The sequence below is a fragment of the Bradyrhizobium huanghuaihaiense genome, from assembly GCF_025200885.1.
Classification (GTDB): Bacteria; Pseudomonadota; Alphaproteobacteria; order Rhizobiales; family Xanthobacteraceae; genus Bradyrhizobium; species Bradyrhizobium huanghuaihaiense.
The window spans coordinates 6580858-6638528 of the sequence record NZ_CP104172.1 but is presented as its reverse complement, the minus strand read 5'-3'; the positions used below and the strand labels follow the sequence as shown (position 1 = coordinate 6638528).

The following is a 57671-nucleotide window of genomic DNA, read 5'->3' as shown; positions in this document are numbered from 1 at the left end:
CGGATCGCCCGGGCGATAATAGGGCACGAGCGCGGTGGCGCCGCACTTCATCAGGTAATAGGCCGTCATCGGCGGCAGCGCGGCGCGCGGGTCGATCTCGGGTAGCATCGAGAGCGCGACAGAATGGGTGGAGTGCAGATGCACGATCGCGCGTGCGCTGCCGCGCGTGTCGTAGAGCGCAGTGTGCAGCGGAACTTCCTTGGTCGGGGCATCGCCCGAGATCAGCCGGCCGGCTTCGTCCAGCCGCGACAGCTTTGCGGGATCGAGGAAGCCGAGCGAGGCGTTGGTCGGCGTCACCAGCCAGCCGCCGCCGTCCAGCCTGACACTGATATTGCCGGAGGATCCCGGCGTCAGCCCGCGCTCGAACAGGGACCGTCCGAAGCGGCAGATATCCTCACGCAGCCGGGTCTCGTTGCTCGTTTCAGTTCTCATGGCCGTCATGTCCGCTTGTCTCACGCTTTGGCAGCGCGGCCAAGCCGTGTTATTCGGTTGCCAAGCTGCCGCAAAGGGCGGCTATTCGGGAAACGTTCGCAAGGATCAGTTGCATATGTCCGCCACCACGTCACAAAATCAGCGTATCGCCGTCGTCGGGCTCGGCTCGATGGGATTTGGCATGGCGACCTCGCTGCAGCGCGCCGGCCATGCCGTCACCGGCTGTGACGTCTCGGCTGACGCGGTGGCGCGCTTCGTGAAGGACGGCGGCGCCGGCGCCAAGACGCCGGCCGAGGCGGCCAGGAGCGCCGATATCGTCGTCAGCGTCGTCGTCAATGCCGCCCAGACCGAGGCGATTCTGTTCGGCAAGGACGGGGCCGCCGAGACCATGCCGAAGGACAGCGTGTTTGTGTCCTCCGCCACCATGGATCCGGAGGTGGCGCGGCGCCTCGCCAAGCAGTTGGAGGCGACTGGCCGGCATTATCTGGACGCGCCGATCTCCGGCGGGGCGCAGCGCGCCGCGCAGGGCGAGCTGACGATCCTGGCCTCCGGCAGTGCCGCTGCTTTTGCGAAAGCGCGACCAGCGCTCGATGCCATGGCGGCAAAGCTCTACGAGCTTGGCGATGCCGCTGGCCAAGGCGCCGCCTTCAAGATGATCAACCAATTGCTGGCAGGCGTGCACATCGCCGCCGCGTCGGAAGCGATGGCGTTCGCGGCCAAGCAGGGGCTCGACATCCGCAAGGTCTATGAGGTGATCACCGCCTCTGCCGGCAATTCCTGGATGTTCGAGAACCGCATGCCGCACGTGCTCGACGGCGACTACGCGCCGCGCAGCGCCGTCGAGATCTTCGTCAAGGACCTCGGCATCATCCAGGATATGGCGCGCAGCGCCCGATTCCCGGTGCCGGTCTCGGCCGCCGCGCTCCAGATGTTCCTGATGACGGCAGCCGCCGGCATGGGCCGCGATGACGACGCCTCGGTCGCGCGCATGTATGCGCAGGTCACCGGCGTGAAGCTGCCCGGCGACAAGTAAACCAGAGGATTTGCAATGCCCCGTTTCGCCGCCAACCTCTCGATGATGTTCACCGAGGTGCCGTTCCTCGACCGCTTCGATGCCGCCGCGCAAGCGGGCTTCACCGCAGTGGAATTCCTCTTTCCCTACGAGCATCCGGCCGAGGTGGTCGGCGAGCGTCTCAAGCGCAATGGCCTCACCCAGGCGCTGTTCAACCTGCCGCCGGGGGACTGGAATGCCGGCGAGAAGGGCTTTGCGGCGCTGCCGGCGCGCTTCAATGATCTCAAGGCGAGCCTGGAGACCGCGCTGCCTTACGCCAAGGCAACCGGCGTCAAGCGCCTGCACCTGATGGCCGGCATCGCCAATCGCGGCGAGCGCGTCGCGATCGAGGCCTTCTACAAGTCGGTGGCGTGGGCCGCTGAATTCTTCGCGCCGCACGGCATCGACATCGTGCTCGAGCCGATCAATGCCCGCAACGTGCCGGGCTACTTCCTCAACGATTTCGGCTTCGCGCGCGACCTGATCCAGGAGCTGCGGCTGCCGAACCTGAGGCTCCAGTTCGACATCTATCACTGCCAGATCATCCACGGCGACGTCACCATGCGCCTGCGCGAGATGATGCCGATCATCGGACACATCCAGATCGCCAGCATTCCCTCGCGCAACGAACCCGACGGCGAGGAGCTGAACTATCCATTTCTGTTCGAAGAGCTGGACCGGCTCGGCTATGCCGGCTTCGTCGGCTGCGAATACAATCCGCGCGGCAAGACCACCGACGGCCTTGCCTGGTTCAAGCCCTATGCGGGAGTGAAGCCGTGACCCTTGCAGCGAAAATTTCTCTGGGCTGCATCGCCGATGACTATACCGGTGCCTCCGACCTCGCCAACACGCTGACGCGCGCGGGCCTGCGCACGGTGCAGACCATCGGCGTACCTGCCGACGATCTGGCACTGCCCGAGGTCGATGCCGTCGTGGTGTCCTTGAAAAGCCGATCGATCGAGGCCGGCCTTGCCGTTTCGCGCTCGCGCGCAGCGGACAAATGGCTGCGCGGCCGCGGCGCGAGCCACGTGCTGTTCAAGATCTGCTCGACCTTCGATTCCACCGACGCCGGCAATATCGGCCCCGTCATGGATGCGCTGCGCGCCGACTGCGGCGAGGCGAACGTGCTGGTGACGCCGGCCTTTCCGGAGACCGGCCGCACCGTCTACCAGGGCAATTTGTTCGTCGGCGCGGTGCCGCTGAACGAGAGCCCGCTGAAGGACCATCCGCTCAACCCGATGCATGATTCCAACCTGGTGCGCGTGCTGGCGCGTCAGAGCAGGACGCAGATCGGCCTCGTCGATCTCGCCACCGTCACGCGCGGCGCGGATGCCGTGCGGGCGCGGCTGGCCGAGCTCGCGAGCAAGGGCATCGGCGCTGCGATCATCGACGCTGTCTTCGACCGCGACCTCGAGACCATCGGTCTCGTCGCCGCCGAGCACCGGTTGTCGGTCGGCGCCTCCGGCATCGGCCTCGGGCTGGCGCGGGCGCTGGTCTCGACCGGCAAGGTCAAGTCGGCTGCGGCGAGCGGAGAGACCGGCGCCGCCGTCGGCGGACCGGCGGCATGTCTTGCCGGAAGCTGCTCGCAGGCGACGCTTCAGCAGATCGCGAATGCCGAGCGTGTCATGCCGGTGTTACATCTCGATCCGGACCGTATTCTTACGGGAGCAGATGAAGCGCAGCGTGCGCTGGACTGGGCAAGGCCGCGACTGGCTGAAGGTCCGGTGCTGATCGCTTCGAGCTCGACACCCGATCAGGTCGCCGCGCTTCAGGCGCGTCACGGTCGTGATGCGGCCGGGCATGCCATCGAGCAAACGATGGCCGACATTGCTGAAAGCCTTGTACGATCAGGTGTCCGGCGTTTGGTCGTTGCCGGTGGCGAGACATCCGGTGCCGTGGTCGATCGGTTGAAGATTCCCGGATTTCTCGTAGGGGTAGAAATTGCCGCCGGCGTTCCTGTGCTGCGTGCAGTTGGTGCTGGCGGCGCGATGTTGCTTGCTCTGAAGTCCGGAAATTTCGGCGGCGCGGAGTTTTTCTCGGACGCGCTTAGGCTCATGCGCTGAGCGCAGAGCATTCTTAGCTGCCTGTTCATTTGTTTCGGGCTTTCGTACTTGTACGGAGTCGTAGTTAACATCTGCGCAGGCGCTCTGGTGTTGGATGTCGGTGCTGCTCCCTTTGGTTGATTCGTAAAACTTCCGGCCGCGCCACCGCGCCAGCACAAAGAGACCCGATTATGCTCGCCACCATTTCCATCCGCGCCAAGATCATCAGTGTCCTGGCGTTCCTGCTGGTCGCGATGGCCGGCATGGGCCTGCTCGCTGTCATGAAAATGCGGTCGATGAACGCCAACTCGGTCGACATCACCACGAGCTGGATGCCGAGCGTGCGGGTGCTGGGCGAGCTCCGGGCCTCGGTCATCACCTATCGCAGCGTGGTCCGCGAGCACATGCTGGCCGAGACCCTGGAAGAAAAGCTCGCGATGGAAAAGACTGCGGTCACCACCAGCGAGACCCTGGCCAAGGCCCGCCAGAGCTACGAGACCATGATCACCTCGCCGGAGGAGCGGGCGCTCTACACCGAATGGTCAAAGTTGTGGGACGACTACAAGAAGAGCGCCGACGAGGTCTTTGCGTTGTCGCGCAAAGAGGTTGGCAAGGTCCCGCACGAGTCGCATGAGCTGAACGTCAAGACCGCCAACAAGATCGGCATCCAGTCCGACGAAATCCTGCGCAAGGACATCGATCTCAACACCAAAGGTGGCGACCAGGCCGCCCGGGACGCGGACAGCAGCTATTCCTTCGCGTTCATGCTGCTCTCGATCATCCTCGGCGCCGCCGTCATCGCCGGCGTCGGCGTCGGCTTCTATCTCGTCCACGACGTCTCCAGCGGCATCAACTCCATCACACTGCCGATGCAGGCGCTGGGCAGAGGCGATCTCTCCGCCGAGGTCCCGCATCGCGGCGAGAAGACGGAGATCGGCGCCATGGCTGACGTGCTCCAGGTCTTCAAGGAAGCGCTGATCGCCAAGAAGGCTGCTGACGAGGCCGCCGCGGCCGACGCCGAAGCCAAGATCGAGCGCGGCCGCCGTGTCGACAACATCACCCGCGAATTCGAGACGATGATTGGCGAGATCGTCCAGACGGTGTCGTCGGCCTCGACCCAGCTCGAAGCTTCCGCCTCGACGCTGACCTCGACCGCCGATCGCTCCCAGCGGCTGGCGACCACGGTGGCCGGCGCGTCGGAGGAGGCCTCGACCAACGTGCAGTCCGTGGCCTCGGCCACCGAGGAGATGGCCTCGTCCGTGGGCGAGATCAGCCGTCAGGTGCAGGAATCGGCGCGGATGGCGGGCGATGCCGTCGGCCAGGCCCGCGCGACGACCGAGCGCGTCAGCGAGCTCTCCAAGGCGGCCTCCCGCATCGGCGATGTCGTCGAATTGATCAACACCATCGCCGGCCAGACCAACCTGCTGGCGCTGAACGCGACCATCGAGGCGGCGCGTGCGGGTGAAGCCGGCCGCGGCTTTGCGGTGGTCGCCTCCGAGGTGAAGGCGCTCGCCGAGCAGACCGCGAAGGCGACCGGCGAGATCGGCCAGCAGATCTCGGGCATCCAGGCGGCGACCAACGACTCCGTCGGCGCCATCAAGGAGATCTCCTCGACCATCGAGCGCCTGTCGGAAATCTCCTCGGCGATCGCAGCGGCCGTGGAAGAGCAGGGCGCGGCGACCCAGGAGATCGCCCGCAACGTGCAGCAGGCGGCGCAGGGCACCCAGCAGGTCTCCTCCAACATCACCGACGTGCAGCGCGGCGCGACCGAGACCGGCACGGCCTCCTCGCAAGTGCTGTCGGCGGCGCAGATGCTGTCGAACGACTCGAACCGGCTGAAGAACGAGGTCAGCAAGTTCCTGACCAACGTCCGCGCGGCGTAGGCTAAGTTGCAGCCAACTCCGTCATCCTGAGGTGCGATCCCTGGGGCGCACTTGCGCACCGGGGTGAGCCTCGAAGGATGAACGGCCCGCGATGCAGCCGGGCCGTCGCCCTTCGAGGGCCGCTGAAGAAGCGGCCACCTCAGGGTGACGGTGACGCAGTGGCGCGGCATCCTCCGTTTCCCCTCGCATGGCTGCGATGCCAATTTCGCAGTGCGGTAGCAGGGAAGTGAATGCAGGATAGTGCCTGGTAATTAGCGTTTCCGGCGGTGCTCGGGTAAAGGGGAATGAGGATCCCCATGGGGGCGGACTCCGTATCCCTGCTTGACCTGGAATTGCCTGGCGCATGATTGCTCTGGTCCGTATTGCCCTGAGCCGGCCCTATACGTTTGTCGTGCTGGCGCTCCTGCTGCTGATCATCGGACCGCTCGCAGCGCTGCGGACACCGACCGATATCTTCCCGGACATCCGCATCCCCGTCATCGGCGTGGTCTGGCAGTACACCGGCCTGCCGCCGGACCAGATGTCCGGCCGCATCACCACGCCGTTCCAGCGCGCGCTGACGACGACCGTCAACGACATCGAGCACATCACGGCCAATTCCTATAACGGCTTCGGCATCATCAAGATCTTCTTCCAGCCGAACGTCGACATCCGCACCGCCAACGCGCAGGTCACCGCGATCTCGCAGACGCTGCTCAAGCAGATGCCGCCTGGCGCAACGCCGCCCCTGATCCTGAACTACTCGGCTTCAACCGTGCCGATCATCCAGGTGGCGCTGTCGGGCGACGGCCTCACCGAGCAGAACCTCGCCGACATCGGCATCAACCAGCTTCGCACGCCGCTGGTCACCGTGCCTGGCGCGGCGATCCCATACCCCTTTGGCGGCAAGCAGCGCCAGGTCCAGATCGATCTCGATCCGACCGCGCTCCAGGCCCGCGGGCTATCAGGCCAGGACGTCGCCAATGCGCTCGCCGCCCAGAACCTGATCACGCCGGTCGGCACCCAGAAGATCGGCCAGTTCGAATACAACATCCAGCTCAACAACTCGCCGCTCCGGATCGACGAGCTCGGCAACCTCCCAATCAAAACCGTCAACGGCGCCATGGTCTATGTGCGCGACGTCGCGACCGTGCGCGACGGCAATCCGCCGCAAACCAACATCGTCCATGTCGACGGCAACCGTTCGGTGCTGATGATGGTGCTGAAGGCGGGCGCGACCTCGACGCTCGATATCATCGCCGGCATCAAGCAGAAGGTGATCGAGGTCAAGGACCAGCTTCCGGACGCCTTGAAGATCGGCATCATCGGCGACCAGTCGGTGTTCGTCCGCGGCGCGATCGAGGGTGTCGCCTTCGAGGGCGTGATCGCGGCGCTGCTGACCAGCGTCATGATCCTCCTGTTCCTCGGCAGCTGGCGCTCGACCATCATCATCGCGGTCTCGATCCCGCTCTCGGTGCTTGGCGCCATCATCATGCTGTCGGCGATCGGCGAGACGCTGAACATCATGACGCTCGGCGGCCTCGCGCTCGCGGTCGGCATCCTCGTCGACGACGCCACCGTCACCATCGAGAACATCAACTACCATCTGGAGCAGGGCAAACCGGTCGAGCAATCGATCCTCGACGGCGCCAACCAGATCGTGACGCCGGCCTTCGTCTCGCTGCTCTGTATCTGCATCGTGTTCGTGCCGATGTTCTTTCTCACCGGCGTCGCGCGCTTCCTGTTCGTGCCGATGGCGGAAGCCGTGATGTTTGCGATGATCTGGTCGTTCATCCTGTCGCGCACGCTGGTGCCGACCATGGCGAACTACCTTCTCAAGGCGCATGTCCATCATGAGGGGGAGCCGCCGAAGTCGCGCAATCCGTTGGTCTGGTTCCAGCGCGGTTTCGAGAAACGCTTCGAGCGCATTCGCGGCGGCTACCACGATTTCCTCGGCCTGGCGCTGGCGCATCGCGGCGTGTTCGTGATCGGCTTTATCTGCGTGGTCGGCGCGTCCTTCGCGCTGGTGCCGTTCCTCGGGCGTAACTTCTTCCCCGCGGTCGATGCAGGGAACATCCTGATGCATGTCCGCACCCAAGTCGGCACGCGCGTCGAGGAGACCGCCAACCAGCTCGCCGACGTGCAGAAGGCGGTGCGCAAGCTGATCCCGGGCGAGATCGAGACCATGACCGACAACATCGGCATGCCGATCTCCGGCATCAACATGACCTACAACAACACCGGCGTGATCGGTCCGCAGGACGGCGACATCCAGATCAAGCTGAAGGAGGGACACAAGCCGACCGAGGAGCATGTGAAGGTGCTGCGTGAGCAATTGCCGCGGCTCTTCCCCGGCGTCAGCTTCGCCTTCCTGCCGGCCGACATCGTCAGCCAGATCCTGAATTTTGGCGCGCCCGCGCCGATCGACCTGCAAATCCGCGGCGCCAATCTCAGCGCCAACTTTGCTTACGCCAACAGCCTGCTGGCGAAGGTCCGGCGCATTCCGGGCGTCGCCGATGCGCGCATCCAGCAATCGCCGAGCAATCCGACCTTCAACATCGACGTCGACCGCACCCGCGCCCAATATGTCGGCCTGACCGAGCGCGATGTCACCAACAGCCTCGTGGTCAACCTCGCCGGCTCATCGCAGGTCGCGCCGACCTACTATCTCAATCCTGACAACGGCGTGTCCTACTCGATCGTGATGCAGACGCCGCAATACCAGATCGACTCGCTCAGCGCGCTGCAGACGCTGCCAATCACCGCTGCCGGCAACGCGCAGTCGCCGATCCTCGGCGGCATCGCCGACATCAAGCGCTCGACCTCGAGCGCGGTGGTGTCGCAATACGACATCCAGTCGATGGTGCAGATCTTTGCGACGACCTCGGGCCGCGATCTCGGCGCGGTCGCCGCCGACATCCGGAAGGTGATCGCCGACACCGCGAAGGAGGTGCCGAAGGGTTCTTCCGTGGTGCTGCTCGGTCAGGTGCAGACCATGAACAGCGCCTTCACCGGCCTCTTGTTCGGCCTGCTCGGCGCGGTCGTGCTGATCTACTTCCTCATCGTCGTGAACTTCCAGTCCTGGTCCGATCCGTTCGTGATCATCACGGCGCTGCCGGCCGCGCTCGCCGGAATCGTCTGGATGCTGTTCATGACGGAGACCACGCTGTCGGTCCCGGCGCTCACCGGCGCGATCATGTGCATGGGCGTTGCCACCGCCAACAGCGTGCTCGTGATCTCCTTCGCGCGCGAGCGTTACGAGGAGCTCGGCGATCCCGTTGCCGCGGCGCTCGAAGCCGGCTTCGTCCGGTTCCGCCCCGTCCTGATGACTGCGCTCGCCATGATCATCGGCATGGCGCCGATGGCCCTGGGGCTGGGCGAGGGCGGCGAGCAGAACGCGCCGCTCGGCCGCGCCGTGATCGGCGGCCTGATCTTTGCAACCTTCGCCACGCTGATGTTCGTTCCCGTGGTATTCAGCATGGTCCACAAGAAACAAGGCGCCAAAGCCGCCGCCTCATTGGAGATTCCGCATGTCGCGCACTGAATCCCGCTCGGCGGTGTCGCACCGGAAACTGGGCATTTTCGGCGTGGTGGCGCTGATTGCGGCAGGCCTTGTCGTCGGCACCGGCATTCGCGCTCGTGAGGAGCAGGGCAGCAAGCTGAAGGAATGGACCGATGATCAGGCGGTTCCCAGCGTCGCGGTGACCCTGCCGAATGCCAAGGCGCTCAACGCCATCCTCGATCTGCCGGGACGGCTCGAGGCCTACTACCGCGCGCCGATCTTCGCCCGCGTCAGCGGCTATCTCAAAGGCTGGAGCGCCGACATGGGGGCCCGCGTCAAGGCCGGGCAGGTGATCGCTGAAATCGAGGCGCCGGATCTCGACCAGCAGCTGTTGCAGGCCCGCGCCGACCTTGCCAGCCAGCAGGCCAGCGCCAGGCTGTCGGAAGCGACGCTGAACCGACGCAAGACGCTGGTCGCCTCCAATTTCGTTTCCGCGCAGGAGATCGACGAGCGCACTGCCGATCTCTCCAACAAGAACGCCGCCGTCAATTCGGGCAAGGCCAATGTCGAGCGGCTGGAAGCGCTGGCCGGCTACAAGAAGATCACCGCGCCGTTCGATGGCGTGGTCACCGCGCGCGACACCGACGTCGGCGCGCTGATCAATGCCGGCGGCGGCTCGGGGCCGGCTATGTTCGTGATATCAGACATCACCAAGCTGCGCGTCTACGTCAACGTGCCCCAGAACTATGTGCCGGCGATCAAGATCGGCGCCAAGGCGACGATCACGCTGCCGGAGTACCCAAACCGGACTTTTCAGGCGACAGTGGAGGCCTCCTCGCAGGCCGTCGACGTTGCCTCGGGCACGACACGCATGCAGCTCGGGCTCGACAATTCCAGCGGCGAGCTGATGCCCGGCGGCTATGCCAGCGTGAAGCTGAACCTCCAGCGCGACTCCGCCCCGCTCAGCATTCCCGCCAGTGCCCTGATCTTCAACGGCAGCGGCCTGCGTGTCGCAACGGTTGGTGCGGACGACAAGGTGCTGTTCAAGACCGTGACGATCGCGCGCGATCTCGGCCGCGAGATCGAGCTCGCCTCGGGCATTGCGCCGGACGATCGCGTCATCACCGCGCCGCCGGATGGTCTTGCGGATGGCGATGCGGTGCGCGTCGTCGGCGCCAAGGGCAAGCCGGCGACGGCGTCGGAGAAGCAGTCGCCGAAGAGTTGAGGCGCGGTCTCGCGCCCCGGACGCGGTCTTGTAGGGTGGGCAAAGCGAAGCGTGCCCACCATCTCATGCGATCCACAAAGAATGGTGGGCACGGCGCAAGAGCGCCTTTGCCCACCCTACGAGAGCGACTGCGGAGCGGCAATGCATTCCGCCGCTGCGTTCGGGGCACGAGACCTACGCCACCCGCCACTCCGGCACACCATCGACAGCCATCGTGATCTCACCGAGCGAGCCGACCGGCGTGTGGTCCATGTTGAGCAAATGCGCCAGCGTCGCGCTATCGCTCGCCGGAATCCGCGCCAGCGTACGCCGATCATCCGCAGTGCGCAGCATCACCACGCCGTGCTCGACATCGCCGCCGCGGCCGTAGAGCACCGTGAAGCTCTCGACCTTGCCCTTGCCCGAAGCCTCCGTCACGAACTCCGGCACCGCGCGCTTGTTGCGATCGGCCTCGCCTTGCACGCTCGTCTCCTGCGCCAGCGCCTCGCGCGTCGCCGCCTTCGAGACCACCAGCGCGTGATGCTTGGTGACGAAGCCGCCTTGCCCGTAGAGCAGGCCGAGTTTTGCGCCATCGCGCACACGCCGCACCATCGCGCAAGCCGCATGCGTCATGTAAGTGTTGAGCGGCGCGCCGAAGAAGGTGAGACCGCCGGTCACGGTCGGCTGCACGTCGGCACCCAGGCCCAGCGTCCGCCGCGCCATCTTGGGCACGCAGGGGAAGCAGCTGTAGAGCTCGATCGCGTCGAATTTTCTGCCATCGCCCCCGGCGAGGTCCATCACCGCTTTCAGCACGGCGTTCTGTGGATGGCTCTCGTAGAACTGGTCGCGCAGCAGATAGTCGCGAGGTTCCTCCGCCGAGGCGCCGCCGAGGGGATAGACCAGCTTATCCTCGGCGATGCCTGCCGCGCGCGCCTTGGCAAGGCTGGTCAGCAGCAGCGCGCCGCCCATGTTGACACTGGGATTGGCGACCATGAGCTTGTTGTAGGGCCAGGCGATCAGCCGGTTGTCCGCCGTCGGCGTCGTGATCTCCTCAGGCGCATAGCGCCGTTTCAGCCAGGCATTTGGATTTTGCACCGCGGCTTCCGAATAGCGCGACCACAGCGTGCCTGACTCCGCCATCGCGTCGCGCGGCGTCTGACCCCAATGGGCGGACGAGGCGGCCTCGTAGAATGGATAGACCGTGACGGGCCGGAACACGCCGAGCTTCACCGCCAGCGGCTTCTGGAACGCCGCGCCGCGCTTGGGCTCCTCGACGTCATGGGCGAAGGGCGTCCACGGCAATTTTGTCCCGGCGCGCTCCGCCTTGGTCGCGGTCGACTGCGCCTCCGCGCCGCTCTCCGGATCGCGATAGCGCCAGCTCAGGAAGTTGACGACGTCGAGCGACTGCACCTCGCCGAGCAGCTTCGCGCCGGCATCCCGCTCGGCGCGCCGCAACGCCTGCTCAAGCAGGTCCAGCGGTTCCAGGCCCTCGGTGATCTCCTTGGGGCGGTCAACGATCTCGCCGATGCCGACGATGACGGGGATGCGGTCTTCGGGGGTATTTGCCATTTCTTCTTGCTTCAATTCACGATGTCAGTTGTTTCGTCATTGCGAGCGCAGCGAAGCAATCCAGGATCTTTCCGCAGAGGCAGTCTGGATTGCTTCGCTGCGCTCGCAATGACGAGAGGGCCATCACTCCGCCACCAGCGCGTTCATGTGTTCGACGGCTTCGGCAAAATCTTCCTTGAACTCCTGCACCACCGCGCCGGCCGATTTCACGCTGTCGATCAGTCCGACGCCCTGGCCGACGAAGTAGCTGACGAGATCGCGCGCCTTGGCGTTGCCGCTTGCGGCCGCGCGATCGATCGCGTTGAAGGCGTCGCGGCTGACGATGCTTTGCAGCGGCATCGGCAGCGCGCCCGGGCTCTCGGGCGCACGGTCCCAGGCATCGGTCCAAACCGAGCGGAGCTGCCGTGCCGGCTTGCCGGTGCGTCCCTTCGAGCGGACCGCGTCACGCGAGGACGCCGCGATCATCTTCTCGCGGAAGATTTCAGTGGTCTCCGCCTCCACGGTCGCAAGCCACACCGAGCCGGTCCAGGCGCCGGCCGCGCCCATCGCCATGCAGGCCGCCATCTGCCGTCCCGTCATGATGCCGCCGGCCGCCAACACCGGCACGTCGCGGATGGGCTTGATCGCCTTGATCACCTCCGGCACCAGCACCATGGTCGAGACCTCGCCGCAATGGCCGCCGGCCTCGGTGCCTTGGACCACGAGGATGTCGACGCCGGCCGCGACCTGGCGCAGCGCATGCTCCTTGGCGCCGACGAGGGCGGCAACCGGCACGCCGTGCCTCTTGCCCATCTCGATCATCGGCTTCGGCGGCACGCCCAGCGCATTTGCGATCAGGCGGATCGGATGATTGAAGGAAACTTCGAGCAGTTGAAGTGCGGTCTTCCCGTCGAATGGCTGCGGCTGATTGTCTGCCACGTCGGTGACGGTCAACTCGATATCGTATTTCTTCAGTAGATCGTGCGTGTAGTCGCGGTGGGCCTGCGGCACGCGCGCTTCCAGGCTCTTCCAGGTGACGTCCTTCTCGCCCGCCGTGGAGATGTTCTCGGGGATCAGAACGTCGATGCCGTAGGGCTTGCCGTCGACGTGGTCGTCGATCCATTTCAGCTCGCGTTCGAGCGTGTCGGGCGTGTGCACGGTGGCCCCTAACACGCCGAAGCCGCCGGCGCGGCTGACGGCGGCGACGACGTCGCGGCAATGGCTGAAAGCGAGCAGCGGGAACTCGATGCCCAGCATGTCGCAGATCGGCGATTTCATGGCTCTCTCCCCGGCATCTTCGCGTTGCTGTTGTTGCTTTCGCTGCGAAGACCGTTCGACGCTAGCTCATCATTGCCTGCGATGCCATGCCGGATTCGGTCGCGCATCTTGCGTGCAGGCGCCGTGTGCCGGTTGAGCCATTCCGCTGCACAAAATAAGCAAGCCTGGCCGTGCCGATTTGCCTCTTGCGCTTCGGCATGCCCCGGAGAATGCTGGTGCACAACAACAGAAAACAACGAGGGAGCGCCAACCGATGTCGCCAGCGCAGTCGAGTCCGGCCGAGGCCGCGGAGACCTACGATGTGGTCGTCGTCGGCGCAGGCTTTGCCGGCATGTACATGCTGCATCGCCTGCGCGGGCTCGGCTTCTCGGCACGGGTCTATGAGCAGGGCGGCGGCGTCGGCGGCACCTGGTACTGGAACCGCTATCCCGGCGCGCGCTGCGATGTCGAGAGCATGCAATATTCCTACTCCTTCTCCGAGGAGCTCCAGCAGGAATGGGACTGGAGCGAGCGATACGCGCCGCAAGCAGAGATCTTGAAATACGCCAACCATGTCGCCGACCGTTTCGATCTGCGCCGCGACATCCAGTTCGACACGCGCGTCGAACGCGCAGTGTTCGATGAGCGCGGCAAGCGCTGGTCGGTGACGATCTCCGACGGCCGGACGGTTCAAGCGCAGTTCGTCGTGCTCGCCACCGGCTGCCTCTCGAACGCGCGCAAGCCCGACATCAACGGCCTCGAAAATTTCAAGGGCCCCGTCTACCATACCGGCAACTGGCCGCATGAGCCGGTGGACTTCAGCGGCCAGCGCGTCGGCCTGATCGGCACGGGATCGTCGGGCATCCAGTCCGCACCCATCATCGCCGAGCAGGCGAAACATCTCACCGTATTTCAGCGCACCGCGAATTTCTCGATTCCCGCCCGCAACGCCGCGCTCTCCGCCGGGGACCGCGATGCGTTCCGCAAGAACTATCCGGAGGTCCGCCGCTTCGCCCGCGAGGTCGCGCGCAACGGCATTTTTGCAGAGCAGCCCAATCGGGGCGCGCTCGACGACAGCGACGATACCAGGCGCGGCAAATACGAGAAGCGTTGGGAGCACGGCGGTCTCACCTTCATGTATGCCTATAACAATCTGGGCCTCGACCGAACTGCGAATGACACCGCCGCGGATTTCGTGCGTGGCAAGATCGCGGAGATCGTCAAAGATCCGGCGATCGCAAAGCTGCTGCAGCCGAACAGCCATCCGATCGGGACCAAGCGCATCTGTATCGACACGGATTATTTCGTGGCCTTCAACCGGCCGAACGTCTCGCTGGTGGACATCAAGACAACGCCGATCGAGGAGATCACCGCGCATGCGGTTCGTGTCGCGGGGAAGGATCACGAGGTCGACGCGCTGGTGCTGGCCACCGGCTTCGATGCCATGACCGGATCGGTTGCGAAGATCGACATTCGCGGCCGGAAGGGTTGGACCTTGAACCAGAAATGGGCGGAAGGCCCAAAGACCTATCTCGGGCTGATGAGCGCCGGCTTTCCGAACCTCTTCATCATCACCGGCCCCGGCAGCCCGTCAGTGCTGTCGAACATGATCGTGTCGATCGAGCAGCATGTCGACTGGATCGCCGATTGCCTGACCAACATGCGCAAGCGCGGCCTTGCGACCATCGAAGCGGGAGGGGACGCGGAGGAGAAATGGGTCGCGCACGTCAACGAGGTCGCCCAGGGCACGCTCTATCCGCAGGCCAATTCCTGGTACATGGGCGCCAACATCCCCGGCAAGCCGCGCATCTTCATGCCCTATATCGGCGGCGTCGGCACTTACCGGCGGATCTGCGACGAGGTCGCGGCGAAGGGGTATGAGGGATTCGTGATGGAAGCCGATGCAGCCGCGCCAGGCCGTGACGGGGTAGGTCAAGGCTGCATGACGCCGGCTTGAGGCCCGCGCCGGACGCAGAGCCGGCAGGGCTTGTCATCGGCCCTCCCAGGGCTAATTAATGCAGGCGCATCTTTCCGCCGGAGCCCCGCATGACCGACGCCCCCGCCTACGTGCCGCCCAAAGTCTGGACCTGGAACAAGGAGAATGGCGGGCAATTCGCCAGCATCAACCGCCCGATCGCCGGCCCCACCCACGACAAGGAGCTGCCGGTCGGCAAGCATCCGCTCCAGCTCTATTCGCTGGCGACCCCGAACGGGGTGAAGGTCACGGTGATGCTGGAGGAGCTGCTGGCGCTCGGCCACAAGGGGGCCGAATACGACGCCTGGCTCATCAGGATCGGCAATGGCGACCAGTTCGGCAGCGGCTTTGTCGACATCAACCCGAACTCCAAAATCCCGGCGCTGATGGACCGCTCCGGTCCGGAGCCGATCCGGGTGTTCGAGTCCGGCTCAATCCTGTTCTACCTCGCCGAAAAGTTCGGCGCTTTCCTGCCGAAGGATATCAAGACCTGCACCGAAGCCATGTCCTGGCTGTTCTGGCAGATGGGCAGCGCGCCCTATCTCGGCGGCGGCTTCGGGCATTTCTACGCCTACGCGCCGTTCAAGATCGAATATGCCATCGATCGCTTCGCCATGGAGACCAAGCGCCAGCTCGACGTGCTCGACCGCCGCCTCGCCGACAACGAATACCTCGCGGGCAAGGAGTACACCATCGCCGATATCGCGGTGTGGCCCTGGTACGGCGCGCTCGCCAAGGGGCTGGTCTACGGCGCCGGCGAATTCCTCTCCGTGCAGGACTACAAGCACGTGCAGCGCTGGACCGACCAGATCGCAAAGCGCCCGGCCGTGAAGCGCGGCCGCATGGTCAACCGCGTCTCCGGCGATCCCGCCAGTCAACTCCACGAGCGCCACGACGCCGGCGATTTCGAGACGAAGACGCAGGACAAGCTCGCGCCCGCGACGTAGCCCTTCTTCGCCTCTCTCCGCGTGCGGAGAGCTCGTGGGGTGGGCAAAGCGAAAGCGTGCCCACCACTTCTTGCGAGGCCCGTGATGGTGGGCACGGCGCGCGAAGTGCGCGCCTTTGCCCACCCTACGGCATCTCGCGCCTTACGCCATGCTCAGCTCGTGGCGGCCGACCACCATCCAGTGCACCTCGTCAGGACCGTCGGCAAAACGCAGGTGCCGCACGTCCTGGTACATCTCGGCGAGCGGGGTCCAGTGCGAGATGCCGGTGGCGCCGTGCATCTGGATCGCCTGGTCGATGATCTTGCAGGCGCGCTCGGGCACCATGGCCTTGACCATGGAGACCCAGACCCGGGCCTCCTTGTTGCCGAGCACGTCCATCGCCTTGGCGGCCTTCAGCACCATCAGCCGCATCGCCTCGATCTCGCAGCGCGCCTGCGCGATGATCTGCATGTTGCCGCCGAGATGGGCGATCTTCTTGCCGAAGGCTTCGCGGGTGAGGCCACGCTGCACCATCAGATCGAGCGCCTTCTCGGCCTTGCCGATGGTGCGCATGCAGTGATGGATGCGGCCGGGGCCGAGGCGGAGCTGCGAGATCTCGAAACCGCGGCCTTCGCCGAGCAGCATGTTCTCCTTCGGCACGCGCACATTGTTGAAGCGCATGTGCATGTGACCGCGCGGGGCGTGGTCCTGGCCGAACACGTACATGGGGCCGAGCACCTCGACGCCGGGCGTGTCGCGCGGCACCAGGATCTGCGACTGCTGCTTGCTCGGCGCCGCGTCCGGATTGGTCTTCACCATCACGATGAGGATCTTGCAGCGGGGATCGCCGAGACCGGAGATGTAATACTTCTCGCCGTTGATGACCCATTCGTCGCCGACGAGCTTTGCCGTGGTCGAGATGTTCTTGGCGTCGGAGGAGGCGACGTTCGGCTCGGTCATGACATAGGCGGAGCGGATCTCGCCGTTGAGCAGCGGCTTCAGCCACTTCTCCTTCTGCTCCTTGGTGCCGACGCGCTCCAGCACCTCCATGTTGCCGGTGTCCGGCGCCGAGCAGTTCATGGTCTCGGAGGCCAGCGGGCTCTTGCCGAGCTCGACCGCGATATAGGCATAGTCGAGATTCTTCAGGCCCTGGCCGGTGTCGTCATCGGGCAGGAAGAAGTTCCAGAGGCCTTCCTGCTTGGCCTTGTTCTTGGCCTTCTCCAGCACCTCGAGCTGCTTCGGCGTGAAGCTCCAGCGATCCTCCTTGCCTTCGCCCGCCTTGGTGAATTCGATCGACATCGGCTCGACGGTGTCGCGGATGAATTTCCTGACGTGATCGTAGAGCGGCCGGACCTGGTCCGACATGCGCAGATCGTTGAGCTCGTCGCCCGGATTGAGCGTGTAGTTGGTGGTGCGGGGAATGTAGGTGTGTTTTGTCATTGGTCCTCCCGGGGGCGCTGAGTTCGCGTTGGCCGGAAGAATAGTCGTAGCGACGCCAAAGTGCGAGCGCGTATTTTCTCGCGCGGGGCCATGCCACGCGATGGAATTTCGCGAGGGCGTTTGAAATGTTGTTTGAATGGCGAGATATCTCACCGACGTCGTCCCGGACAAGCGCGCCTGAAGCGCGCGCAGATCCGGGACCCATACGCCGCAGCAATCGTTTTACGAAGGCTCGGAGTTGCCAGCTAGCGCCATAACCACTCCCTGTGGTTATGGGTCCCGGCCTCCGCCGGGACGACACCGAGTATGTGGCCGCAGCTCAGTTCGGCATCCGGTGCATCGCGCAGATCTTGTTGCCGTCGAGGTCGCGCAGATAGGCGAGATAGAGCTTGTTGCCCGCGCCCTCGCGGATGCCGGGCGGATTTTCGATCGGCGTTCCGCCGGCAGCGACGCCGGCTGCGTGCCATTTGTCGACCTGCTCCGGCGAGTTGGCGGCAAAGCCGATGGTGCCGCCGTTCGCACAGGTCGCCGGCTCGCCGTTGATCGGCTTCGTCACCGAGAACACGCCGGTCTTGGTGAAGTAGAAGATGCGATGGCCGTCGACCTTGGCCGGCCGCACCTCGAGCGTGCTCAGCAGGCTGTCGTAGAACGCCTTTGCCTTGTCGAGATCGTTGGTGCCGATCATGATATGTGAGAACATTTGCCCATTCCCCTCAGAGTTTGTAGCCCGGATGGAGCGCAGCGAAATCCGGGTCTTGCTTGCTTTTGGAAATCCCGGATTGCGCTTCGCTCCATCCGGGCTACGAAACTCAAAACGCCGTATAGCCGCCGTCGATCACGAACGTATCGGCCGTATGATACGACGACGCCTTGCTCATCAGGTATACGGCGATGCCGCCGAAATCGGAGGCTTCGCCGAAGCGGCGCTGCGGAATCCGCGGCATCACGTTGGCGACGAATTTATCGTTGGCCATGAGACCTGATGTCATGTCGCTCTTGATCCAGCCGGGCAGGATCGCATTCGCGGTAACGCCGTGCCGCGCCAGCTCGACGCCGAGTGCGCGCACCAGCGCGTTGATCGCGGCCTTGGTCGCGGCATAGTGCTCATTGCGCGCGGTGCCGAAGATCGAGGCGAGGCTCGAGGTCGCAACCAGCCGGCCGAAGGGATCGCCGGCATTGGCGCGCTCGGTCATGTGTTTCGCGGCGGCCTGGAACGCGTGGAAGACGCCGTCGAGATTGGTCGCAAACATCGTGCGCCATTCCTCCTCGGTGCGCTCGATGAAGGAGCGCCGGCCGCCGCCGCCGATGCCGGCATTGGCGAAGCAGCCGTCGACCCGGCCGAAAATGTCGAGCGTCGCCTTCATCGCGGCATCGACCGAGACAGGATCGGTGACGTCGCAGACACGGCTATCGACCTTGCCGGATAGCCCCGCCATGCTCGCGGCAGCAGCCTTGTTCTTGTCAGGGTTGCGGCCCCAGATCGAGACGTTGCAGCCCTGACCGGCAAGCGCCTGTGCGATGCCGAGCCCGATGCCGCCATTGCCGCCGGTGATCACGGCGACGCGGCCGGAGAGGTCGAAAATGTTCATGGCGCGTTTCCTGGTCCTGGCGAGGTTTCTTGGCAAGGTTTCTTGGCAGGGTTTCTTGGTATGGCGCGCGTCAGCCGGTGCGCGCAAGATCGTGCGATATGACGGTGGGGTACGCTTTCGTCACCATGGACAAGACCGCGCCAAAAATCAAATATGCGCCCCGGCAAAAAGTAATTCCGGTCTGCGAAACTGACGCAGGCCGCAACTGACGAGGAAACAATGCAGTTCAAACACGTCACGCTCGATTTCGATGGCTCGGTCGCGATCCTCCGGCTCGACCATCAGGAGGTGATGAACGCGGTCTCCATGGACATGCTCGGCGGTCTTGCCGAGGCGCTCGACACGATCGAGGAGAAGAAGGACGAGGTGCGCTGCGTCGTGCTGACTGGCGCGGGCCGCGCCTTCTGCACCGGCGCCAATCTGCAAGGGCGCAACAACCAGTCGAAGAAGACCAAGGCCGGCCTGACGCTGGAGACCGGCTTTCACCCGTTCCTGCGCCGCATCCGCAATCTGCACTGTCCGATCATCACCGCAGTCAACGGCCCGGCCGCCGGCGCCGGCATGAGCTTCGCACTGCTCGGCGACATGATTTTGTGCGCGCGCTCGTCATATTTCCTGCAAGCCTTCCGCCGCATCGGCCTCGTGCCGGATTGCGGCTCGACCTGGCTGCTGCCGCGCCTGATCGGCAAGGCGCGCTCGATCGAATTGTCGCTGATGGGCGAGCGGCTGCCGGCCGAGAAGGCGCTGGAATGGGGCCTCGTCAACCGCGTCTATGACGATGGCGTGCTGATGGAGGAGGCGATGAAGCTCGCGCGCGAGCTTGCCAGTGGCCCGACGGTGGCGCTGGCGCTGATCCGCAAGCTCTATTGGGACAGCCCGGAGAATTCCTTCGAGGATCAGCTCAACCTCGAATTCCAGTGCCAGCTCCGCGCCGGCGACACCCAGGATTTTCGCGAGGGCGTCGGCGCGTTCCTGGAGAAGCGTCCCGCGCAGTTCAAGGGCAAATGATCGAGACGGAGCTTTCCCGCAGCGTTCAGCGCTGGTGCAACGGCGCGACCGGCGTCACCGGCGCGGCAAAGCTCTCCGGCGGCGCCAGCCAGGAGACCTGGCGCTTCGACATCGTGCATCCCGATGGGCCGATCGGCGCGATCCTGCGCCGCTCGCCGAAGGGCTATGGCGCAGCCCCGACACGCGCGGCAGGCCTCGCCGCCGAGGCGCAGCTGATGCAGCTTGCCTTTGAAGCCGGTGTGCCGTCGCCGCGCGTGATGCACGTGCTGACGGCCGAGGACGATCTCGGCACCGGCTTCATCATGCAGCGGATCGAGGGCGAGACCATCGCCCGCAAGATTCTTCGCGATGAGGAGTTTGCCGCGGCGCGGCCGCTGCTCGCGCGGCAGATCGGCGGCATTCTCGCGGGCCTGCACAGGCTGCCGCAGGACAAATTGCCCGAGCTGCGCAGCCGCGGCGCGACCCAGGAGATATCTGAGTTCGAGCGCGACTATCGTAGTCTGAACTGGCCAAAACCCGTGTTCGAGCTGGCGCTGCGCTGGCTGCGCGACCACGATCCCGGCCCCTCAGTCGAGACCACGCTGGTGCACGGCGATTTCCGCAACGGCAATCTCATCATCGGCCCCGACGGTGTCCGCGCCGTGCTCGACTGGGAGCTTGCCCATCTCGGCGACCCCATGGAGGATCTCGGCTGGGTCTGCGTGAACTCCTGGCGCTTCGGCGAGATCGACAAGCCCGTCGGCGGCTTTGGCTCGCGCGAGGAGCTGTTCGCCGGTTACGAGGCCGCCGGCCGCAAGGTCGACGCAGCGCGCGTAAAGTTCTGGGAAGTGATGGGGACGCTGCGCTGGGGCATCATGTGCGGCGGCATGATGCAGCGTTTTCGCGAGGGCCCGGACCATTCCATGGAGCGCGCCATGATCGGCCGCCGCGCCTCCGAGACCGAGATCGATCTGTTGCGGCTTTTGGCGCCGCGCGGGAGTTGATACATGCAGGACGAGCCGACCCCGGTCGAGCTGACCAAGTCAGTCGCCGATTTCCTCCGCAGCGAAATCACGCCGCTGATCTCCGGCCATCAGGCCTTCAAGCTGCGCGTCGCCATCAACATCCTCGATCTCGTCACGCGGCAGCTGACGCAGGAGGAGGGGAGCGCTGCGAAGGAGGTTGAACACCTGCGCGCGCTGCTCGGGATCGACGGCTCGGTGACCGAGCTCAACCGCGTGCTGGCGGAGCGGATCGCCAAGGGCGAGCTGGATCTCGCAACGCCGGGACTCGCCGAGCATCTCTGGGCGACCACGATGGATAAGCTGGCCGTGGATCAGCCGAATTATGCGTCCTACAAGCGGGAGCTGGGGCGCAATCCGTAGGATGGGTAGAGCGAAGCGAAACCCATCATCTCGCACCTTGCCCTGCCATTGATGGGTTTCGCTCCGCTCTACCCATCCTACGCACTCTATCCGCCGTCATTGCGAGGAGCCCTTGCGACGAAGCAATCCAGACTGCCTCCGGGGCGAGATTCTGGATTGCTTCGCTGCGCTCGCAATGACGATGGAAAAACCGCGTTACTTCCCCACCCATTTCGGCGGCCGCTTCTCCGAGAACGCTTTCGGGCCCTCGATATAGTCCTGCGAGGCCGCCATCGCCTGCACGGCCGGATAGTCGCGCTGCTCCGCGATCGCCTGTTCCAGCGACACGCCCAGCCCGCGCTGAATGGCCTGCTTCGACGCCCGGATCGACATCGGCGAGTTCTTGCTGATCATCTCGGCCCAGCGCAGCGCGGCGACGAGCGCTTCGCCCTGCGGCACCACCTCGTTGACGAAGCCGAGCTCAAGACCTTCCTTGGCGCTGACATGGCGCGCGGTGAGGATCATGCCCATGGCGCGCTTCAGCCCGATCTGCCGTGGCAGCCGGTGCAGGCCGCCGGCGAGCGCGGCGAGGCCCACGCGCGGCTCGGGCAGGGCGAAGGTCGCATTCTCCGCGGCGATGATCAGGTCGCAGGCGAGCGCGATCTCGAAGCCGCCGCCCATCGCAACGCCGTTCACTGCGGCGATGATCGGCTTGTCGCAGTCGAATCGCGCAGTGAGGCCGGCAAAGCCGCCCTTGTCCCAGCCGCGTTTGCCGCCGGCCGCCTGCCATTTCAGATCGTTGCCGGCGCAGAACGCCTTGTCGCCGCTGCCTGTGACGATCGCAATCCACTGCTCGGGATCGGTCGAGAAATCGTCGAATACCTTCTGCAGCTCGAAATGCGCATCCGTGTGCAGCGCGTTGTAGACCTCGGGCCGCGACAACGTGACGATCGTGATCGGTCCCTTGCGTTCCACCTTGGAAAATTTCAGCTCCATCGCGCGCTCCCGCATTTTCTCGTGAAGGAATATTGGCGTCATACTACCGCGCGCCGACGCCGGAGCACCATCGAATTGCGCAAAGCGCTTTGCGCGGCCGGCACGTCTCGGCTTGCTTGACTTGCATGGGCTCTTCTCACCTTAATCATGCGAAGCAAAAATCTGCGTAGCGCCTTAACGCAAAACGATAAAATCAATCCGGGAGAGAACCGTGGATTTCTCATTGCCTGCCGACCTCGTCGCCTATCTCGGAGAGCTCGACCGTTTCATCGAACGCGAGATCAAGCCGCTGGAGGAGGCCGACGACAACATCCGCTTCTTCGACCACCGCCGCGAATGGGCGCGCACCGATTTCGAGAATGGCGGCCTGCCGCGGCACGAATGGGAAGCGTTGCTGCGCAAGGCCAAGGATCTCGCGGACGCCGCCGGGCATCTGCGCTTTCCGGTGCCGAAGCAATATGGCGGCAAGGACGGCTCCAACCTCTGGATGGCCGTGATCCGCGAGCACTTTGCCGCGAAGGGGCTCGGCCTGCACAACGATCTCCAGAACGAGCATTCGATCGTCGGCAATTTCCCCGTCGTCACCATGCTCGACCGCTACGGCCGCGACGACCAGAAGGCGATGATCGACGGCTCGATCCGGGGCAAGTATCGCATCACGTTTGGCCTGACCGAGCCGCATCACGGCTCGGACGCCACCCACATGGAGACGCGCGCGGTGCCCGCGACCCGCGATAACGTCAAGGGCTGGATCATCAACGGCGAGAAGATGTGGACCACCGGCATGCACGTCGCAACGCACTGCGCGCTGTTCGCGCGCACGTCGGGCAACGACGGCGATGCCCGCGGCATCACCTGCTTCCTGGTGCCGGCAAAGAGCCACGGCGTCAAGGTCGAGGAGTACATGTGGACCTTCAACATGCCGACCGACCATCCACGCGTCAGCTTCACCGACGTGTTCGTGCCCGAGGATGCACAATTCGGCGAGGTCGGCCGCGGCCTGTCGCTGGCGCAATGCTTCGTGCACCAGAACCGCATCCGCCAAGCCGCGAGCTCGCTGGGCGCCGCCGTCTACTGCATCAACGAGAGCGTGAAATACGCGCGCGAGCGAAAGCCGTTCGGCAGGGCGCTCGCGGAGAACCAGGCGATCCAGTTCCCGCTGGTCGAGCTTGCCACGCAAGCCGAGATGCTGCGCCTTCTGATCCGCAAGACCGCCTGGGAGATGGACCAGCTCAGCGAGGAGCAGATCGAGCGCACGCTGTCGGACCGCGTCTCCATGTGCAACTATTTTGCAAACCGCCTCTGCTGCGAATCCGCCGACCGCGCCATGCAGGTGCATGGCGGCATGGGCTACTCACGCCACAAGCCGTTCGAGCACATCTACCGCCACCACCGCCGCTACCGCATCACCGAGGGCAGCGAGGAAATCCAGATGCGGAAGGTGGCCGGATTCCTGTTTGGGTATATGGGGCCGGGGAAGCATTGAGGCGCACAGCTATCGTAGGGTGGGCAAAGCGAAGCGTGCCCACCACCTCTCGCTAATGTGGAGGAAACGTGGGCACCGCCATTGTTGCGCGTTGTCTCTCCCCAGCGTCGTCCCCGCGAACGCGGGGACCCATAACCCCAGAGAGAGGTTTGGGGCGATTTGGTAACTCCGAGTCTTCGTCAAACCTCTCCCTGTGGTTATGGGTCCCGGGCTCGCGCTGCGCGCGCCCCGGGACGACCTCGCGATCAATTCACCCGTCGATCCTTCCCCGCCCAATACGGCTCGCGCAACTGCCGTCGCAAAATCTTGCCGCTTGGATTGCGCGGCAGCGCCGGCAGGAACTCCACGCTCTTCGGTGTCTTGTAGCCGGCGATGCGCTCACGGGTGAAGTTGATGATGTCGGCGGCGCTCGCCTGCTTGCCGGGCTTCATCACCACCACGGCCTTCACCGCTTCGCCCCATTTGTCGTCGGGCACGCCGATCACGGCAGCTTCGGCGACATCTGGATGATCGCACAGTGCGCTCTCGACCTCGGCGGGATAGATGTTCTCGCCGCCGGAGATGATCATGTCCTTGATGCGATCGTGGATGTAGAGATAGCCGTCCTCGTCCATGTAGCCGGCATCACCCGTGCGCAGCCAGCCGTCGCCGCGCAGCGTGGCGGCGGTCGCCTCCGGCAGGTTCCAGTAGCCGGCCATGTTGGAGCCGGAGCGCGTCGCGATCTCGCCGACCTCGCGCGGTGGCAACGGCTTGCCGTCCGCATCCAGGATCGCGATCTCGACGCCCGGCAGTGCCTTGCCGGCCGAGCGCATCCGCTCCAGCCCCTCGACGTGGTCTTCCGGCGGCAGTGCGACGATGGTGCCCGTGGTCTCGGTCATGCCGTACATCTGCACGAAGCCGCATTTGAAGACCTCAATGCACTCCTTCAGCAGCGCCGCCGGAATCGGCGAGGCGCCGTACAGCATGTATTTCAGCCTGGAGAAATCGACCGTCCTCGCGCGCGGCTGCCGCACCACGAATTGCATCGCCGCCGGCACCATGAACAGCTTTGTGATGCCCGACTGCTCGAAGAAATCCAGCACCTTGGTCGGATCGAACTCGCGTGCGATCACGCCGCGGGCGCCGTGATAGAGCCCCATGACGCCCCACCCCGAACCGCCGATGTGGAAGATCGGCATCGCGACCAGCGAGACGTCGTCGGTCGACCACCGGTTCCACTCCGGCTTGTCTTCGGCGTTTCCAGTCTGCACCAGATTGAGGAAGTTCGCATGCGACAGCATGGCGCCTTTCGGCTTGCCCGTGGTGCCCGACGTATAGAGCTGGATCGCGATGTCCTTCGTGTCGATCGGCACCTTCGGATCTTCGCCGCTCTGCGCGTCCCGCCAGGCCGTGAAATCCCGCCATTCCGGCGCGCCGCCCTCGGTGGTGATGATCGTGCGCACGCCCGGGATCTGGTGCTTGATTTGCCGGACCTGCGTGATGAACTCAGGTCCGACGAACAGCACCGGCGCCTTGCAATCCGAAACGATGAAGGCGACCTCGGGCCCCGCGAGCCGCCAGTTCACCGGCGCCATCACCACGCCGGCCTTCATCGCGCCCATCAGCAGCTCGAAATAAAGGTCGCTGTTCTTGCCGAGATAGGCGATGCGATCGCCCTTGTTCACGCCCATGGCGATGAGTGCGTTCGCGACCTTGTTGGTCTTGATGTCGAATTCGGCAAAGCTGGTGGCGCGGCCCTCGAACTCATAGGCAATGGCGCTGCCGCGGCTTCTCGCGCGCTCGCGCACCATGTCGGCGAGGTCAGCCAATGGCTGTGTGGACATGTTTCTCCCGTACGTCTTGTTCTTATGCCTGGGAGTGTGGCGTCATCCGCGGACGAAGACAAGATGGGCCCAGCTGTCGTCCCGGACAAGCGCGCGTAGATCCGGGACCCATAGCCACGAGACGCAATTTGGCGAAGACCGGTCATGACCAATCTTCGCCAAACGGCATTCGGTGGTAATGGATCCTGGCTTTCGCCAGGACGACGATTGGGGAATCTTCGTTGTCCGGGGCAAACGCGGTCTCGTGTCCCGGACGCGCTGCAGCGCCCTTGCGCTGCTGCGCAGAGCCGGGACCCATGCTGCTTACGCGTTTGAAGAGAGATGGGCCCCGGCTCAGCAGCGCACCACGCCGAAGGCGTCGCGCTGCGCTGCGTCCGGGGCACGAGAGAGCATCACCCCCGCTTCGCCCGGTCCTTCTCGTTCTGCGCCATGATGCTTTCGCGCGCGGTTTTCCAGTCGTCGTCGCTCCAGTCGCGGAGCTGGTAGAAATTGCCGCCCATGGCGAGCGCCTGCGCACCATCCATGGCGATGGTTTCGCCGTTGATCCAGTCGCAGCCGCCGGAGATCAGGAACACCGCGAGGTTCTGCAGTTCCTCCATGGTGCCGACGCGGCCCATCGGGTTCATCGCCCTGGTGCGCGCGCCGGCCTCATCGCCCGGCTTGATGCGCTTGCTCATGCCCTCGGTCGGGATTTCGCCCGGCGCGATGGTGTTGAGGCGGATGCCGTAGCGGCCCCATTCGGTCGCAAGCGACATCGTCATGGCGTGGATCGCCGACTTGCTCATCGCCGACGGCACCACATAGGGCGAGCCGTTGCGCACCCAGGTCACGGTGATCGAGACGACATTGCCGGGCTGCTTCAACGCAATCCAGCGCTTGCCGATCGCGTGCGTCACGTAGAACGTGCCGTGCATGACGATGTTGGCGACCGCATCGAAGCCGCGCGGCGACAGCTCCTCGCTGCGCGAGATGAAATTGCCGGCAGCGTTGTTGATGAGATCGGTGAGGGGGCCATCGCGAAAGATGTTCTCGATCATCTCGTCGACCGCGAGCGCGTTGCGGATGTCGACGCCGTGGCTGGTGACGCGCCCGCCATAGAGATCCATCAGCTCGGTCGCGGTCTCGTCGCACACGATCTTGCGCCGGCCGCAGATATGCACCTCGGCGCCGAGTTGCAGGAAGCGCGCCGCCATCGACTTGCCGAGCCCGGTGCCGCCGCCGGTCACGAGAATGCGCCGTCCGGCCAGAAGATTTTCCTTGAACATCGCCGTTTCTCCCGTACGGATTGTCAGTTAATTGGTCGATTGACTAAATCGGGCCGTCAGCTTTCTGTAAAGCGGCACCGAACAAGAACAGGGAGAATTCATCCATGGAAGAGCGCGTCTCGATCTCGATCTCGGAAGGCGTCGCCGACGTGCGCCTGGTGCGCGCGGACAAGATGAACGCGCTCGATCAGGCCATGTTCGAGGCCCTTGTGGCCGCAACGGACCGGCTTTCAAAGGACAAGAGCGTGCGCGTCGTCGTGTTGTCGGGTGAAGGCCGCGCCTTCTGCGCCGGTCTCGACATGGGGCGTTTTGCCGCCATGAAGGAGAAAGGCGGCAATGGAATTCCGGGTGGCGAAAATCGCGACCTCACCGTGCGCACGCATGGCCAGGCGAACTTTCCGCAAGCCGCGGTATGGGGATGGCGCCAGCTTCCGGTTCCCGTGATCGCGGCCGTGCACGGCGTCGCCTTTGGCGGCGGCTTCCAGCTCTCGCTCGGCGCCGACATGCGGTTCCTCAGCCCGGATGCGCGGATGTCGGTGATGGAGATCAAATGGGGCCTCGTCCCTGACATGGCCGGCACGCCGATCCTGGCTTCGCTGGTGCGCGACGATATCTTGCGCGACCTCACCTATACGGGCCGCATCTTCTCCGCGCAGGAGGCGATGACTTACGGCCTCGCCACGCGCATCTGCGACGACCCGCGCGCGGCCGCATTGGAAGTCGCGCGCGAGATCGCGGGAAAAAGCCCCGATGCGATCCGCGCCGCCAAGCGGTTGCTCAACAACCTCTCGGTCGATCCGGGGCCCGCGCTGCTCGCCGAATCCGTCGAGCAGCAAAAGCTGATCGGTAGTGCGAACCAGACCGAGGCGGTGCGCGCCAATCTTGAGAAGCGCGCGCCGAAGTTTGCGGATTAGTCTCTCCGTCGTTCCGGGATGGTCCGAAGGACCAGACCCGGAACCTCGAGATTCCGGGTTCGGCTCTCCGAGCCGCCCCGGAATGACAAACACAACAACAAAGAAAAACAAAAATGAGCGAAACGTCCCAATTCTTTGGCATCGTCTCCGGCGATCGCCGCCGTTCCCATGCGGAGGTCACCAATCGCGCCGACCGCATCGCAAGCGGCCTCGCCAGGATCGGCGTCCGCCAAGGCGATTGCGTCTGCATGCTGATGCGCAACGACATCGCCTTCCTCGAAGCCGCCTACGCGGCAATGCGGCTTGGGGCCTATGGCGTGCCGATCAACTGGCACTTCAAGCCGGAGGAAATCAACTACATCCTTGGCGACACTGGCACGTCCGTGCTGATCGGGCATGCCGATATGCTGCATGCGCTGCGCGATGCGATTCCAGCGGGCGTCACCGTGCTCAGCGTGCCGCCGCCGCCGGAGATCCTGTCCAACTACAAGATCGATCCGGATCACCTGACCACGCCGGATTTTGCGATCGATTTCGAATCCTGGCTCGCGCAGCAGCAGCCCTATGATGGTCCGATCGTGCCGCAGCCCATGAACATGATCTACACGTCAGGGACAACAGGCCATCCCAAGGGCGTGCGGCGCAACGCGCCGACACCGGATCAGCAGGCCGCCGGCGAACGCATGCGTGCGATGATCTACGGGCTCAAACCCGGCGCCCGCGCGCTGCTGCCGGGGCCGCTCTATCACTCCGCGCCGAACTCCTTCGGCATCCGCGCCGGCAAGCTCGGCGGCGCGCTGGTGCTGATGCCGCGCTTCGAGGCGGAGGAATTTCTGGAGCTGATCGAGCGCTACAAGATCGACACCATCTTCATGGTGCCGACGATGTTCATCCGCCTCATGAAGCTGCCGGAGGAGGTCCGCAGGAGGTACGACGTCTCTTCCTTGCGCCACGTCATCCACGCCGCCGCGCCGTGCCCGGCCGACGTCAAGCGCGCGATGATCGAGTGGTGGGGGCCGGTGATCTACGAATTCTACGGCTCGACCGAATCCAGCGCCGTGACCTTCGCGACGTCCGAGGACGCGCTGAAGAAGCCCGGCACCGTCGGCAAGATCTCGCCCGGCGCCGAGCTGCGCTTCATCGGCGAGGACGGCCGCGTGCTCGGTGTGGGCGAGATCGGCGAGATCTATTCCCGCATGGCCGAGCTTGCCGATTTCACCTACCACAACAAGCCGGAGAAGCGCGCCGAGATCGACCGCGACGGCTTCATCACCTCGGGCGATGTCGGCTACATCGACGAGGACGGCTACGTCTTCATCTGCGACCGCAAGCGCGACATGGTGATCTCGGGTGGCGTCAACATCTATCCGGCCGAGATCGAATCCGTGCTGCACGCCGTGCCCGGCGTGCATGATTGCGCGGTGTTCGGCATCCCCGATGCCGAATTCGGCGAGGCGTTGATGGCGGTGGTCGAGCCGCAAGCCGGCGTCACGCTCGATGCCGCCCATGTTCGCGCGCGGCTGAAGACCTCGCTCGCCGACTACAAGGTGCCAAAGCACATCGAGATCCGCAGCGGGCTGCCGCGCGAAGATTCCGGCAAGATTTTCAAGCGCCGCCTCCGCGATCCCTATTGGGAGCAGGCGGGTCGGAAGATCTGACACTGCGTAGCCCGGATGAGCGAAGCGATATCCGGGACAGTGCGAGTTAAGGTCCCGGATGTCGCTTCGCTCATCCGGGCTACGAGAACCGGCAAGAGGAGGCAATGGAGTAGCAATCATCGGTCGGCTCGGCTAGGTTGCGGCTATCGTTGTCTGCAGCTTGCATCATTCATGCCGTCTTACCGTGCCAGTCCCGGCTTCTTCGAAGTCCCCCATGCCGCCGTCTACGCGCTGATGACGGTCACGGTCCTCGCATCGGGCTTCTGCTTCATCCAGGCAGGCGGCCCGGCGGCGCCGGCCGAGTTGCTGTATCGCTACGGCGGCATGTATGCGACCGCGATCGCGCGGCACGAATACTGGCGCCTCGTCGCCTATGGCTTCCTGCACGTCAATTTCGTCCACCTCACCATGAACATGTTGTGTCTGGTGCTGTGGGGCGGACATCTCGAGCGGCGGGTCGGACCGGCCTATTTCCTCATCATCTATCTCTGCGCCATGGTGTTCGGCGCCGTCATCGGCAATGGCATCCATTCCACGCCCTATTTGACGGTCGGCGCGTCCGGCGCCACGTCGGGCATTTTGGGCGCGCTGCTGTGCCTGTGGATCCTCGGCAAGCTCGATGTCAGGTTCGACTTCTTCGCGATCAACATCGGATTGAACATCGCGTTCGCGTTCGGCAATTCGCGGATCGACTGGGGCGTCCATCTCGGCGGCTTTGCGGCCGGGCTGATCGCCTGCGCCGTGCTGGACCTGATCGAGAAGGCGAATGCCTGGGTGCTTCGCTGCAAATTTCCCGAAACGGTGAAGGTCAATCTCACCCTGCTTGGATGTGTCGTTGCGCTGTGGGCCTGGAGCGGCCCGGCTCAGGCGATCGCAGCCCGGGGTTCTGGATGGGGCTTGGCCATCGTTGTCGTGGTCGCATGTTGTGCCGCCGTGAAGACGATTGATCTCGTACTCTCCATGAAGAAGGGCCTTGCGATCGTCGTGGCGATTTTGGCCGGAGCGAACGCCGCCGCCGTGATGCTTTCCGGTTGGGCGCTGGCATCGTCTTGCAGCCCGCGCTGGCCGACCGGTTCCGTTCCCTTCGATAATGTCCTCGTCACATTCTGTCCCAATCCTGTTCTCATTTCGGGGCTGGCCGCGATCGGCGCCGCCGCGCTGACGCTTTGGCTCTGTTCGAAGGAGATCTCGCGCGGGATCGAGGATGTCGGGTTTGTCGGCGCCTCGCTGCGTGCCGAACGCAGCCGGCGTCATGGACTATGACCGCGGAGGTCGTGCTATAAGAGGGCTCATCGACCGCGGATCGTCCCATGACCCCCGTTTCCATCCTGCTCAACATCCTCTGGATTCTCATCGGCGGCGCCTGGATGGCGTTCGGCTGGCTGGTGGCCGCGGTGATCATGGCCGTCACCATCATCGGCCTGCCCTGGGCGCGGGCGGCCTTCAACATCGCCGTCTATACGCTGCTGCCGTTCGGCTCCCGGGCGGTCAACCGTTACGACGTCACGGGTGTCGAGGATATCGGCACGGGTCCGCTCGGGGTGATCGGCAACATCATCTGGTTCGTGCTGGCCGGCTGGTGGCTGGCGCTCGGCCACCTCGTGACCGCGCTGGTGCTCGCGATCACCATCATCGGCATTCCCTTCGCCTGGGCCCATCTGAAGCTCGCCGGCATCGCGCTCTGGCCGATCGGCAAGGTGATCGTGCCGGCCTGATCACCCGGCCTGTTGTGGGACGCGTAGCACGGATGGAGCGAAGCGCAATCCGGGGCCGCTGTATCGCGTGTGCGCCGCCCCCAAGTTCACCTTGCACTGCGGTAGAAAAATATCGCACACTCCTCTGGACCGGGGAGCCGTAGAGCGCTCGAACCAGGGAGCGAGCCGATGTCCCTCCAGACCGCACCATCCGACGCCACTGAACATCGCTCCAACCGCCCTGAGGACGCCCAGGCGCTGGAAGCGGACGCCCGGCTGCGCGACGATATCCGCCTGCTCGGGCGCATCCTGGGCGACACGGTACGCGACCAGGAGGGGGCCGACGTGTTCGACCTGGTCGAGAGCATCCGCCAGACCTCGATCCGGTTCCACCGCGACGAGGACCGGCTCGCACGCCGCGAGCTCGAGCAGATCCTCGACAGCATGTCGACCTCCGAGACGGTGCGGATCGTCCGCGCCTTCAGTTATTTCTCCCACCTCGCCAATATCGCCGAGGACCACAACAACATCCGCCAGATGCGGGCGCGCAGTGCCTCCAAGGGCGCGGGAGCTGGCGTGCTGGCGGAGACGCTGGCCCATGCCAAGGCCGCCGGCATCAGTCCCGACCAGCTCCGCAACTTCTTCAAGACCGCCCTGGTCAGCCCGGTGCTGACCGCGCACCCGACCGAGGTCCGCCGCAAGAGCACGATGGACCGCGAGATGGAGGTCGCTAGCCTTCTGGATCGCCGCGAGCGCGTGGCCATGACGGCTGAGGAGGCCGCCGCCAGCGACGAGCAGCTCCGCCGCGAGGTGCTGACGCTGTGGCAGACCAACCTCCTGCGCCGGACCAAGCTCACCGTGCTCGACGAGGTCGCCAATGGCCTGTCGTTCTACGATTACACCTTCCTGCGCGAGGTGCCGCGGCTGGTCAACGTGCTCGAGGACCGGCTGGAGGATGGCGGCGAGCAGGCGGCCGGCGAGCTCGCCTCGTTCCTGCGCATGGGCAGCTGGATCGGCGGCGACCGTGACGGCAATCCCTTCGTCACCGCCGACGTCATGCGCGGCACGCTGCGGCTGCAGTCGAGCCGGGTGATGCAGTTCTATCTGAACGAGCTGCACGTGCTCGGCTCCGAGCTGTCAATCGCAGCCCATCTCGCCGACGTCTCCGAGGAGCTGCGCAATTTGGCGGAGCGCTCGCCGGACACCTCCCCGCACCGGAGCGGCGAGCCCTATCGTCTGGCGGTATCAGGCATCTACGCGCGCCTCACCGCAACGGCCGAAGCGCTCGAGGTCGAAATTACCCGCCGGCCGGTCGGCAAGGGCAGGCCTTACGAGAGCGTCAGGGAGTTGCAGGCCGATCTCGACGTGCTGCACCGCTCGCTGATCTCCAACAACGCCCGCGTCATCGCCCGCGGCCGGCTGCGGCTGCTGCGCCGCGCGGTGGACTGCTTCGGCTTCCATCTGGCGCGGCTCGACATCCGCCAGAACTCGGCGGTGCACGAGCGCACCATTGCCGAGCTGATGGATGCCGCCAACCCCGGCATGTCCTATCTCGCGCTCGGCGAGGAGGCGCGCATCTCGCTGCTCACCAACGAGCTGCGCTCGACGCGCTCGCTGGTCTCGCCCTTCGTCAAATACAGCGACGAAACCATGGGCGAGCTCAACGTCTTCCATGCCGCCGCGGAAGCGCATGCGAAGTTCGGCTCGGACGCCATTCCCCAATGCATCATCTCGATGTGCAAGGGCATGTCTGACATGCTCGAGGTCGCGGTGCTGCTCAAGGAGGTCGGCCTCGTCCATCCCTCCGGGCGCAGCGCCATCAACATCGTCCCGCTGTTCGAGACCATCGAGGATCTGCAGGCATCCAGCGGCATCATGGACCGCATGCTGTCGCTGCACGATTACCGCCGCCTGGTCGACAGCCGCGGCAGCGTGCAGGAGGTCATGCTCGGCTACTCCGACTCGAACAAGGACGGCGGTTTCGTCACCTCGGGCTGGGAGCTTTACAAGGCCGAGATCGGCCTCGTCGAGGTGTTCGAGCGTCATCACGTCCGGCTTCGCCTGTTCCACGGCCGCGGCGGCTCGGTCGGACGCGGCGGCGGGCCGAGCTATGACGCCATCATCGCGCAGCCCGGCGGCGCAGTGAACGGCCAGATCCGCATCACCGAGCAGGGCGAGATCATCTCGTCGAAATATTCCAACGCCGAAGTCGGCCGCAATAATCTGGAGATCCTGGCGGCCGCGACGCTCGAAGCAAGCTTGCTGCATCCGCGCCAGAGCGCACCGCGCCGCGAATATCTGATTGCGATGGACGAGCTTTCGAATCTCGCCTTCAAAGCCTATCGCGGCCTCGTCTACGAGACCGAAGGCTTCGTCGATTATTTCTGGGCTTCCACGGTCATCAACGAGATCGCGACGCTGAACATCGGCAGCCGCCCGGCCTCGCGCAAGAAGACCCGCGCGATCGAGGACCTGCGCGCCATTCCCTGGGTGTTCTCCTGGGCGCAATGCCGCCTGATGCTGCCGGGCTGGTACGGTTTTGGCAGCGCGGTCGAGCAGTGGATCGCGGAGCATCCGCAACAGGGCATGCCGTTCCTGAAAGAGCTCTACAAGGAATGGCCGTTCTTCCGCATGCTGCTCTCGAACATGGACATGGTGCTCGCGAAGAGCTCGATCGCGATCGCCTCGCGCTATGCCGAGCTCGTTCCGGACGAGGCGCTGCGCGAAAAGATTTTCGGCCGCATCCGCCGCGAATGGCATTCCTGCATCGAGACGCTTTTGGACATCATGGGCCAGGACCGGCTGCTCCAGGGCAACCCGCTGCTGGAGCGCTCCGTGCGCCACCGCTTCCCCTATCTCGATCCGCTCAACCACGTACAGGTCGAGCTCTTGAAGGAGCACCGCGCGCAGAATCCCGACGAGCAGGTGCTGCGCGGGATTCAGCTCACGATCAACGGCATCTCGGCGGGGTTGAGGAATACGGGGTAGGGCAGCGAACAGGCGGGCGTGCCGCCTCTCTTCGTTACCCCACCCGCTATTCGCTCAAGGCTTCATCGCGCCCTGCACACTGGTGTAGACGGCATAGAGCGATGTCGAGCCGCAAATATAAAGCCTGTTTCGCTGCTGACCGCCGAAGGTCAGGTTTGCCACGGTCTCCGGAATATGGATCTTGCCGAGCAATTCGCCCGATGCCGTATAGCAGCGCACGCCGTCTTCGTTGGTGTCGCCCCAGCCCACCGAACACCAGACGCGTCCCTCGGTGTCACAGCGGACGCCGTCGGTGATGCCAGGTTTTGGCATATCGGCGAAGACCTTGCTGTTCGAGACCTTCCCGGCGGCCACGTCGAGGTCGAACACGCGGATATGGGATGGGTTGTCGGGCCCATCGGTGAAGCCGGTATCGCAGATGTAGAGCTTCTTCTCGTCGGGTGAGATGGCAAGCCCGTTGGGCTCGACAAAATCATCGACGACGACCTTGACCTCTCCGGACTTGGGGTCGACCCGGTAGACGTTCTTCTTCTCTTGCTCGGCGTCGGCTTTGATACCCTCGTAGAAGCCGCCGATGCCGTAGGCGGGATCGGTGAACCAGATCGCACCATCGGCAGTGACGACTGCATCGTTCGGCGAATTCAGTCGCTTGCCGTTGAATTTGTCCGCAATGATGGTGATCGAGCCGTCGAGTTCGGTCCGCGTCACGCGCCGGCCGCTATGCTCGCATGTGATCAGGCGTCCTTCGCGATCGATGGTGTTGCCGTTCGAGTTCATCGAGGGCTGGCGGTAGACGCTGAGGTGACCGTCATCCTCGGAGAAGCGCATGATGCGGTTGTTCGGAATATCGCTGAACAACAGGTATCGTCCGGCTGGGAAGTACACCGGTCCCTCAGCCCAGCGAAAGCCGGTCGCGACGCGCTCGACGGCCATGGTGCCGGCGAAGGCCGGAAAACCGGGGGGCCCGAATGACGGCGGTCCCTTTTTGGCGGATTCCAGGTGGGAGTCAGGGTAGCGGCTCCCCGGCAGTGGTCCCAGGGGCAATGGCGCCGTCGATCTCGTCGGCGCGCCGGTCTGGCCCAAGGGCGCGACGGAGGCCGCCAAGGTCGCATTCACGGTAACGCCCGTCGCCGCAACTGCGGCCGCCGCGCCCTTCAACAGGGTGCGGCGCGCGAGAAAGGGCTCGCTGGGTTCGGCAGAAATGGTCAGTGGCTTCGTCATAGTTGCCTCCCATATTTTTGTTTGGGAGGAAACCATCCGCTGGCAATCGGGCGTAAAGCGGGCGATCCCCGGCCGGGCAACCGGAGATCGCAATGCAGCAAAGCTGGGACCGGCTAGACGGGATCCCAGGTGAAGATGTCGGCGGAGCGGTCGAGCTTGTAGAACGAGCCCTTCAATGCCGGCATGCCGTGTTCCGCGATCGATTGCGGCGTCCAGCCTTCGCTCCGCTGCACCGAGCGGATCGGCCGGTTCTGGCTGAACAGGAAGATCTCGTTCATGCGCACGCCGAAGATCTGGCCGGTGACGTCCTTGGCGGAATCGCCGAGCAGATAGCCGCACAGCGGCGCGATCTTCTCCGGTCCCATCTGCTTGATCTTCTCGACGCGCGCCTTCTCGGCGTCGGTCTCGGTCGGGATGGTGCCGATCATGCGGGTCCAGGCGAACGGCGAGACGCAGTTGGAGCGGACGTTGAAGCGGCCCATGTCGAGCGCGATCGACTTCGACAGCCCGACGATGCCGAGCTTGGCGGCGGCGTAATTGGCCTGGCCAAAATTGCCGATCAGTCCCGAGGTCGAGGTGAAGTGCACGAAGGAGCCCGACTCCTGCTCGCGGAAGATGCGCGCTGCGGCGTGGCTGACGTAGAACGAGCCCATCAGATGCACCTTGATGACGGCCTCGAACGCTTCCACGCTCATCTTGTGGAAGATCATGTCGCGCAGGATGCCGGCGTTGTTGACGACGCCGTCGAGCCGGCCGAAATGATCGGTCGCGGTCTTCACGATCTTGCTGGCGGGGATCGCTTCTGCGACCGACTCGAAATTGGCAACGGCGGTGCCGCCGCGCTTCTTGATCTCCTCGACCACTTCTTCGGCCGGGGCCGCGTTCGAACCGGCGCCGTCGGAAGCCCCGCCGGGATCGTTGACGACGACCTTGGCGCCTTCGGCTGCGCACAAGAGCGCGATCTCGCGCCCGATGCCGCGGCCTGCGCCGGTGACGATGATGACCTTGTCTTGCAGTGATTTGCTCATATAGATGCCTCCTGTTGTCTCTGTCATTCCGGGGCGTGCGAAGCACGAACCCGGAATCTCGAGGTTCCGGGTCTGGTCCTTCGGACCATCCCGGAACGACGAGAAATTACCTCTCGTTCGTAAACACGATCGTGCCCGACGCCGCGAACATGCCGCCGACGCCGTGACACACTGAAATCTTCGCATTCGGCACCTGCGCCGGTGCGATCCCGCGCATCTGGCGCACGCTCTCCTGAAGCGCGTACATGCCGTACATGCCGGAATGCATGTAGGAGAGCCCGCCGCCATTGGTATTGAGCGGCAGTTTCCCGCCAGGCCGCGTATTGCCGTCCGCGATGAACTGGCCGGTCTCCTCATGCGGCATGAAGCCGAGGTCGCCGAGCCCGAACAGCGGCAGATGCGCAAACGCGTCGTAGATCATGAGATGATCGACGTCCTTGTGGGCGATGCCGGCCTCCTTGAACGCCAGGGGCCCCGCGACCTTGAAGGCGCGCGAGGAATTGAACGTCTCCATCTGGCTGACCATGGGCGTCTCGACGCTCTCGCCGGTGCCCATGATGTAGACGGGCTTGCGCGGAAAATCCTTGGCCCTGTCCGCCGAGGTCAGGATCAGCGCGCCGCCGCCGTCGGTGACGAGGCAGCACTGCAGAAGCCGGAACGGATAGGCGATCATGCGCGAGTTGAGGACATCAGTGACCGTGATCGGATCCTTCATCATTGCCCGCGGATTCTTCGCCGCCCATTCCCGCTGCACCACCGCAACCGAAGCCAGCTGCTCGTGGGTGATGCCGTAGGTCTTCATGAAGCGCAGCACGGGAATCGGGAACATGCTGGGCGGGCCGTAGACACCGTAGGGCGCCTCGAACTGGCCCTGCAGGCTGTCGGCGGGGATCGAGCGCGGCAGCTTGCCGATCATCGACTTGCCGCTCTCGGCATGGGTGATCAGCACTGTCTTGCACAGGCCTGCCTCGATCGCTGCCGCCGCGTGGCGGACATGCAGCATGAACGAGCAGCCGCCGACCGAGGTGCCGTCCACCCAGGTCGGCTTGATGCCGAGATAATGGCAGACCTGCTGAGGTGTCTCGACCGCGGTGGCAAAGCCGTCGATGTCGGAGAGCTTCAGCCCGGCATCGGCAATGGCGTTGAGCGCCGCATCCGCGTGCAGCTGGAGCTGGGAGGCGTTCGGGATGACGCCGAGCTCGGTGGTCTCGGCCGCGCCGACGACGGCAACCTGGTTCCTGCGCATCGTCTACCCCTTCGCCGGACGGAACACGGGAAGGGTGATCTTGTCGTCGAGTGCCTCGAAAGCGACCTCGAGCTTCATGTCGAGCTCCAGCGCCTCCGGCGTCTGCGGGCAGTCGATGATGTTGCTCATCATCCGCGGCCCCTCGGCGAGCTCGACCACCGCGATCGCGTAAGGCGGCGTGAAGCCGGGCGCGGCGGGCCTGTGGTTGATCACGTAGCTGTAGAGGAAGCCCTTGCCGCTCGCCTTGAACACCGAGACCTTGCGCGAGGCGCAGGATGGGCAGAACGGGCGCGGCGGGAAGTAGACATGCGCGCAGGCGTCGCAGCGTTGCAGGCGCAGTTCGCCGGCCTTGGCGCCGTCCCAGAAATGCTGCGTTTCCGGCGTCGGTTTCGGTCGCGCGCGCTGCGGTTCGGCCATCTCGGAACGCCCTCCCAGGACTTCTTTTGACAAGGGGCAGGCTTCGCGCCCGCCTGTTTCGATCTTGATGCGACAATCGACCATCGTGCGTCAACGGTCCAGCAATGCGCATGCATGCCATCATGCGCACAATGCTTGTGTCGGACTGAGCCAGCGCTATAGATTGCGCGCGCCAATATTCCGTGAGACAGACATGCCCGATTTTCCGACACTGGCGAAGCTCGCCGACGACCTCGAAAGCGGCCGCACCACCTCCCGCAAGCTGGTCGAAGCGTGCATCGCCAGGATCGCCGATCCCGCCGGCGAGGGCCAGCGCACCTTCATCCATGTCGACAAGGACGCGGCGCTGACGACCGCCGACGCCATGGATGCCCTGCGCAAGGTCAAGGCGGCGCCGTCTCCCTATGCCGGCATCCCCATCTCGATCAAGGATCTCTTCGACATCAAGGGGCAGACGACGCGCGCCGGCTCCCGCGCGCTCGACGATTCCGATCCGGCGGAGCACGATGCGGCGGCGGTCGCGCGTCTGCGCAACGCCGGCTTCGTGCTGATCGGGCGCACCAACATGACCGAGTTCGCCTATTCCGGCATCGGCATCAATCCGCATTACGGCACGCCGAAAGGCGCCTGGAACCGGACCGCTGGCCATGTGCCCGGCGGCTCGTCCTCGGGCGCCGCGGTCTCCGTGCTCGACGGCATGGCGCATGGCGCGCTCGGCACCGACACCGGCGGCTCCTGCCGCATCCCGGCGGCCTATAACGGCATCGTCGGCTACAAGCCGACGCAGCGCCGCGTGCCGCTGGACGGCGCGGTGCCGCTGTCCTTCTCGCTCGACAGCATCGGGCCGCTGGCGCGATCGGTCAGCTGCTGTGCCATACTCGATGCCGTGCTCGCGAGCGAGCCGGTCAAAGCGCTGAAGCCGCGCCCGGTGAAGGGCATGCGGCTCGCGGTGCCGACCACGATCGCGCTCGACGATCTCGACGCGGAGGTCTCCGAGACCTTCGAGCGGGTGCTGAAGACGCTCGCCGACCATGGCGCCATCATCGAGCGGATCGAGATGTCCGAATTCCACGATATCGGCCCGATGAACGCCAAGGGCGGCTTTGCCGCCTCCGAGAGCTATGCCTGGCACCGCTATCTCATCGCGGCCAAGGGCGACGTCTACGACCCCCGCGTGTTCGTCCGCATCATGCGCGGCGAGGCGCAGAGCGCGGCCGACTACATCGATCTGCTCAACGAGCGCCGTTCGCTGATCGCCCGCGTCAACGCGCGCATCGCGCCCTATGACGCCCTGGTGCTGCCGACCACGGCCAACACCCCGCCGAAGATCGCGGACCTTGCCGACGACAAGGCGTTCACCACCCAGAACCTGCGCGCGCTGCGCAACTGCACCCTCATCAACATGATCGACGGCTGCGCCATCTCGCTGCCCGCACATCGCGCGGGCGACGTCCCGGTCGGCCTGATGCTGGCGGGCGCGGGCGGCTCGGACCGTCGTATCTTTGAACTTGCTGCCGGCATGGAGGCCGTCATTCGTGTTTGATCTCACCTTTACAGTCGACGCCCAGGACACCACCACGCCGCTGACGCTGGCGATCGACCATATGGTCATCGCCGGCTGGACCGGCCGCGATCCCGTCGCGCGCGACAAGCACATCGCCGAGCTGCAGGAGATGGGCATCGCCCCGCCGGCCTCGACGCCGATCTACTATCGCGCCTCGGCGCGGCGGCTGACCCAGGAAGACCGCATCGAATGCACCGGTGGCGATTCCAGCGGCGAGGTCGAGTTCGTGCTGATCGGCTGGCAAGGCCGCATCTTCGTCGGCTGCGGCTCCGACCACACCGACCGCAAGGTCGAGGCCTATAATGTCACGGTGTCCAAGCAGATGTGCGACAAGCCGATGGCCTCCACGCTGTGGGAGCTCGAGGAGGTCATCGGCCACTGGGACAGGATGATCCTGCGCTCCTACGCCACCATCAAGGGCGAGCGCGTGCTCTACCAGGAGGGCACGCTGGATGCGATGCTGCCGGTTACTGACCTGATCGCGCGCGGCTTTGACGGTGGTAAGTTCCCCGACGGCTGCGCCATGTTCGGCGGCACGTTTGCAGCCAAGGGCGGCATCCGCCCGGCGGAGCGCTTCGACTTCGAGCTCGAGGATCCCGTGTTGAGGCGCACGATCAGGCACGGCTATGACGTGGTGACGTTGCCGGTGAGGGGCTGAACGCTCTCCGGCGTCATTGCGAGCGCAACTCTCCCCGCCGTCATTGCGAGGAGCCCTTGCGACGAAGCAATCCAGACTGGTTCCGCGGAGGGATCCTGGATTGCTTCGCGGAGCCTGTCATCGGGCCGCGCTTCGCGCGGACCCGTTGGCTCGCAATGACGGGGAGAGAGTCGGAAATCGGGTGGCGGAGGGCGAGTCTGCTTTGCGAAGGTCGCAGCCATGACAGCAACAGCACGCAAATCGCCCCAGAAGCCGTCTGCGGACCTCGCCGCCCACGTCGACACCCTCGACTGGCCGCAGATCACCGCCGAGCTCGACACCCAGGGCTGCGCCGTCCTGAAGAGCCTGCTGACGCCCGACCAATGCCGCGCCATCGCCGCGCTCTACCCGGACGATGCGCACTTCCGAAGCCGGATCGTCATGGGCCGCCACGGTTTTGGCCGCGGCGAGTACAAGTACTTCTCCTATCCGCTGCCCGATCTGATCGCGCAGCTCCGCCCGGCGCTCTATGGGCATCTTCAAGCCGTCGCCAATCGCTGGAACGAGGCGATGGGGATCGACATAAGCTATCCCACCGCGCATGCGGCATTCCTGAAGCGCTGTCACGAGGCGGGACAGCCGCGGCCGACGCCGCTGCTGTTGCAATACGAGGCGGGCGACTACAACTGCCTGCACCAGGACCTCTATGGCGAGCACGTGTTCCCGCTCCAGGTCGCGATCCTGCTCTCCGAGCCCGGACGCGATTTCACCGGCGGCGAGTTGGTGCTGACCGAGCAGCGCCCGCGCATGCAGTCCCGCGCCGAGGTGGTGCCGCTGATGCAGGGCGATGCGGTCGCCTTTGCCGTGCATCACCGCCCGGTGCAGGGGACACGCGGCACTTACCGCGTTAATCTTCGCCACGGCGTCAGCCGGATTCGCTCTGGTCAGCGCCACACGCTGGGTGTGATTTTCCACGATGCCAAATGAGTGTCGCGATTGACGGGTGATCTGTTCGACACGGTCGCCGAGGCGCAGCCGTCGCGCGAGGAGATCGCGGACGGCGCCGTGCTGCTGCGCGGTTTCGTCAAGCCAATCGAGAGCGAGTTGATCGAAGCGGTGCGCGCGATCGTGGCGCAGTCGCCGTTCCGGCGGATGACGACGCCCGGCGGCTATCAGATGTCGGTGGCCATGACCAATTGCGGCGAGCGCGGCTGGATCACCGACCACACCGGCTATCGCTATGATCCGATCGATCCGCGCACGGAGGCGCCGTGGCCGGCGATGCCGCCGGTGTTTTGCGATCTCGCCCGCCGCGCGGCGGAGCAGGGCGGCTTCGACGGCTTTTCGCCTGATGCCTGCCTCGTCAACCGCTACGAGCCGGGCACGCGGCTGTCGCTGCATCAGGACAAGGACGAGCTGGATTTTTCCGCCCCGATCGTCTCGGTCTCGCTCGGCCTGCCCGCGACCTTCCTGTTCGGCGGCCTCGCGCGCGCCGACAAGCCGCGCCGCTTCCGGCTCGTCCATGGCGACGTCGTGGTCTGGGGCGGGGCCAGCAGGCTCGCCTATCACGGCGTCGCGCCGCTCGCCGAGGGCGAGCACGCGCTGCTGGGACGGAAACGGATCAATCTGACGTTTCGCAGGACGCGGTGACGCTTCGCGTCATTCCGGGGCGATGCGAAGCATCGAACCCGGAACCTCGAGATTCCGGGTTCGCGCTTTCGCGCGCCCCGGAATGACAAAATCACGGCTTCGGCGGATGAATGAACGCCCACGGGCTGACCTCGGAGTCGCGCGTCACCTCGACCGAGATCAGATACGGCCCACCGTGGATAAGCGCCTTCTCTATCGCCGCCTTGAACTGCTCCGGCGCCGTCACACGCGCTGCGGCCACGCCAAAGGACTCCGCGAGCTTGACGAAATCCGGATTGACGAGGTCCGACGCCACCACGCGGCCGTCGAAGCGCTCGCGCTGGTCGCGGCGGACATTGCCGTAGGCGTTGTTGTTGAACACCAGCGTCACCACCCCGATGTTGAACTGCACGGCGGTGGCGAGCTCCTGCACGCCGAACATGAAGCCGCCGTCGCCCGTGATCGCCACCACCGGCTTGTCGGGGTTCGCGACCTTGGCGCCAAGCGCGGTCGGGAAACCCGAGCCGAGCGTGCCCTGGTAGCCCGACGTGATGAAGGTGCGGGGCTGGTAGATCGGAAAGCCGTACCAGGAGGCGAAGCCGACCTGCGACAATTCATCGGTGACGATCGCATTCGCCGGGAGAACCTCGCGCAGGATGTTGAGATACGCCATCTGCGGCTGGACGCGCTGGATTTCGGCTTGCGCGCGCGCGGTGGCCTCGCGGATCGCGCCGCGGCGGCCGGCGGTCTTGCTGTAACCCACCTTGCTGACGGCGGCGGCGAGATCGGCGGTCGCGGCCTTGGCGTCGGCGACGATTGCGGTGTCGGACGAGAACCGCCGCATCTCGACCGGATCGATGTCGATGCGGATGCTCTTCAGGCCAGCGGGCTGATACGGCCAGCGGGACATGGTCGGCAGCTCCAGCCGCGTGCCGATGCCGATCATGAGATCGGTGTTCGGCCACAATTTGTAGGCGGCGGCCATGGTGAGCCCGAGCTCGTGCGCATTGGAGACGATGCCGCGGCCGCTGCGGAAGGCGACCACGGGCGCATCGATCATCTCGGCGAGCTCGAGGATCTCCTCGCCTGCATCGATCGCGCCGCTGCCGACGAAGATCATCGGCGCCTTGCTCGCCTTGATCAGCGCGGCCGCCTGCTTGATCATATCAGGATCGGGCAGCGGCGCGGGCAGCGGCTCCAGCACCTTTGCTGCGGCCGTGTCCGTGCGCTGGGTGAAAATGTCCCAGGGCATCTCGACCGAGGCGGGGCCGCGCCGGCCGGAGATCATCTCCTGGAACGCGCGGGCGACGGTGGTCGGTGCATTGCCGGGTGTTTCGATACGGTCGGCCCATTTCACATAGGTGCGCAAGGTCGCGAGCTGGTCCGGCATCTCGTGTAGATGGCCGCGGCCCTTGCCGAGGAACTGCGTCGGCACCTGGCCGGTGACGCACAGCACCGGCTCGTTGCAGCCATAGGCGGTCAGCAGCGCCGCGCTGGCGTTGAGCACGCCGGGGCCGGGCACCACGCTGAACACGCCAGGCCGGCCGCTGGCGCGTGCATAGCCGAACGCCATGTAGCCGCAGGCCTGCTCGTGCCGCGCGCCGATCACCTTGAGCTGCGCCTGGCGAAAGGCGTCGAACAGGCCGTAGATTTGCGCGCCAGGCAGGCCGAACACGGTGTCGACGCCGTGGGCGACAAGCCCGCTTACGATCGCTTCGCCGCCGGTGAGGGTGGTCATTGCATCATTCCACTTCGGTTGTTGGTCAGGCTTCGTCGACGACGCCGTTGCGTAAAGAGCCGATGCCCTCGGCCGCGACCTCGATGACATCGCCCGGCTTGAGATAGCGCGGCGGATCGAACCGCGCACCTGCGCCGGTCGGCGTGCCCGTGACGATGACGTCGCCGGGGACGAGCGTCGCGAAGGTCGAGATATAGCTGATGAGATAGCGGAACGGAAACATCAGCCGGCTGGTGCGGTCGTCCTGCCTGAGCTCACCGTTGACATGCGTGGTAAGCCGGATGTCGGCGATCTGCGCTTCCCGCGTGTAGGGCACGAGCCACGGACCCAGACTGCCGCTGGAATCGAAATTCTTGCCCTGGGTCACGTTGAATTTTGCGTGGCGCAGCCAGTCGCGGACCGAGCCTTCGTTGCACAGCGTCAACGCGGCGATGTGGCCGAGCGCTTCGTTCTCGGCGATGTGCCGGCCTTGCTTGCCGATCACCAGCGCGATCTCGCCCTCATAGTCGAGCTGGGCGGATGCGCGCGGGCGCACCAGCGGCGTGTCATGGCCGACGAAGGAGCGTGGGCTCCGCATGAACATGCTCGGATATTTCGGCGCGTCCTGGCCGTCCTTGTACTCGGCGTTGCGGTCGGGATAGTTGACGCCGATGCAGATGATCTTTTCCGGCGCGGGCACCGGCGGCAGCCAAGTGATCTCGCTGAGTGCGTGATCCGGCGCGCGGCCGGCAGCTTCCTCGGCGAAGCTCACCAATTTGCCGGCGGCGATCACCTCGCGCAGCGTCGGATAGTCCTTTGCATAGCGCGCGGAGAGATCGACGATGCCGCCCTCGAGGACGGCGCCGTAGCTGATATCACCCTTGACGGAATAGGTGGCGAGGCGAGGGAGTTTCATTCGCTGCTCTTCATTTCTCGTCGTCCCGGCCTAGTGCGCAATTGCACGGGGGCCGGGACCCATACCGCGTGATCTCTCGATAGCGCGCGATGACAATCCCGAACGACCAGTCTTCGCCAAACCACTCCCTGTGGTTATGGGTCCCGGCCTTCGCCGGGACGACCGCTTGGCCGGCAACCAACATCAATCCGCCACCAGCACGTCGGCGACAAACTTCGGGTCACGCACGTCCTGCCCGCTGAACGGCGAGCCCTGCTCGAACCAGGAGCGCGGCGCGGGCGCGCCCCACAGCGTCTGGCGGCGCGGATCGCGGAGCGACCAGCGCAGCGGCTCGTGGTCGTGATCGCCCGTAAAATAGTCGCTGGTGTAGAGCTCGAGGCGGTGCCCGTCAGGATCGCGCACATAGAGGAAGAACGCATTCGAGATGCCGTGACGTCCCGGGCCGCGCTCGATGTTCTTCACAAAGCCCTGCGAGGCCATGACGTCGCAGAGATGGATGATGTTCATCGCCGTCGGCGTCCAGTAGGCGAAATGGTGCAGCCGCGGCCCCTTGCCGTTGGTGATCGCAAAATCGTGGACGTTGCCCTTGCGATGCATCCAGGCCGCGGCGATGCGCCCGTTCGGGCCGTCTTCTTCGGCGTACTCGGTGAGGCGGAAGCCGAGCCGCGCGTAGAAATCGACGGTGTCCTGCACCTCGGCGGCGAAGACGTTGAAATGGTCGAGCCGTTGCGGATGGCAGCCCCGGTAGAGGTCGTAGCGGCGGAGCAGATGCGGCCGCCGGTCCATCGCCGCATAGAGCTCGATCTGGAAGCCGAAGGGATCGGTGAACTGAAGTGTGCGGCCCTGGAAGGCCTGGTCGACGAAGGCATAAGCGAGGCCGTTCTCGGAGAGGAACGTGGCGGCCTTGTCGAGATCCTTCTCGTTGCCGACCTTGAAGCCGAGCCGGGCGCAGGCCGGTGCGGCCGCTTTCCGCAGCACCAGCGAGTGATGCTGGTGCTCCTCCGCCGCGCGCAGGTACACGACCTTGTCGTCGGCATCCTCGACATGCATGCCGACGGTGGTCTCGTAGAACTCGCGGCTCAGCTTCAGATCGGTGACGTCGAGCACGACGTGGCTGGAACGGATGATGTTGAACGGCGGCTCGAAGACGTGTTGCGGTACGGGCATTGGCGTTTCCCCTCTGGCTCGTCATCCCGGGATGGCCCGAAGGGCCAGGCCCGGGATCCATAACCCCGGCTGGTGGATATGGATTCCGGGCTCGCGCTCCGCGCGCCCCGGAATGACAATCAAATTCCCAGCTTCTGAATCTTGTGCGTGCCCCGCGCCAGCGAGACATGCTTGGTTTCCATGTAGAAGTCGAACGAGTAGTCGCCGCCGTCGCGGCCGATGCCGGAGGCCTTCATGCCGCCGAACGGCGTCGGCAGATGGCGGACGTTTTCCGAGTTCAGCCAGATCATGCCGGCCTCCAGCGCGTCGGCAACGCGCAAGGCGCGGCCGACATCGTTGGTCCAGACATAGCCGGTAAGGCCATAGCGGATGTCGTTGGCGATCTCGACGGCGTCCTTCTCGTCCTTGAAGGGCAGCACCGTGAGGAACGGCCCGAACACCTCCTCCTGCGCCACCCGCATCTTGCCGTGCGCGCCTGTCACCAGCGTCGGCTCGACATAGTGTCCGCCGCCCGGGCCGTCATGGGCCTTGCCGCCGACCGCAATCGTCGCACCGTCCTGGCGCGCGACGTCGAAATAGGAGCAGACTTTTGCCAGGTGCCGTTCGTGGATCAGCGGCCCGATCTCGGTGGCGGGATCGAGGGGATGGCCGACCTTCAGCGCCTTCACGCGCGCGGCCAGCTTCTCCACGAATTTGTCCGCGATGCTCTGCTGGATCAGCAGGCGGCTGGATGAGGTGCAGCGCTCGCCGTTGAGCGAGTAGATCATGAACACGACGGCATCGAGCGCGCGGTCGAGGTCGGCATCGTCGAACACGATCACGGGGTTTTTGCCGCCGAGCTCGAAATGCACGCGCTTCAAGGTCGGTGCGCCCTGAACCATGATCGCCGAGCCGGTCGCGCTCTCGCCAACGAAGCCGATCGCCTTGATGGCGGGATGCTCGGTCAAAGCCTTGCCGGCCTCTTCGCCAAAACCGTGCACGGTGTTGAGCACGCCGTCAGGAATGCCGGCTTCCTTGGCCAGCTTCGCCAGAATGGAGGCCGTCACCGGCGACCACTCGGCCGGCTTGTGCACGACGGTGCAGCCGGCGGCCAGCGCAGGGGCGATCTTCCAGGTCGAGAGCATGAACGGCGTGTTCCACGGCGTGATCACGCCGACCGGGCCGATCGGCACGCGCGTCGAGATATTCCAGTGCTCGTCGCTCGGCGTGTTGAGACCGTCTCTAGCCTCGGCGCATTTGTCGGCGAAGAAGCGGAAATTCTCGGCGGCGCGGATCGCGGCCTTGGCCATGAAGCGATAGGCCTGGCCGGTGTCGATGCATTCGAGCACCGCGATGTCGTCGGCATTGTCCTCGATGGCATCCGCGACGCGATGCAGCAGCTTGCGCCGCATCGCCGGCCCCATGTCGCGCCAGGATTTAAAGGCGAGGGAGGCAGCGGTGGCCGCCGCGTCGATGTCCTCGGCATTGCCGCGCGCAACGGTTGCGAGCACTGCGCCATCGACCGGCGACTTGGTCTCAAAGGTCTCGCCGGAGATCGAGGCGACGGTCTTGCCGTCGATCATGTGGCCGATGCCGTCCGCGCGCAGCTTTTTCAGCAGCGGCGCGACGCGGTCGCGGTTGGCCTGGAACACATCGGCTTTCGGGGCGGGCTTATCCATGGGCGGCTTCCACTTTCAGGGCGTCGTGGATGTTGTTGCGCTTCCAGCTGGTATCCTTGTCGTTGAGCTGCATGTCGAACGACAACGCGAACTTGCTGACGGCGAAGACGGGATCGAGATGTTTTGAGAGTGCCTGGAAGACGTGCTCGCCGGCTTTCTGGCGGGTCGGCAGGTCGCGGCCCTCGCCGATGCGCAGCACTATGTCGAGAAAGCCGTAATCCTGCCGCGCGTCCGCGATCGCATAGTGCTCGCACCTGACAGCGCGGACACGGATGCCGCCGAGCGGGAAGATGCCGGTCTCCACCGCCGCCTTGCGCACGACCTCGCACACAGTGTCGATGTCGAGACGGCCATCGAGATTGGCCGAATATTCGATCGTGAAATGCGGCATCGCGGTTTCACTCCCTGTCTTCTTTGTTCGTCTAAGCGAAGTAGCAGCTCACCGAGCCGTAGGCGCCATAGTCGGCTTGAATTGTGTCGCCCTTGCGGGTCTCGATCGGACGGATGAAGGAGCCGGCGAGCACGACCTGACCGGGCTCCAGCGCGAGGCCAAGCGGCGCGATCTTGTTCGCAAGCCAGGCCACAGCGGTTGCAGGATGATTGAGCACGCCGGCGGCAAGGCCGGTCTCCTCGAGCTGGCCGTTCTTGAAACAGAGCGCACCGATCCAGCGCAGGTCGGCATCGAGCGGGCGGATCGGCCGCCCCCCGAGCACGATGCCCGCATTCGCCGCATTGTCGGCGATGGTGTCATAGATTTTTCGCGTCGCCTTGGTTTTGGGATCGACCCGCTCGATGCGCGTGTCCAAAATCTCCAGCGCCGGCGCCACGAAGTCGGTGGCGTTGAGCACGTCGAACATGGTGCAGTCGGGGCCGCCGAGCCTCTTGCTCATGACGAAGGCGAGCTCGGCCTCGATGCGCGTCGCGATGAAGCGCTCGGTTGGAACGAGGCCTCCATCGGCGAAGAACATGTCGTCGAGCAGCACGCCGGAATCCGGCTCGTCGATATTGAGCGCGCTCTGCATCGCCTTGGAGGTCAGGCCGATCTTGTGGCCCTTGACGATGCGCCCCTCCGCGATCTTGACGTCGACCCAGGCCTTCTGAATCGCGTAGGCATCGGCAATGCTGATTCCGGGGAAATCCTGCGAGAGCTGGCGGATCTGCGTGCGGGTCTTCTCCGCCTGGTGCAGACGCCTCGCGCAGGCCTGGATATCGTCGTTGGAAAGCGCCATTCGTGTTCTTACAAATCGTGGTGCCCGGAGATACTTAACATGTTAAGTGAATGCGTCAAACAGAATCTGGGTTTGCTGCACTGCAAACGTTTTGCGGTCTGAAAGGGCGTCATGACCAAGAGACCGGCCGATCCCGCGAATGGAAGCGCGCCTGCCGCGCGGCAAGTGCCGATGCGCGACTTCTCGCGCTCGCTGCCGATGTCGCTGCTCAGGGCGCGCGAGGCCGTGATGCGGCAGTTCCGTCCCTCGCTGCGCGAGCACGGTCTCACCGAGCAGCAATGGCGCATCCTGCGCGCGCTGGCGTCCATCGAGGCCGCCGAGGTCACGGAACTCGCGCGCACCGCGTTCCTGCTCGGCCCGAGCCTGTCGCGCATCCTGCGCGATCTCGAGGCGCGCAACCTGATCGAGCGCAAGACGGCGAAGGCGGACCAGCGCCGCAGCATGGTCTCGATCTCGAAGGAGGGCGTGAAGCTGATGGCGTCCGTGGCGCCGACCTCGGAGGCGATCTACGCCGAGATCACCAGCCGCTTCGGTGCCCGCAAGCTCGCTGAATTGCAGGAGATGCTCGGCGAGCTCGAACAGAGTCTCGCTGGCCTCGGCGCCGGCAACGAGGCAAGTGCCGAGGAGTGACAGCAGATATGCGCTCCCGCGCGGCAACTGTCATGGACATGGCCGCATTTTTTCGCTCAAAGTGCCGCCCAAGCCGATCGCACGAAAGTCGGCGCCGGGACGGATGAGGCCCTCTTGCCGGATGACATCTTGCGTCATCGCGAGCGTAGCGCGGCGATCGGGTTCGCGGTAATAACGGCGCCGCCTGTCGCGGCGCTCGTCATGGTGACGACGGTCCAAACAACAAAGAAGGAAGGCAACGTGGCGAACAAAGTCAAAGAGATCTGGAAGTCGGGCAAGGCCGTGGTCAATGCGTGGCTGGCAATTCCCTCCGGCTTCTCGGCCGAGATGGTCGCGCAATGCGGCTTCGACAGCGTCACGGTCGACATGCAGCACGGCGTGCAGGACTATCTCTCGATGGTGCAGTGTTTCCAGGCCATGGACAAGCACCCGGTGACCCCGATGGTCCGCGTGCCCTGGAACGAGCCCGGCATCATCGGCAAGGTTCTCGATGGCGGCGCCTATGGCGTGATCTGCCCGATGGTCAACACGCCGCAGGAAGCCCGGAACCTCGTCTCCTATGCGAAATATCCGCCGAAGGGCGTGCGCTCCAACGGCCCGATCCGCGCCGGCATGTACGGTACCGCCGGCTCCTACCAGAAGACGGCCAACGACGAGATCGTGCTGCTGCCGATGATGGAGACGAAGACCGCGGTCGAGAACATGGAAGCGATCCTCGACGTCGAAGGCATCGACGGCGTCTATATCGGCCCGTCCGATCTCGGCTTCTCCTACGGCCTCGAGCCCAAGCTCGACCGCAGCGAGCCCGAGATCCTCGCGATCTACGAGAAGATCATCAAGGAATGCGGCAAGCGCGGCCTCAACCCCGGCATCCATTGCAGCGGCGCGGAAGGCGCGGCACGCGCCATCAACATGGGCTTCAAGCTGGTGACGCTCTCGAACGAGGTCGGCCTGATGACGACCTATGCCAAGATGCAGGTCAACGCGACCCGCAAGGATTCGGCCGGCAAGGCCTGAGCTCTCGTGTCCCGGACGCGATGCGGTGCGTAGTACCGCTTCGCAGAGCCGGGACCCAGAAGCTTACGAAGACATGATAGATGGACCCCGGCTCAGTAGCGCACCGCTTCGCGCTGCGCAGCGTCCGGGGCACGATAGTTTCGATACAGGAGACCTCCCATGACCATCAGCCCCGTCATCCGCCTGCATCCCGATGATGGCGTGGTGATCGCGCGCGCGAGCCTGCCGCCGGGAACGGTGGTGGCCGACGGCGTGACCACGGTCGATCGCATTCCCTCCGGCCACAAGATCGCGATCAAGCCGATCGCCGTCGGCGAGCCGGTGATCCGCTATGGCCAGATCATCGGCTTTGCGACCATTCCGATCGCGCCGGGCCAGCACGTGCACGTGCAGAACTGCGGCATGGGCGACTTCGCCAAGGACTACGCCTATTGCGCCGACGTCAAGCCGACGCCGAATTTCGATCTGCCCGCGACCTTCGAAGGCATCCGCCGCCCGGACGGCCGCGTCGCCACGCGCAACTATATCGGCATCCTCACCTCGGTGAACTGCAGCGCGCATGTCGCAAGCCTCGTCGCCGACGTCTTCAAGAAGAATCCCTTCACCGGCGACAATCCGCTGGCCGATTTCCCCAACGTCGATGGCGTGGTCGCGCTGACCCACAAGACCGGCTGCGGCATGACGCAGAACGAGCCGCTGGCATTGCTCCGCCGCACCCTCGGCGGCTACGCGCGGCACGTCAATTTCTCCCATGTCATCGTGCTCGGCCTCGGCTGCGAGGTGAACCAGATCGGCGGGCTGATGGAAGAGCAAAAGCTCGCGGGACGCCTGCGCGCGATGGACATCCAGGAGGTCGGCGGCACCCGCAAGACGGTCGAAGCAGGCATCGCCTTCGTGCGCGAGGCGCTCGCTGATGCCAACAAGGTCAAGCGCGAGACGGTGCCGGCGAGCGAGCTCACCGTGGCGCTGCAATGTGGCGGCTCCGACGGCTATTCCGGGGTCTCGGCCAATCCAGCGCTCGGCGCCGCCAGCGATCTCGTCGTCCGCCACGGCGGCACCGTGATCCTGTCGGAAACGCCGGAGACCTACGGCGCCGAGCATCTCTTGACGCGCCGCGCCGTCAGCCGCGAGGTCGGCGAGAAGCTGGTCGACCTCATGCGCTGGTGGGACGAGTACACGACGCGCGAAGGCGCCGAGATGAACGCAAATCCGAGCCCCGGCAACAAGGCCGGCGGCCTCACCACCATCCTGGAGAAGTCGCTCGGCGCGATGGCGAAGGCCGGCACCACCAACCTCGTCGAGGTGCTGCGCTACGCCGAGCCGGTGACCAAGCGCGGCTTCGTGTTCATGGACACGCCGGGCTACGACCCCGTCGCAGCGACAGGGCAGGTCGCCGGCGGTGCCAACCTCGTCTGTTTCACCACAGGGCGCGGCAGCGTGTTCGGCTGCAAGCCGGCGCCCTCGATCAAGCTCGCCACCAACACGCCGATGTACAAGCGTATGGAAGAGGACATGGACGTCAATTGCGGCACCATCCTCGAGGGCGAGGAGAGCGTCGAGCAGTGCGGCAAGCGCATCTTCGACCTCATCCTCAAGACCGCCTCGGGCCAGCCGACCAAGAGCGAAAGCTTCGATTTCGGTGGCGCCGAGTTCGCACCCTGGGTGCTGGGCGCGACGATGTAACGTTGCCGATGCACCTCGATGCAGGACACCGACACCTACGTAGTCATACGTAGGTGTCATATGACCGCGGGAGTCCCCGCGGTCACTTGGGATTAACATTTCGCACCGTAATCGTGAGGCGATGCGGGCTACCCTTCGAGGGCGCTGCCCTTCGACAGGATTCGTCAACGATGACGCGTGCGATACGGCCGACTGGCGTGGAAAACCTCCTCGGTGAAGAGGAGCTGATCGTGTCCAAGACCGATCTCAAGGGCCGCATCACCTACGCCAACGACGTCTTCATCCGCATGGCGAAATACTCTTACGCCGAGCTGATGGGCGCGCCCCACAGCCTGATCCGCCATCCCGACATGCCGCGCGCGGTCTTCAAGCTGCTCTGGGATACGCTGCAGTCCAGGCAGGAGATCTTCGCCTACGTCGTCAATCTGGCGAAGGACGGCAGCCATTACTGGGTGTTCGCCCACGTCACGCCGACCTTCGACGAACGCGGCAACATCGTCGGCTATCACTCCAACCGTCGCAAGCCCGATCCGGCGCAGATCGAGCGGATCAAGCCGATCTACAAGACGCTGTGCGCGGAAGAAGCGCGGCACGCCAATGCCAGGGACGGCATGCATGCTAGCTTCGAGGCGATGGTCGGACTGCTCAAGCAACAGGGTGTTTACGATGAATTTGTGCTCTCTCTCTAAGGCGCAGGGAGCGACCACGCTCGCGTGTGGTCTTGCCGTCGTTGCATTCGTCCTCTCGCTTCTCGGTGTGACCGGTATAGCCAGTGCTGTCGTTCTCGGCGCGACGGTGGTGCTGCTCGGCTACGCCGTCTGGTGCCAGCATCGCACGGCGGTGGCCGTCGATGAGGTCGCCGATGTCTGCCGCAAGGCGGCGCATGGCGATCTCGAGGCGCGCATCCTCAGTGAGCGGCAGGCCGGGCGGATCGGCTCGATCCAGAAGTCGGTCAACGACATGCTCGACATCACCGATGCCTTCCAGCGCGAAGCTTCGGCATCGATGGAGTATGCCAGCCGCGGCAAGTATTTCCGCAAGATCCTGGCGCGCGGGCTGCCCGGCTCGTTCCGCCGATCGGCCACCGTCATCAATTCCGGCACCGACAGCCTCGGCCGCCGTGTCGTCGAGATCGCCGATCTCGCAAAACAGTTCGGCACGCATCTCGACGGCGTCGCCGGCACGCTGATGGGCGCAGCGACCGATCTCGAATCCGACGCCCACCAGATGGCAGCGGCAGCCGACAAGACCAGCCGGCAGACCTCCGGCGTGCTCAGCGCCTCCGACCAGGCCTCGCGTAACGTCGCCACCGTCGCCAGCGCGGCGGAGCAGCTCGCATCGTCGATCGCCGAGATCGGCCGCCAGGTGACCGGCTCGACCGCGAGCACGGGGCGGGCGGTGAACGAAGCCAATCGCGCCGGCAGCGAGATCCGCGCGCTCGCGGACGCGGCGATGCGGATCGGCGACGTCGTCAAGCTGATCAGCGAGATCGCCTCGCAGACCAATCTCCTCGCGCTCAACGCCACCATCGAGGCGGCGCGGGCAGGCGAGGCCGGTCGCGGCTTTGCGGTGGTGGCCTCCGAGGTCAAGAGCCTCGCCAACCAGACCGCGAAGGCGACTGAGGAGATCAGCGCCAAGGTCGGCGAGATGCAGCAATCGACCACCAATTCGGTCGCGGCCGTCGAGGCCATCGCGCAGACCATCGCCGAGATCAACGGCATCACCGCCTCGATCGCGACCTCGATCGAGCAGCAGGGGCTTGCCACCCGCGAGATCGCCCGCAACGTCCAGGAAGCCTCGGCCGGCACCTCCCAGGTCTCCTCCAACGTCACAGGCATCAGCGATGCCGCCGCCGACACCGGCCGCGTCGCCAGCCGCGTCAACAGCGCCTCCGAGCGCGTCCACGGCGAAGTCGAGACGCTGAGGCGCGAGGTCACGCAGTTCCTGCAGCGGCTGACCTCGGCGGCGTAGGGCTTTCTCACGAGTCGTAGGGTGGGCAAAGGCGCACTTGCGCCGTGCCCACGTCTTCGCATCAATTGGGCAAAGGCGTGGGCACGCTTCGCTTTGCCCACCCTACGGATACTGCCCGCGTAGCCCGGATGGAGCGCAGCGCAATCCGGGGCGGTCCATCCGCGGACGAAGGATCCCGGATTACGCTTCGCTCCATCCGGGCTACGGGGCCACGACGGATACTTCCTAGGCACCCTCTGCCCGTTGTTAGTGCTTGATCGCGTTGACGTCAGGTGTTCTGCTCAAAAAAGCTGCTGGAGCACCGCACCCCGTGTCGATCTACGTCGCATTACACCACGTCACGCACTACAAATACGACCGCCCGATCGATCTTGGCCCGCAGACCATCCGCCTGCGGCCGGCGCCGCACACGCGCACGCCGGTCCTGAGCTATTCGCTCAAGGTCACGCCATCAAATCACTTCGTGAACTGGCAGCAGGACCCGCAAGGCAACTGGCTCGCCCGCTACGTCTTCCCGGAGAAGGCCACCGAGCTGAAATTCGAGGTCGACTTCACGGCGCAGATGACCACGGTCAACCCGTTCGACTTCTTCGTCGAGCCCTATGCCGACAGCTTTCCGTTCGAATACCCGAAGGATCTGAAGACGGAGCTGGCGCCTTATCTCGAGACCATCAAGCCCGATCGCCTGTTCGCGAAATTTCTCGACACGATCCCGCATGAAGCTCCGAACACCGTCAACTTCCTGGTCGATCTCAATCGCGAGCTTCAGAAGCACGTCCGCTACATCATCCGCATGGAGCCCGGCGTGCAGACTCCGGAGGAGACGCTCGCCTCCGGCGCCGGATCATGCCGCGATTCCGCCTGGCTGCTGATCCAGACGCTGCGCCATCTCGGCCTCGCCGCGCGCTTCGTCTCGGGCTATCTGATCCAGATCCGTCCTGACATCGATCCGATCGAGGGCCCGCCGGAAGTCGAGAACGATTTTACCGATCTGCACGCCTGGGCCGAGGTCTATCTGCCGGGCGCAGGCTGGATCGGGTTCGACGCCACCTCCGGCATGCTCGCGGGCGAGGGCCACATCCCGGTCGCCGCCACGCCGCATTATCGCTCGGCCGCGCCGATCTCCGGCGGCGCCGGCTTTGCCGAGGTCGAGTTTGCCTTCGACATGAGCGTCAGGCGCATCCGCGAGGCGCCGCGCATCACAAAGCCGTTCTCCGATGAATCCTGGGCGCGGCTCAACGATCTCGGCGAGCAGGTCGACGGCGATCTCGCCGCGCAGGACGTGCGGCTCACCATGGGCGGCGAGCCGACCTTCGTCTCGGTCGACGATCTCGAAGCGGCGGAGTGGAATACGGAGGCGGTCGGTCCCACCAAGCGGGCGCTCGCGGACGATCTGATCCGCCGCCTGCGCACGCGCTTCGGACCCGGTGGGCTACTGCATTACGGCCAGGGCAAATGGTATCCCGGCGAGAGCCTGCCGCGCTGGGCCTTCGGGCTCTACTGGCGCAAGGACGGCGTTCCGATCTGGAAGAACGCCGATCTCATCGCCAAGATCGAAAATCCGCGGCCCGCGCAGGTGAAGGACGCCGAGACCTTCATGGAAGGTACGGCGGCGCGGCTCGGCCTCGATCCCGGCTACATCATGCCGGCCTACGAGGACACAGCGCTTTGGCTACAGAAGGAAGCCGAGCTCCCCGTCAACGTCGATCCGACCGACTCCAAATTGTCCGACCCGGAGGCGCGTGCGCGCATAGCGCGGGTGTTCGAGCAGGGCCTCAACACGCCGCGCGGCTTCGTGCTGCCGGTGCAGCGCTGGAACGCGCCGCCGCGCTGGCGCAGCGAGCGCTGGCAACTCCGGCGCAATCACCTGTTCCTGACACCGGGCGATTCACCGCTCGGCCTGCGCCTGCCGATCGGTTCGCTCGGCTACGTTCCGCCCAACCAATATCCCTACATCATCGAGCGCGACCCAATGGAGCCGCGCGGCAAGCTGCCGGTGTTCACCCTCGCGGCGCGCCCGGAAGCGCCGCCCAGGGTTGCGCCCGAGCACCTCAACACATCCGTCCCGGTCCGCACCGCGATGTCGGTCGAGGTCCGCGATGGCGTGCTCTGCGCCTTCATGCCGCCGGTCGAGCGCATCGAGGATTATCTCGAACTGATCGCGGCGCTTGAAGCCACCGCCGAGGAGATGCAGCTCCAGGTCCATGTCGAGGGCTATCCGCCGCCGTTCGACCCGCGCATCGAGGTCATCAAGGTGACGCCGGATCCCGGCGTGATCGAGATCAACATCCAGCCGGCGAAAAGCTGGCGCGATGCGGTCGAGATCACCTCCGGCCTCTATGAGGACGCCGCCAAGGTGCGTCTCGGTGCCAACCGCTTCCTGGTCGACGGCCGCCATACCGGAACCGGCGGCGGCAACCACGTCGTGGTCGGCGGCTCGAGCCCGCAGGACTCGCCGTTCCTGCGCCGGCCGGATCTCTTGAAGAGTCTGGTCTTGTACTGGCAGCGGCATCCCTCGCTGTCCTACTTCTTCTCCGGCTTGTTCATCGGTCCGACCAGCCAGGCGCCGCGCATCGACGAGGCGCGTCACGACAGCATCTACGAGCTCGAGATCGCGCTCTCGCACGTGCCGCCGCCCGGCTACCAGACGCCGCTATGGCTGGTGGACCGGTTGTTCCGGCATCTGCTCGTCGACATCACCGGCAACACCCACCGCGCCGAGATCTGCATCGACAAGCTCTATTCGCCGGAGGGGCCGACCGGCCGCCTCGGCCTCGTCGAATTCCGCGCGCTCGAAATGCCGCCGGATCCGCGCATGTCGCTGGCGCAGCAGCTCCTGATCCGCGCGCTGATCGCAAAGTTCTGGCGCGAGCCGCAAGCCGGCAAGTTCGTGCGCTGGGGCACGGCGCTGCATGACCGCTTCATGCTGCCGCATTTCATCTGGGAGGATTTTCAGGACGTGCTCTCCGAGCTCAAGCAGTTCGGCTATCCGTTCGAGCCGGAATGGTATCTGGCCCAGCTCGAATTCCGCTTTCCCGCCTTCGGCCGCGTCCATCATGGCGGCGTGACGCTGGAGCTGCGGCAGGCGCTGGAGCCGTGGCACGTGCTCGGCGAGGAGGGCTCGGCCGGCGGCACCGTGCGCTATGTCGATAGCTCGGTCGAGCGGCTCCAGGTCAAGGCGGAGGGCTTTGTCGAGGGCCGCCACATCGTCACCTGCAACGGCCGCCGCCTGCCGATGACCTCGACTGGCCGCTCGGCGGAGGCCGTGGCCGGCGTCCGCTTCAAGGCCTGGCAGCCGGCCTCCGGCCTGCACCCGACCATTCCGGTCCACGCACCGCTGACTTTCGACCTCATAGATACCTGGAATGGCCGCTCGCTCGGCGGCTGCGTCTACCACGTCGCCCATCCCGGTGGGCGCAACTACGACACCAAGCCGGTCAACACCTATGAGGCCGAGGCGCGGCGGCTGGCGCGCTTCCAGGACCACGGCCATACCCCGGGTCCGATGCAGCCGCCGCCCGAGGAACGCACAAATGAATTTCCGCTGACCCTCGACTTGCGGACCCCGCTCCTGCAATGAGTATGAGGGTGGGAAAGGGAAAGGCCCATGGGCGAGGGCGCAGCGGAAGACAACGACCAGGCGGGCAGGGCACAGGCCCGGCAGCGGATCGCGCAATGGGTTCGCGACTATAGCCGTCTGCCGGGTATTCCCGACGAGTTCCTTGGGCCTGACGGTGCGCCGCGCGCGGTCTGGAGCCGCTTCTTCGACGCCTTCGCCGCGCTCGCGCCCGACGAGATCGAGCGGCGCTTCGGCATGGCCGACCGTCACCTCCGTGAAGCCGGCGTCACCTACCGCGCCCCCGGCGACAGCGCCGACCGGCCCTGGTCGCTGAGCCATCTGCCGCTGCTGATCGACGAGGCCGACTGGCAGCAGCTCT

Annotated in this window: 47 protein-coding genes (2 of these 47 only partly in view); 28 read left to right on the top strand and 19 right to left on the bottom strand. The window is 65.1% G+C overall.

Features of this window, described 5'->3' with window-relative positions:
- Nucleotides 1-441, bottom strand: the 5' portion of a protein-coding gene (gene otnC, locus N2603_RS31335; RefSeq protein ID WP_260385174.1) for a 3-oxo-tetronate 4-phosphate decarboxylase. Its footprint begins 246 nt before the window's first position; the window shows 441 of its 687 coding nt (coding positions 1-441); the start codon lies at nucleotides 439-441; the stop codon falls past the left edge of the window.
- Between the two features lie 106 nt (nucleotides 442-547).
- Here otnC and ltnD point away from each other — a divergent pair, with 106 nt between their 5' ends.
- The 6 genes from ltnD to N2603_RS31305 all read left to right on the top strand — a co-directional run bounded on the left by ltnD (nucleotide 548) and on the right by N2603_RS31305 (nucleotide 10114).
- Nucleotides 548-1465 carry an L-threonate dehydrogenase gene (gene ltnD / locus N2603_RS31330; RefSeq protein ID WP_260385173.1) on the top strand — a complete coding sequence of 306 codons (918 nt, stop codon included), beginning with the start codon at nucleotides 548-550 and terminating at the stop codon, nucleotides 1463-1465.
- 15 nt (nucleotides 1466-1480) lie between these two features.
- Entirely contained in the window at nucleotides 1481-2263 is a 783-nt protein-coding gene (gene otnI / locus N2603_RS31325; protein WP_212343639.1) for a 2-oxo-tetronate isomerase, read from the top strand.
- The gene (otnK, locus tag N2603_RS31320) at nucleotides 2260-3546 is read left to right on the top strand and encodes a 3-oxo-tetronate kinase (protein ID WP_260385172.1); all 1287 of its coding nucleotides are present in this window, start codon (nucleotides 2260-2262) and stop codon (nucleotides 3544-3546) included. Before otnI ends, otnK begins: the two co-directional genes overlap by 4 nt.
- 170 nt (nucleotides 3547-3716) lie before the next feature.
- The gene (locus tag N2603_RS31315; RefSeq protein ID WP_260385171.1) at nucleotides 3717-5408 is read left to right on the top strand and encodes a methyl-accepting chemotaxis protein; all 1692 of its coding nucleotides are present in this window, start codon (nucleotides 3717-3719) and stop codon (nucleotides 5406-5408) included.
- 343 nt (nucleotides 5409-5751) lie between these two features.
- On the top strand, nucleotides 5752-8931 hold the full coding sequence (locus N2603_RS31310) for an efflux RND transporter permease subunit (RefSeq protein ID WP_260385170.1): 3180 nt from the start codon (nucleotides 5752-5754) through the stop codon (nucleotides 8929-8931).
- Nucleotides 8918-10114 carry an efflux RND transporter periplasmic adaptor subunit gene (locus N2603_RS31305; RefSeq protein WP_260385169.1) on the top strand — a complete coding sequence of 399 codons (1197 nt, stop codon included), beginning with the start codon at nucleotides 8918-8920 and terminating at the stop codon, nucleotides 10112-10114. Before N2603_RS31310 ends, N2603_RS31305 begins: the two co-directional genes overlap by 14 nt.
- A gap of 174 nt (nucleotides 10115-10288) precedes the next feature.
- Here the strand turns inward: N2603_RS31305 and N2603_RS31300 are convergent, their stop codons facing one another.
- Together N2603_RS31300 and N2603_RS31295 are read right to left on the bottom strand one after the other, a co-directional pair.
- Nucleotides 10289-11662, bottom strand: a complete 1374-nt coding sequence (locus tag N2603_RS31300; RefSeq protein ID WP_260385168.1) for an acetyl-CoA acetyltransferase — start codon at nucleotides 11660-11662, stop codon at nucleotides 10289-10291.
- Between the two features lie 123 nt (nucleotides 11663-11785).
- A complete protein-coding gene (locus N2603_RS31295) occupies nucleotides 11786-12919 on the bottom strand; it encodes a nitronate monooxygenase (protein WP_260385167.1) in 1134 nt (377 codons plus the stop codon).
- A gap of 253 nt (nucleotides 12920-13172) precedes the next feature.
- Here N2603_RS31295 and N2603_RS31290 point away from each other — a divergent pair, with 253 nt between their 5' ends.
- Nucleotides 13173-14855, top strand: a complete 1683-nt coding sequence (locus N2603_RS31290) for a flavin-containing monooxygenase (RefSeq protein WP_260385166.1) — start codon at nucleotides 13173-13175, stop codon at nucleotides 14853-14855.
- Nucleotides 14856-14944: 89 nt separating this feature from the next.
- Nucleotides 14945-15820 (top strand): glutathione-dependent disulfide-bond oxidoreductase, encoded by an 876-nt coding sequence (gene yghU, locus N2603_RS31285; protein WP_260385165.1) that lies wholly within the window; start codon nucleotides 14945-14947, stop codon nucleotides 15818-15820.
- Between the two features lie 141 nt (nucleotides 15821-15961).
- Here yghU and N2603_RS31280 read toward each other — a convergent pair whose 3' ends face one another.
- The 3 genes from N2603_RS31280 to N2603_RS31270 all read right to left on the bottom strand — a co-directional run bounded on the left by N2603_RS31280 (nucleotide 15962) and on the right by N2603_RS31270 (nucleotide 18828).
- Nucleotides 15962-17239: an acyl-CoA dehydrogenase family protein gene (locus tag N2603_RS31280; protein ID WP_260385164.1), complete on the bottom strand. Its 1278-nt coding sequence runs from the start codon at nucleotides 17237-17239 to the stop codon at nucleotides 15962-15964.
- A gap of 319 nt (nucleotides 17240-17558) precedes the next feature.
- On the bottom strand, nucleotides 17559-17939 hold the full coding sequence (locus N2603_RS31275; protein WP_260385163.1) for a VOC family protein: 381 nt from the start codon (nucleotides 17937-17939) through the stop codon (nucleotides 17559-17561).
- A 109-nt stretch (nucleotides 17940-18048) separates the two neighbouring features.
- Nucleotides 18049-18828, bottom strand: coding sequence for an SDR family NAD(P)-dependent oxidoreductase (locus N2603_RS31270; protein ID WP_260385162.1), 780 nt, complete (start codon nucleotides 18826-18828; stop codon nucleotides 18049-18051).
- Nucleotides 18829-19047: 219 nt separating this feature from the next.
- On the opposite strand from N2603_RS31270, the gene N2603_RS31265 reads away from it, so the two are divergent.
- Genes N2603_RS31265 through N2603_RS31255 form a run of 3 tightly spaced genes read left to right on the top strand, consistent with a single transcriptional unit; the run spans nucleotide 19048 to nucleotide 21200 of the window.
- Entirely contained in the window at nucleotides 19048-19836 is a 789-nt protein-coding gene (locus N2603_RS31265) for an enoyl-CoA hydratase/isomerase (protein WP_260385161.1), read from the top strand.
- Nucleotides 19833-20819, top strand: coding sequence for a phosphotransferase family protein (locus N2603_RS31260; RefSeq protein ID WP_260385160.1), 987 nt, complete (start codon nucleotides 19833-19835; stop codon nucleotides 20817-20819). Before N2603_RS31265 ends, N2603_RS31260 begins: the two co-directional genes overlap by 4 nt.
- A 3-nt stretch (nucleotides 20820-20822) precedes the next feature.
- Entirely contained in the window at nucleotides 20823-21200 is a 378-nt protein-coding gene (locus N2603_RS31255; RefSeq protein WP_260385159.1) for a DUF6285 domain-containing protein, read from the top strand.
- 195 nt (nucleotides 21201-21395) lie between these two features.
- Here the strand turns inward: N2603_RS31255 and N2603_RS31250 are convergent, their stop codons facing one another.
- Nucleotides 21396-22175 (bottom strand): enoyl-CoA hydratase-related protein, encoded by a 780-nt coding sequence (locus N2603_RS31250; RefSeq protein ID WP_020608144.1) that lies wholly within the window; start codon nucleotides 22173-22175, stop codon nucleotides 21396-21398.
- A gap of 211 nt (nucleotides 22176-22386) precedes the next feature.
- Between N2603_RS31250 and N2603_RS31245 the strand changes: the two genes are divergently transcribed.
- Nucleotides 22387-23661, top strand: a complete 1275-nt coding sequence (locus N2603_RS31245) for an acyl-CoA dehydrogenase family protein (RefSeq protein WP_260385158.1) — start codon at nucleotides 22387-22389, stop codon at nucleotides 23659-23661.
- 245 nt (nucleotides 23662-23906) lie between these two features.
- On the opposite strand, the gene N2603_RS31240 is transcribed toward N2603_RS31245, so the two are convergent.
- Together N2603_RS31240 and N2603_RS31235 are read right to left on the bottom strand one after the other, a co-directional pair.
- On the bottom strand, nucleotides 23907-25484 hold the full coding sequence (locus N2603_RS31240; RefSeq protein ID WP_260385157.1) for a fatty acid--CoA ligase: 1578 nt from the start codon (nucleotides 25482-25484) through the stop codon (nucleotides 23907-23909).
- A gap of 392 nt (nucleotides 25485-25876) precedes the next feature.
- On the bottom strand, nucleotides 25877-26749 hold the full coding sequence (locus tag N2603_RS31235) for an SDR family oxidoreductase (protein ID WP_018648063.1): 873 nt from the start codon (nucleotides 26747-26749) through the stop codon (nucleotides 25877-25879).
- Between the two features lie 104 nt (nucleotides 26750-26853).
- On the opposite strand from N2603_RS31235, the gene N2603_RS31230 reads away from it, so the two are divergent.
- The 5 genes from N2603_RS31230 (at nucleotide 26854) to ppc (ending at nucleotide 34003) form a co-directional block, all read left to right on the top strand.
- Nucleotides 26854-27663, top strand: a complete 810-nt coding sequence (locus tag N2603_RS31230) for a crotonase/enoyl-CoA hydratase family protein (protein ID WP_260385156.1) — start codon at nucleotides 26854-26856, stop codon at nucleotides 27661-27663.
- 113 nt (nucleotides 27664-27776) lie between these two features.
- The gene (locus tag N2603_RS31225) at nucleotides 27777-29321 is read left to right on the top strand and encodes an acyl-CoA synthetase (protein ID WP_260385155.1); all 1545 of its coding nucleotides are present in this window, start codon (nucleotides 27777-27779) and stop codon (nucleotides 29319-29321) included.
- Between the two features lie 171 nt (nucleotides 29322-29492).
- Nucleotides 29493-30584 (top strand): rhomboid family intramembrane serine protease, encoded by a 1092-nt coding sequence (locus N2603_RS31220; protein WP_260385154.1) that lies wholly within the window; start codon nucleotides 29493-29495, stop codon nucleotides 30582-30584.
- A gap of 47 nt (nucleotides 30585-30631) precedes the next feature.
- Nucleotides 30632-31036: a YccF domain-containing protein gene (locus N2603_RS31215; protein ID WP_018648059.1), complete on the top strand. Its 405-nt coding sequence runs from the start codon at nucleotides 30632-30634 to the stop codon at nucleotides 31034-31036.
- Nucleotides 31037-31204: 168 nt separating this feature from the next.
- The gene (ppc, locus tag N2603_RS31210) at nucleotides 31205-34003 is read left to right on the top strand and encodes a phosphoenolpyruvate carboxylase (protein ID WP_260385153.1); all 2799 of its coding nucleotides are present in this window, start codon (nucleotides 31205-31207) and stop codon (nucleotides 34001-34003) included.
- A 54-nt stretch (nucleotides 34004-34057) separates the two neighbouring features.
- Here ppc and N2603_RS31205 read toward each other — a convergent pair whose 3' ends face one another.
- The 4 genes from N2603_RS31205 to N2603_RS31190 form a co-directional block, all read right to left on the bottom strand.
- Entirely contained in the window at nucleotides 34058-35224 is a 1167-nt protein-coding gene (locus N2603_RS31205) for an SMP-30/gluconolactonase/LRE family protein (RefSeq protein WP_260424303.1), read from the bottom strand.
- Nucleotides 35225-35337: 113 nt separating this feature from the next.
- The gene (locus N2603_RS31200; RefSeq protein WP_260385152.1) at nucleotides 35338-36252 is read right to left on the bottom strand and encodes an SDR family NAD(P)-dependent oxidoreductase; all 915 of its coding nucleotides are present in this window, start codon (nucleotides 36250-36252) and stop codon (nucleotides 35338-35340) included.
- A gap of 106 nt (nucleotides 36253-36358) precedes the next feature.
- The gene (locus N2603_RS31195) at nucleotides 36359-37498 is read right to left on the bottom strand and encodes a thiolase C-terminal domain-containing protein (RefSeq protein WP_260385151.1); all 1140 of its coding nucleotides are present in this window, start codon (nucleotides 37496-37498) and stop codon (nucleotides 36359-36361) included.
- A gap of 3 nt (nucleotides 37499-37501) precedes the next feature.
- Complete coding sequence (locus tag N2603_RS31190; protein ID WP_260385150.1) at nucleotides 37502-37915, bottom strand: Zn-ribbon domain-containing OB-fold protein; 414 nt, start codon at nucleotides 37913-37915, stop codon at nucleotides 37502-37504.
- Between the two features lie 193 nt (nucleotides 37916-38108).
- Between N2603_RS31190 and N2603_RS31185 the strand changes: the two genes are divergently transcribed.
- The 4 genes from N2603_RS31185 (at nucleotide 38109) to alkB (ending at nucleotide 41766) form a co-directional block, all read left to right on the top strand.
- Complete coding sequence (locus tag N2603_RS31185; protein ID WP_260385149.1) at nucleotides 38109-39458, top strand: amidase; 1350 nt, start codon at nucleotides 38109-38111, stop codon at nucleotides 39456-39458.
- A complete protein-coding gene (locus N2603_RS31180; protein ID WP_260385148.1) occupies nucleotides 39451-40137 on the top strand; it encodes a DUF2848 domain-containing protein in 687 nt (228 codons plus the stop codon). The genes N2603_RS31185 and N2603_RS31180 overlap by 8 nt, the downstream gene beginning before the upstream one ends.
- A 219-nt stretch (nucleotides 40138-40356) precedes the next feature.
- Nucleotides 40357-41103, top strand: coding sequence for a 2OG-Fe(II) oxygenase (locus tag N2603_RS31175; protein ID WP_260385147.1), 747 nt, complete (start codon nucleotides 40357-40359; stop codon nucleotides 41101-41103).
- Between the two features lie 9 nt (nucleotides 41104-41112).
- Complete coding sequence (gene alkB, locus N2603_RS31170) at nucleotides 41113-41766, top strand: DNA oxidative demethylase AlkB (RefSeq protein WP_260424302.1); 654 nt, start codon at nucleotides 41113-41115, stop codon at nucleotides 41764-41766.
- A 91-nt stretch (nucleotides 41767-41857) separates the two neighbouring features.
- On the opposite strand, the gene N2603_RS31165 is transcribed toward alkB, so the two are convergent.
- The 6 genes from N2603_RS31165 to hpaH form a co-directional block, all read right to left on the bottom strand.
- The gene (locus N2603_RS31165) at nucleotides 41858-43483 is read right to left on the bottom strand and encodes a thiamine pyrophosphate-dependent enzyme (RefSeq protein ID WP_260385146.1); all 1626 of its coding nucleotides are present in this window, start codon (nucleotides 43481-43483) and stop codon (nucleotides 41858-41860) included.
- A 25-nt stretch (nucleotides 43484-43508) separates the two neighbouring features.
- Complete coding sequence (locus tag N2603_RS31160) at nucleotides 43509-44378, bottom strand: fumarylacetoacetate hydrolase family protein (RefSeq protein ID WP_260385145.1); 870 nt, start codon at nucleotides 44376-44378, stop codon at nucleotides 43509-43511.
- Nucleotides 44379-44561: 183 nt separating this feature from the next.
- Nucleotides 44562-45545, bottom strand: coding sequence for a 3,4-dihydroxyphenylacetate 2,3-dioxygenase (gene hpaD / locus N2603_RS31155; RefSeq protein WP_260385144.1), 984 nt, complete (start codon nucleotides 45543-45545; stop codon nucleotides 44562-44564).
- A gap of 119 nt (nucleotides 45546-45664) precedes the next feature.
- Nucleotides 45665-47203, bottom strand: a complete 1539-nt coding sequence (gene hpaE / locus N2603_RS31150) for a 5-carboxymethyl-2-hydroxymuconate semialdehyde dehydrogenase (RefSeq protein ID WP_260385143.1) — start codon at nucleotides 47201-47203, stop codon at nucleotides 45665-45667.
- Nucleotides 47196-47594 carry a 5-carboxymethyl-2-hydroxymuconate Delta-isomerase gene (locus N2603_RS31145; protein ID WP_260385142.1) on the bottom strand — a complete coding sequence of 133 codons (399 nt, stop codon included), beginning with the start codon at nucleotides 47592-47594 and terminating at the stop codon, nucleotides 47196-47198. The genes hpaE and N2603_RS31145 overlap by 8 nt, the downstream gene beginning before the upstream one ends.
- Before the next feature lie 31 nt (nucleotides 47595-47625).
- A complete protein-coding gene (gene hpaH / locus N2603_RS31140) occupies nucleotides 47626-48432 on the bottom strand; it encodes a 2-oxo-hept-4-ene-1,7-dioate hydratase (protein WP_260385141.1) in 807 nt (268 codons plus the stop codon).
- A gap of 111 nt (nucleotides 48433-48543) precedes the next feature.
- Here hpaH and hpaR point away from each other — a divergent pair, with 111 nt between their 5' ends.
- The 7 genes from hpaR to N2603_RS31105 all read left to right on the top strand — a co-directional run.
- On the top strand, nucleotides 48544-49062 hold the full coding sequence (hpaR, locus tag N2603_RS31135) for a homoprotocatechuate degradation operon regulator HpaR (protein WP_260385140.1): 519 nt from the start codon (nucleotides 48544-48546) through the stop codon (nucleotides 49060-49062).
- Nucleotides 49063-49302: 240 nt separating this feature from the next.
- Nucleotides 49303-50079, top strand: coding sequence for an HpcH/HpaI aldolase family protein (locus N2603_RS31130; protein ID WP_260385139.1), 777 nt, complete (start codon nucleotides 49303-49305; stop codon nucleotides 50077-50079).
- A 159-nt stretch (nucleotides 50080-50238) separates the two neighbouring features.
- Nucleotides 50239-51762, top strand: coding sequence for a UxaA family hydrolase (locus tag N2603_RS31125; RefSeq protein WP_018648041.1), 1524 nt, complete (start codon nucleotides 50239-50241; stop codon nucleotides 51760-51762).
- Nucleotides 51763-51932: 170 nt separating this feature from the next.
- Nucleotides 51933-52451: a PAS domain-containing protein gene (locus tag N2603_RS31120; protein ID WP_260385138.1), complete on the top strand. Its 519-nt coding sequence runs from the start codon at nucleotides 51933-51935 to the stop codon at nucleotides 52449-52451.
- Nucleotides 52429-53733: a methyl-accepting chemotaxis protein gene (locus tag N2603_RS31115; RefSeq protein WP_260385137.1), complete on the top strand. Its 1305-nt coding sequence runs from the start codon at nucleotides 52429-52431 to the stop codon at nucleotides 53731-53733. Before N2603_RS31120 ends, N2603_RS31115 begins: the two co-directional genes overlap by 23 nt.
- Nucleotides 53734-54043: 310 nt before the next feature.
- Nucleotides 54044-57313 (top strand): transglutaminase family protein, encoded by a 3270-nt coding sequence (locus N2603_RS31110; protein ID WP_260385136.1) that lies wholly within the window; start codon nucleotides 54044-54046, stop codon nucleotides 57311-57313.
- Between the two features lie 27 nt (nucleotides 57314-57340).
- Nucleotides 57341-57671, top strand: partial view of a circularly permuted type 2 ATP-grasp protein gene (locus N2603_RS31105; protein ID WP_260385135.1) — the start only. The gene runs 2183 nt beyond the window's last position; 331 of the gene's 2514 nt are visible here — the first part of the coding sequence; the start codon lies at nucleotides 57341-57343; its stop codon lies off the right edge, out of view.

What these genes read in the sequence shown, in the direction of transcription:
- N2603_RS31315 (WP_260385171.1), top strand. Translation starts at nt 3,717, where the DNA reads ATGCTCGCCACCATTTCCATCCGCGCCAAGATCATCAGTGTCCTGGCG.
- N2603_RS31195 (WP_260385151.1), bottom strand. Translation starts at nt 37,498, where the DNA reads ATGCGCAGGAACCAGGTTGCCGTCGTCGGCGCGGCCGAGACCACCGAG.
- N2603_RS31115 (WP_260385137.1), top strand. Translation starts at nt 52,429, where the DNA reads ATGAATTTGTGCTCTCTCTCTAAGGCGCAGGGAGCGACCACGCTCGCG.
- yghU (WP_260385165.1), top strand. Translation starts at nt 14,945, where the DNA reads ATGACCGACGCCCCCGCCTACGTGCCGCCCAAAGTCTGGACCTGGAAC.
- N2603_RS31205 (WP_260424303.1), bottom strand. Translation starts at nt 35,224, where the DNA reads ATGACGAAGCCACTGACCATTTCTGCCGAACCCAGCGAGCCCTTTCTC.
- N2603_RS31185 (WP_260385149.1), top strand. Translation starts at nt 38,109, where the DNA reads ATGCCCGATTTTCCGACACTGGCGAAGCTCGCCGACGACCTCGAAAGC.
- N2603_RS31240 (WP_260385157.1), bottom strand. Translation starts at nt 25,484, where the DNA reads ATGTCCACACAGCCATTGGCTGACCTCGCCGACATGGTGCGCGAGCGC.
- N2603_RS31220 (WP_260385154.1), top strand. Translation starts at nt 29,493, where the DNA reads ATGCCGTCTTACCGTGCCAGTCCCGGCTTCTTCGAAGTCCCCCATGCC.
- N2603_RS31265 (WP_260385161.1), top strand. Translation starts at nt 19,048, where the DNA reads ATGCAGTTCAAACACGTCACGCTCGATTTCGATGGCTCGGTCGCGATC.
- N2603_RS31235 (WP_018648063.1), bottom strand. Translation starts at nt 26,749, where the DNA reads ATGTTCAAGGAAAATCTTCTGGCCGGACGGCGCATTCTCGTGACCGGC.
- hpaE (WP_260385143.1), bottom strand. Translation starts at nt 47,203, where the DNA reads ATGGATAAGCCCGCCCCGAAAGCCGATGTGTTCCAGGCCAACCGCGAC.
- N2603_RS31175 (WP_260385147.1), top strand. Translation starts at nt 40,357, where the DNA reads ATGACAGCAACAGCACGCAAATCGCCCCAGAAGCCGTCTGCGGACCTC.
- N2603_RS31305 (WP_260385169.1), top strand. Translation starts at nt 8,918, where the DNA reads ATGTCGCGCACTGAATCCCGCTCGGCGGTGTCGCACCGGAAACTGGGC.
- N2603_RS31230 (WP_260385156.1), top strand. Translation starts at nt 26,854, where the DNA reads ATGGAAGAGCGCGTCTCGATCTCGATCTCGGAAGGCGTCGCCGACGTG.
- N2603_RS31250 (WP_020608144.1), bottom strand. Translation starts at nt 22,175, where the DNA reads ATGGAGCTGAAATTTTCCAAGGTGGAACGCAAGGGACCGATCACGATC.
- N2603_RS31145 (WP_260385142.1), bottom strand. Translation starts at nt 47,594, where the DNA reads ATGCCGCATTTCACGATCGAATATTCGGCCAATCTCGATGGCCGTCTC.
- N2603_RS31160 (WP_260385145.1), bottom strand. Translation starts at nt 44,378, where the DNA reads ATGAAACTCCCTCGCCTCGCCACCTATTCCGTCAAGGGTGATATCAGC.
- N2603_RS31310 (WP_260385170.1), top strand. Translation starts at nt 5,752, where the DNA reads ATGATTGCTCTGGTCCGTATTGCCCTGAGCCGGCCCTATACGTTTGTC.
- N2603_RS31255 (WP_260385159.1), top strand. Translation starts at nt 20,823, where the DNA reads ATGCAGGACGAGCCGACCCCGGTCGAGCTGACCAAGTCAGTCGCCGAT.
- N2603_RS31260 (WP_260385160.1), top strand. Translation starts at nt 19,833, where the DNA reads ATGATCGAGACGGAGCTTTCCCGCAGCGTTCAGCGCTGGTGCAACGGC.
- N2603_RS31125 (WP_018648041.1), top strand. Translation starts at nt 50,239, where the DNA reads ATGACCATCAGCCCCGTCATCCGCCTGCATCCCGATGATGGCGTGGTG.
- N2603_RS31200 (WP_260385152.1), bottom strand. Translation starts at nt 36,252, where the DNA reads ATGAGCAAATCACTGCAAGACAAGGTCATCATCGTCACCGGCGCAGGC.
- N2603_RS31300 (WP_260385168.1), bottom strand. Translation starts at nt 11,662, where the DNA reads ATGGCAAATACCCCCGAAGACCGCATCCCCGTCATCGTCGGCATCGGC.
- N2603_RS31290 (WP_260385166.1), top strand. Translation starts at nt 13,173, where the DNA reads ATGTCGCCAGCGCAGTCGAGTCCGGCCGAGGCCGCGGAGACCTACGAT.
- N2603_RS31275 (WP_260385163.1), bottom strand. Translation starts at nt 17,939, where the DNA reads ATGTTCTCACATATCATGATCGGCACCAACGATCTCGACAAGGCAAAG.
- N2603_RS31295 (WP_260385167.1), bottom strand. Translation starts at nt 12,919, where the DNA reads ATGAAATCGCCGATCTGCGACATGCTGGGCATCGAGTTCCCGCTGCTC.
- ppc (WP_260385153.1), top strand. Translation starts at nt 31,205, where the DNA reads ATGTCCCTCCAGACCGCACCATCCGACGCCACTGAACATCGCTCCAAC.
- N2603_RS31215 (WP_018648059.1), top strand. Translation starts at nt 30,632, where the DNA reads ATGACCCCCGTTTCCATCCTGCTCAACATCCTCTGGATTCTCATCGGC.
- N2603_RS31280 (WP_260385164.1), bottom strand. Translation starts at nt 17,239, where the DNA reads ATGACAAAACACACCTACATTCCCCGCACCACCAACTACACGCTCAAT.
- N2603_RS31190 (WP_260385150.1), bottom strand. Translation starts at nt 37,915, where the DNA reads ATGGCCGAACCGCAGCGCGCGCGACCGAAACCGACGCCGGAAACGCAG.
- hpaR (WP_260385140.1), top strand. Translation starts at nt 48,544, where the DNA reads ATGACCAAGAGACCGGCCGATCCCGCGAATGGAAGCGCGCCTGCCGCG.
- N2603_RS31165 (WP_260385146.1), bottom strand. Translation starts at nt 43,483, where the DNA reads ATGACCACCCTCACCGGCGGCGAAGCGATCGTAAGCGGGCTTGTCGCC.
- hpaH (WP_260385141.1), bottom strand. Translation starts at nt 48,432, where the DNA reads ATGGCGCTTTCCAACGACGATATCCAGGCCTGCGCGAGGCGTCTGCAC.
- N2603_RS31270 (WP_260385162.1), bottom strand. Translation starts at nt 18,828, where the DNA reads ATGAACATTTTCGACCTCTCCGGCCGCGTCGCCGTGATCACCGGCGGC.
- ltnD (WP_260385173.1), top strand. Translation starts at nt 548, where the DNA reads ATGTCCGCCACCACGTCACAAAATCAGCGTATCGCCGTCGTCGGGCTC.
- hpaD (WP_260385144.1), bottom strand. Translation starts at nt 45,545, where the DNA reads ATGCCCGTACCGCAACACGTCTTCGAGCCGCCGTTCAACATCATCCGT.
- N2603_RS31120 (WP_260385138.1), top strand. Translation starts at nt 51,933, where the DNA reads ATGACGCGTGCGATACGGCCGACTGGCGTGGAAAACCTCCTCGGTGAA.
- otnI (WP_212343639.1), top strand. Translation starts at nt 1,481, where the DNA reads ATGCCCCGTTTCGCCGCCAACCTCTCGATGATGTTCACCGAGGTGCCG.
- N2603_RS31225 (WP_260385155.1), top strand. Translation starts at nt 27,777, where the DNA reads ATGAGCGAAACGTCCCAATTCTTTGGCATCGTCTCCGGCGATCGCCGC.